At 34.3% G+C, this 57,671-nt stretch carries 58 protein-coding genes (2 of these 58 only partly in view); 12 read left to right on the forward strand and 46 right to left on the reverse strand.

What is annotated here, in order from left to right; genetic code table 11:
- From AC0NBN_RS12340 to AC0NBN_RS12370, 7 genes are all read right to left on the reverse strand, one after another.
- Positions 1-1,132, reverse strand: partial view of a T9SS type B sorting domain-containing protein gene (locus AC0NBN_RS12340; RefSeq protein WP_160813343.1) — the 5' portion only. Its footprint begins 929 nt before the window's first position; only the first 1,132 of its 2,061 coding nucleotides appear in the window; it begins with the start codon at positions 1,130-1,132; its stop codon lies beyond the left edge, outside the window.
- Between the two features lie 114 nt (positions 1,133-1,246).
- On the reverse strand, positions 1,247-3,310 hold the full coding sequence (locus AC0NBN_RS12345; RefSeq protein ID WP_160813344.1) for a T9SS type B sorting domain-containing protein: 2,064 nt from the start codon (positions 3,308-3,310) through the stop codon (positions 1,247-1,249).
- Between the two features lie 90 nt (positions 3,311-3,400).
- Positions 3,401-4,636: an MFS transporter gene (locus tag AC0NBN_RS12350; RefSeq protein WP_474468494.1), complete on the reverse strand. Its 1,236-nt coding sequence runs from the start codon at positions 4,634-4,636 to the stop codon at positions 3,401-3,403.
- Between the two features lie 94 nt (positions 4,637-4,730).
- Positions 4,731-5,093 carry a hypothetical protein gene (locus AC0NBN_RS12355; RefSeq protein ID WP_143885528.1) on the reverse strand — a complete coding sequence of 121 codons (363 nt, stop codon included), beginning with the start codon at positions 5,091-5,093 and terminating at the stop codon, positions 4,731-4,733.
- Between the two features lie 69 nt (positions 5,094-5,162).
- Positions 5,163-6,662 (reverse strand): GH3 auxin-responsive promoter family protein, encoded by a 1,500-nt coding sequence (locus tag AC0NBN_RS12360; RefSeq protein ID WP_160813345.1) that lies wholly within the window; start codon positions 6,660-6,662, stop codon positions 5,163-5,165.
- Positions 6,663-6,847: 185 nt separating this feature from the next.
- Complete coding sequence (locus AC0NBN_RS12365; protein WP_160813346.1) at positions 6,848-7,102, reverse strand: hypothetical protein; 255 nt, start codon at positions 7,100-7,102, stop codon at positions 6,848-6,850.
- A gap of 142 nt (positions 7,103-7,244) precedes the next feature.
- Positions 7,245-7,634 (reverse strand): hypothetical protein, encoded by a 390-nt coding sequence (locus AC0NBN_RS12370; RefSeq protein ID WP_160813347.1) that lies wholly within the window; start codon positions 7,632-7,634, stop codon positions 7,245-7,247.
- A gap of 248 nt (positions 7,635-7,882) precedes the next feature.
- On the opposite strand from AC0NBN_RS12370, the gene mfd reads away from it, so the two are divergent.
- From mfd to pth, 4 genes are all read left to right on the forward strand, one after another.
- Entirely contained in the window at positions 7,883-11,245 is a 3,363-nt protein-coding gene (mfd, locus tag AC0NBN_RS12375) for a transcription-repair coupling factor (RefSeq protein WP_160813348.1), read from the forward strand.
- A gap of 113 nt (positions 11,246-11,358) precedes the next feature.
- Positions 11,359-12,249: a hypothetical protein gene (locus AC0NBN_RS12380; RefSeq protein ID WP_160813349.1), complete on the forward strand. Its 891-nt coding sequence runs from the start codon at positions 11,359-11,361 to the stop codon at positions 12,247-12,249.
- A 100-nt stretch (positions 12,250-12,349) separates the two neighbouring features.
- Positions 12,350-13,270 carry a hypothetical protein gene (locus AC0NBN_RS12385; RefSeq protein ID WP_143885534.1) on the forward strand — a complete coding sequence of 307 codons (921 nt, stop codon included), beginning with the start codon at positions 12,350-12,352 and terminating at the stop codon, positions 13,268-13,270.
- An 87-nt stretch (positions 13,271-13,357) separates the two neighbouring features.
- On the forward strand, positions 13,358-13,921 hold the full coding sequence (gene pth, locus AC0NBN_RS12390) for an aminoacyl-tRNA hydrolase (protein WP_160813350.1): 564 nt from the start codon (positions 13,358-13,360) through the stop codon (positions 13,919-13,921).
- A gap of 85 nt (positions 13,922-14,006) precedes the next feature.
- Here the strand turns inward: pth and AC0NBN_RS12395 are convergent, their stop codons facing one another.
- The 5 genes from AC0NBN_RS12395 to AC0NBN_RS12415 form a co-directional block, all read right to left on the reverse strand.
- A complete protein-coding gene (locus AC0NBN_RS12395; protein ID WP_160813351.1) occupies positions 14,007-15,593 on the reverse strand; it encodes a SulP family inorganic anion transporter in 1,587 nt (528 codons plus the stop codon).
- Between the two features lie 104 nt (positions 15,594-15,697).
- Entirely contained in the window at positions 15,698-15,970 is a 273-nt protein-coding gene (locus AC0NBN_RS12400) for a hypothetical protein (RefSeq protein WP_143885537.1), read from the reverse strand.
- Positions 15,971-16,009: 39 nt separating this feature from the next.
- Complete coding sequence (locus AC0NBN_RS12405; RefSeq protein ID WP_143885538.1) at positions 16,010-16,693, reverse strand: carbonic anhydrase; 684 nt, start codon at positions 16,691-16,693, stop codon at positions 16,010-16,012.
- A 97-nt stretch (positions 16,694-16,790) separates the two neighbouring features.
- Entirely contained in the window at positions 16,791-17,345 is a 555-nt protein-coding gene (locus tag AC0NBN_RS12410; RefSeq protein WP_160813352.1) for a serine acetyltransferase, read from the reverse strand.
- A 111-nt stretch (positions 17,346-17,456) separates the two neighbouring features.
- Positions 17,457-18,380, reverse strand: a complete 924-nt coding sequence (locus AC0NBN_RS12415) for a LysR family transcriptional regulator (protein ID WP_143885540.1) — start codon at positions 18,378-18,380, stop codon at positions 17,457-17,459.
- Positions 18,381-18,478: 98 nt separating this feature from the next.
- Between AC0NBN_RS12415 and AC0NBN_RS12420 the strand changes: the two genes are divergently transcribed.
- From AC0NBN_RS12420 to AC0NBN_RS12445, 6 genes are read left to right on the forward strand one after another with little or no spacing between them, the layout of a single operon-like run.
- Entirely contained in the window at positions 18,479-19,915 is a 1,437-nt protein-coding gene (locus AC0NBN_RS12420) for an NADP-dependent isocitrate dehydrogenase (RefSeq protein ID WP_160813353.1), read from the forward strand.
- 21 nt (positions 19,916-19,936) lie between these two features.
- Positions 19,937-20,113 carry a hypothetical protein gene (locus tag AC0NBN_RS12425; protein ID WP_160813355.1) on the forward strand — a complete coding sequence of 59 codons (177 nt, stop codon included), beginning with the start codon at positions 19,937-19,939 and terminating at the stop codon, positions 20,111-20,113.
- Positions 20,106-20,387 carry a hypothetical protein gene (locus tag AC0NBN_RS12430; protein ID WP_160813356.1) on the forward strand — a complete coding sequence of 94 codons (282 nt, stop codon included), beginning with the start codon at positions 20,106-20,108 and terminating at the stop codon, positions 20,385-20,387. The genes AC0NBN_RS12425 and AC0NBN_RS12430 overlap by 8 nt, the downstream gene beginning before the upstream one ends.
- Positions 20,388-20,389: 2 nt before the next feature.
- Positions 20,390-21,226: a DUF6671 family protein gene (locus AC0NBN_RS12435; RefSeq protein WP_160813358.1), complete on the forward strand. Its 837-nt coding sequence runs from the start codon at positions 20,390-20,392 to the stop codon at positions 21,224-21,226.
- Between the two features lie 10 nt (positions 21,227-21,236).
- Entirely contained in the window at positions 21,237-22,187 is a 951-nt protein-coding gene (locus tag AC0NBN_RS12440) for an L-threonylcarbamoyladenylate synthase (protein WP_160813359.1), read from the forward strand.
- 22 nt (positions 22,188-22,209) lie between these two features.
- Positions 22,210-23,172, forward strand: coding sequence for a sodium-dependent bicarbonate transport family permease (locus tag AC0NBN_RS12445; protein ID WP_160813360.1), 963 nt, complete (start codon positions 22,210-22,212; stop codon positions 23,170-23,172).
- A gap of 2 nt (positions 23,173-23,174) precedes the next feature.
- Here AC0NBN_RS12445 and AC0NBN_RS12450 read toward each other — a convergent pair whose 3' ends face one another.
- On the reverse strand, positions 23,175-24,368 hold the full coding sequence (locus tag AC0NBN_RS12450; protein WP_160813361.1) for a glycosyltransferase: 1,194 nt from the start codon (positions 24,366-24,368) through the stop codon (positions 23,175-23,177).
- Complete coding sequence (locus AC0NBN_RS12455; RefSeq protein WP_160813362.1) at positions 24,368-24,928, reverse strand: acyltransferase; 561 nt, start codon at positions 24,926-24,928, stop codon at positions 24,368-24,370. Before AC0NBN_RS12455 ends, AC0NBN_RS12450 begins: the two co-directional genes overlap by 1 nt.
- Before the next feature lie 49 nt (positions 24,929-24,977).
- Between AC0NBN_RS12455 and AC0NBN_RS12460 the strand changes: the two genes are divergently transcribed.
- Positions 24,978-25,208: a phosphopantetheine-binding protein gene (locus AC0NBN_RS12460; protein WP_160813364.1), complete on the forward strand. Its 231-nt coding sequence runs from the start codon at positions 24,978-24,980 to the stop codon at positions 25,206-25,208.
- Here the strand turns inward: AC0NBN_RS12460 and AC0NBN_RS12465 are convergent.
- The 5 genes from AC0NBN_RS12465 to AC0NBN_RS12485 are packed head-to-tail and all read right to left on the reverse strand — an operon-like array spanning position 25,201 to position 29,813.
- Positions 25,201-25,821, reverse strand: coding sequence for a GNAT family N-acetyltransferase (locus AC0NBN_RS12465; protein ID WP_160813366.1), 621 nt, complete (start codon positions 25,819-25,821; stop codon positions 25,201-25,203). The two genes, AC0NBN_RS12460 and AC0NBN_RS12465, sit on opposite strands and share 8 nt — an antisense overlap.
- Positions 25,818-27,260 carry an AMP-binding protein gene (locus tag AC0NBN_RS12470; protein WP_160813368.1) on the reverse strand — a complete coding sequence of 481 codons (1,443 nt, stop codon included), beginning with the start codon at positions 27,258-27,260 and terminating at the stop codon, positions 25,818-25,820. Before AC0NBN_RS12470 ends, AC0NBN_RS12465 begins: the two co-directional genes overlap by 4 nt.
- Positions 27,257-28,432: a glycosyltransferase gene (locus tag AC0NBN_RS12475; RefSeq protein WP_160813370.1), complete on the reverse strand. Its 1,176-nt coding sequence runs from the start codon at positions 28,430-28,432 to the stop codon at positions 27,257-27,259. The genes AC0NBN_RS12470 and AC0NBN_RS12475 overlap by 4 nt, the downstream gene beginning before the upstream one ends.
- The gene (locus AC0NBN_RS12480; protein ID WP_160813372.1) at positions 28,429-29,262 is read right to left on the reverse strand and encodes a glycosyltransferase; all 834 of its coding nucleotides are present in this window, start codon (positions 29,260-29,262) and stop codon (positions 28,429-28,431) included. Before AC0NBN_RS12480 ends, AC0NBN_RS12475 begins: the two co-directional genes overlap by 4 nt.
- Positions 29,262-29,813: an acyltransferase gene (locus AC0NBN_RS12485; protein WP_160813373.1), complete on the reverse strand. Its 552-nt coding sequence runs from the start codon at positions 29,811-29,813 to the stop codon at positions 29,262-29,264. Before AC0NBN_RS12485 ends, AC0NBN_RS12480 begins: the two co-directional genes overlap by 1 nt.
- A 156-nt stretch (positions 29,814-29,969) precedes the next feature.
- Here AC0NBN_RS12485 and AC0NBN_RS12490 point away from each other — a divergent pair, with 156 nt between their 5' ends.
- Positions 29,970-30,740, forward strand: a complete 771-nt coding sequence (locus AC0NBN_RS12490) for a class I SAM-dependent methyltransferase (protein ID WP_160813375.1) — start codon at positions 29,970-29,972, stop codon at positions 30,738-30,740.
- A gap of 47 nt (positions 30,741-30,787) precedes the next feature.
- Here the strand turns inward: AC0NBN_RS12490 and AC0NBN_RS12495 are convergent, their stop codons facing one another.
- From AC0NBN_RS12495 to AC0NBN_RS12625, 27 genes are all read right to left on the reverse strand, one after another.
- Positions 30,788-31,729 carry a glycosyltransferase family 2 protein gene (locus AC0NBN_RS12495; RefSeq protein ID WP_160813377.1) on the reverse strand — a complete coding sequence of 314 codons (942 nt, stop codon included), beginning with the start codon at positions 31,727-31,729 and terminating at the stop codon, positions 30,788-30,790.
- A 2-nt stretch (positions 31,730-31,731) separates the two neighbouring features.
- Positions 31,732-32,544 carry an FkbM family methyltransferase gene (locus tag AC0NBN_RS12500; protein WP_160813379.1) on the reverse strand — a complete coding sequence of 271 codons (813 nt, stop codon included), beginning with the start codon at positions 32,542-32,544 and terminating at the stop codon, positions 31,732-31,734.
- On the reverse strand, positions 32,541-33,629 hold the full coding sequence (locus tag AC0NBN_RS12505) for a hypothetical protein (RefSeq protein WP_160813381.1): 1,089 nt from the start codon (positions 33,627-33,629) through the stop codon (positions 32,541-32,543). Before AC0NBN_RS12505 ends, AC0NBN_RS12500 begins: the two co-directional genes overlap by 4 nt.
- Positions 33,626-34,576 (reverse strand): glycosyltransferase family 2 protein, encoded by a 951-nt coding sequence (locus AC0NBN_RS12510; RefSeq protein ID WP_160813382.1) that lies wholly within the window; start codon positions 34,574-34,576, stop codon positions 33,626-33,628. Before AC0NBN_RS12510 ends, AC0NBN_RS12505 begins: the two co-directional genes overlap by 4 nt.
- Positions 34,573-35,481: a GT-D fold domain-containing glycosyltransferase gene (locus AC0NBN_RS12515; RefSeq protein ID WP_160813384.1), complete on the reverse strand. Its 909-nt coding sequence runs from the start codon at positions 35,479-35,481 to the stop codon at positions 34,573-34,575. The genes AC0NBN_RS12510 and AC0NBN_RS12515 overlap by 4 nt, the downstream gene beginning before the upstream one ends.
- Positions 35,482-35,492: 11 nt before the next feature.
- Positions 35,493-37,280 carry an asparagine synthase (glutamine-hydrolyzing) gene (asnB, locus tag AC0NBN_RS12520; protein WP_160813386.1) on the reverse strand — a complete coding sequence of 596 codons (1,788 nt, stop codon included), beginning with the start codon at positions 37,278-37,280 and terminating at the stop codon, positions 35,493-35,495.
- A gap of 25 nt (positions 37,281-37,305) precedes the next feature.
- Entirely contained in the window at positions 37,306-38,223 is a 918-nt protein-coding gene (locus AC0NBN_RS12525; RefSeq protein WP_474468509.1) for a glycosyltransferase family 2 protein, read from the reverse strand.
- Positions 38,220-39,137, reverse strand: coding sequence for a glycosyltransferase (locus tag AC0NBN_RS12530; RefSeq protein WP_160813388.1), 918 nt, complete (start codon positions 39,135-39,137; stop codon positions 38,220-38,222). The genes AC0NBN_RS12525 and AC0NBN_RS12530 overlap by 4 nt, the downstream gene beginning before the upstream one ends.
- Positions 39,138-39,986, reverse strand: coding sequence for a glycosyltransferase family 2 protein (locus AC0NBN_RS12535; RefSeq protein WP_160813389.1), 849 nt, complete (start codon positions 39,984-39,986; stop codon positions 39,138-39,140).
- Positions 39,987-39,988: 2 nt separating this feature from the next.
- On the reverse strand, positions 39,989-40,861 hold the full coding sequence (locus AC0NBN_RS12540) for a glycosyltransferase (protein WP_160813391.1): 873 nt from the start codon (positions 40,859-40,861) through the stop codon (positions 39,989-39,991).
- On the reverse strand, positions 40,858-41,547 hold the full coding sequence (locus AC0NBN_RS12545; RefSeq protein WP_160813393.1) for an NAD-dependent epimerase/dehydratase family protein: 690 nt from the start codon (positions 41,545-41,547) through the stop codon (positions 40,858-40,860). The genes AC0NBN_RS12540 and AC0NBN_RS12545 overlap by 4 nt, the downstream gene beginning before the upstream one ends.
- A 27-nt stretch (positions 41,548-41,574) precedes the next feature.
- Positions 41,575-43,014, reverse strand: a complete 1,440-nt coding sequence (locus tag AC0NBN_RS12550; RefSeq protein ID WP_160813395.1) for a hypothetical protein — start codon at positions 43,012-43,014, stop codon at positions 41,575-41,577.
- Positions 43,014-44,237, reverse strand: a complete 1,224-nt coding sequence (locus AC0NBN_RS12555) for an ABC transporter ATP-binding protein (protein WP_160813397.1) — start codon at positions 44,235-44,237, stop codon at positions 43,014-43,016. The genes AC0NBN_RS12550 and AC0NBN_RS12555 overlap by 1 nt, the downstream gene beginning before the upstream one ends.
- A 12-nt stretch (positions 44,238-44,249) precedes the next feature.
- The gene (locus AC0NBN_RS12560; RefSeq protein WP_474468514.1) at positions 44,250-45,092 is read right to left on the reverse strand and encodes an ABC transporter permease; all 843 of its coding nucleotides are present in this window, start codon (positions 45,090-45,092) and stop codon (positions 44,250-44,252) included.
- Positions 45,093-45,159: 67 nt separating this feature from the next.
- Positions 45,160-45,831, reverse strand: a complete 672-nt coding sequence (locus AC0NBN_RS12565) for an acylneuraminate cytidylyltransferase family protein (protein WP_160813398.1) — start codon at positions 45,829-45,831, stop codon at positions 45,160-45,162.
- Between the two features lies 1 nt (position 45,832).
- Positions 45,833-46,894 carry an acyltransferase family protein gene (locus AC0NBN_RS12570; RefSeq protein WP_160813400.1) on the reverse strand — a complete coding sequence of 354 codons (1,062 nt, stop codon included), beginning with the start codon at positions 46,892-46,894 and terminating at the stop codon, positions 45,833-45,835.
- Between the two features lies 1 nt (position 46,895).
- Entirely contained in the window at positions 46,896-47,945 is a 1,050-nt protein-coding gene (locus tag AC0NBN_RS12575; RefSeq protein WP_160813402.1) for a nucleotidyltransferase family protein, read from the reverse strand.
- Positions 47,942-48,613, reverse strand: a complete 672-nt coding sequence (locus AC0NBN_RS12580) for a PIG-L family deacetylase (RefSeq protein ID WP_160813404.1) — start codon at positions 48,611-48,613, stop codon at positions 47,942-47,944. Before AC0NBN_RS12580 ends, AC0NBN_RS12575 begins: the two co-directional genes overlap by 4 nt.
- Positions 48,614-49,786: a UDP-N-acetylglucosamine 2-epimerase gene (gene neuC, locus AC0NBN_RS12585; RefSeq protein WP_160813406.1), complete on the reverse strand. Its 1,173-nt coding sequence runs from the start codon at positions 49,784-49,786 to the stop codon at positions 48,614-48,616.
- Positions 49,787-49,792: 6 nt separating this feature from the next.
- On the reverse strand, positions 49,793-50,743 hold the full coding sequence (locus AC0NBN_RS12590) for a GNAT family N-acetyltransferase (protein ID WP_160813408.1): 951 nt from the start codon (positions 50,741-50,743) through the stop codon (positions 49,793-49,795).
- A gap of 4 nt (positions 50,744-50,747) precedes the next feature.
- Entirely contained in the window at positions 50,748-51,764 is a 1,017-nt protein-coding gene (gene neuB, locus AC0NBN_RS12595; protein ID WP_160813410.1) for an N-acetylneuraminate synthase, read from the reverse strand.
- Positions 51,761-52,405, reverse strand: coding sequence for a NeuD/PglB/VioB family sugar acetyltransferase (locus tag AC0NBN_RS12600; protein WP_160813411.1), 645 nt, complete (start codon positions 52,403-52,405; stop codon positions 51,761-51,763). Before AC0NBN_RS12600 ends, neuB begins: the two co-directional genes overlap by 4 nt.
- Entirely contained in the window at positions 52,406-53,557 is a 1,152-nt protein-coding gene (locus AC0NBN_RS12605) for a LegC family aminotransferase (RefSeq protein ID WP_160813413.1), read from the reverse strand.
- Between the two features lie 5 nt (positions 53,558-53,562).
- On the reverse strand, positions 53,563-54,750 hold the full coding sequence (locus AC0NBN_RS12610; RefSeq protein ID WP_160813415.1) for a UDP-N-acetylglucosamine 4,6-dehydratase: 1,188 nt from the start codon (positions 54,748-54,750) through the stop codon (positions 53,563-53,565).
- 85 nt (positions 54,751-54,835) lie between these two features.
- Positions 54,836-55,696, reverse strand: a complete 861-nt coding sequence (rfbA, locus tag AC0NBN_RS12615) for a glucose-1-phosphate thymidylyltransferase RfbA (RefSeq protein WP_160813417.1) — start codon at positions 55,694-55,696, stop codon at positions 54,836-54,838.
- Positions 55,697-55,707: 11 nt separating this feature from the next.
- Positions 55,708-56,787, reverse strand: a complete 1,080-nt coding sequence (gene rfbB / locus AC0NBN_RS12620) for a dTDP-glucose 4,6-dehydratase (RefSeq protein WP_143885579.1) — start codon at positions 56,785-56,787, stop codon at positions 55,708-55,710.
- A 2-nt stretch (positions 56,788-56,789) separates the two neighbouring features.
- Positions 56,790-57,671, reverse strand: the 3' portion of a protein-coding gene (locus AC0NBN_RS12625) for a UDP-glucose dehydrogenase family protein (RefSeq protein WP_160813419.1). The gene runs 432 nt beyond the window's last position; the window shows 882 of its 1,314 coding nt (coding positions 433-1,314); its start codon lies off the right edge, out of view; the stop codon is at positions 56,790-56,792.

A 57,671-nucleotide genomic window follows, 5' to 3' on the forward strand; every position in this document is an offset into this window, starting at 1 on the left:
ACTCTATTGTAGCAGGTGTTAAAGTCACTACAGGATAAAATTGCAGAGTAATTGTCGAGTCGTCTGTACATCCTTCTACGGAAGTTACTTTTACATAAACTGTAGCAGCAGCAGATACGTAAGCTATGGGATTAGTTATCTCATTAGTCCCGGCATTGAGATCTGCTAAAGTGGGATAATATTTTTTTATGGCAGTAGGATCATCAAATACACTTGCTAAAGTAAGATTGAATGTTCCAGTACCTGCATTATTGTTGTTACAGGCGGTAAGTGTGGCGTCTTTAGCCACGATATTTCCTTGTTTGAATTTGAATTTACCAGTTTGATAACATCCATTAATAGGATTGTTTGGATTTGAAGGATCGTTATATTCAACTCTAAAGTAATAGATGGTGGTTCCATTTATTGTAGTAGTTGTGATAGGTTGGTCACCTGTAATTGCATCATTAACATTATCATGGTAACTGATTGTAAAAGCTGTATTGCCATTTAAAATACCACTGCTTAAGGTAGTGAAGTCAAACTGCATTGGTAATGCGCATTTGAGGATCTCCTGTGGATCTGCAGGGTTTGGTGCAGGATTTCCAGGCGTAATAAAGGGGTTTGGCGTTAAAGCAGGATCTGAAAATGGCGAAGATAATGATGCGGTACCGCTCCATAACAATGAAAAGCCACTATTTGCTGCGTTACTATAGTTATCAATTACCAGATAATAAGTTTGACCAGCCACAACATCCAAATAAGGTTCAAAATAAGCTGAACCACTTGGTGTAAGTTCAAGACCCGTGTTTCCTGTGGGAGAAATTCCGGCAAAATTACATCTGATAGGCGTTCCCAATGCGGAACACGTTGCGTTTGGTGCATAAACTGCAAAGTCATAATCGGTACTGTTGTTAACTGCATCAATTGTAAATGCTAATGTTCCGGAGGTTTGTACTGTAAAAGTATACCATACCGAAAAGTTTTCATCGTCAATTAAACATCCTCCTAAGTCCTCCAAAATATTTCCCGGACCACCAGGAGTGAAGGAAATATCTGAGTTACCGCATACCGGAATTGCCGTAATACAATCCGATTGCGAATAGAAGAACTGCGATAATGTTATAATAAAAAGAAGTAATATTTTTTTCATTTTAAAATGATATTTAGAACAAATTTACTTAAAAATTTATTTGTGGAATGTAATATTTGCAATCAAAAATGCAAAAAGCCGCAAAAAGCGGCTTTTATTATAAGGTAATAATTCTTATTCTCTGTTTTTTACCATTAGCCAGCCAGAATATTTGATTGGCGTTTTGGTTTTATTGTTTTCATTCCATGTGACAGAATACCAGTAGTTGCCGGTAGAAACCCTTTTGCTTCCGTTGGTAGTTCCGTTCCATTTGTAACCGTTGGTTTTATCAGCTTGATAAACTTTTGCGCCATATCTGTCAAAAATACTAAGAACAAGGTTTTCTTTTCCTGCTAATGCGGAATAATCTATTACATCATTTATTCCGTCTCCGTTTGGTGTAATGACATTTACCAGATTCGGAACGACAATGTTTACCTGTATCGGCTCACAATCGTATGAATCTTTTACATAGATAGTGTGATCGCCTCTTGTTATGCCAGTAAATACGTTAGAATCCTGCCAGTTTACATTATCAATAGAATACATATATCCCGGTGTTCCGCCCGTTGTATTTACGGTAATAGTGGTATTTGAAACATCAATGTTAGAAACTACCGGCTGTTCAGATGCATATACTTTTACAGTCTGTGTAGAAGTACAGTCTCCAGTTTTAAGTTTTACCCAGTAAGTGCCTACTCCTACATTAGAAATTGTCTGCGTAGTGGCACCTGTACTCCAAAGGTATGAGCTGAATCCCGGCCCTGCATCTAATGTAGTCTTGTCTTCAAAACAAATGACTTTATCCTGTAAAACTGTAGAATATACCGGAGGGAAAACAATTAAATTCACTTTAGCAACAGTAAAGCAGCCGTTCCCGTCAGTAACTCTGATATATACTACTCCTGTTGGTGCAACATAGTTGGTGAAGTTGGTAATTTCGTTTGTTGAATTTACCGCATCTGTCATAGATGGGAAATACTTTTTAGTAGTTCCGGTTGGATTATTGATTAATGCCGTTTCCAGATTAAATGATCCTGTTGAAGGGTTCGATTCAATAAAGCAGCTTCGCAGCGTTGCTTCCGTTACTGTGATAACAGGATAAAACTGTAGCTTGATCTCTGCAATATCTGAACATCCAAAAGGAGTAGTTATCAATACAAAAACCGAACCTCCAGCAGATGTATACTGATAAGGATTAGCTATTTCTATATTGTTATTAAGATCATACATTGAGGCATAATACTTTTTAACATAAGTAGGATCATTGATTACATTCGCTGTCGTAAGGTTGAACACTGCCTGTCCTGTATTATTGTTATTACATTCTGTAAGCGTATCATCGGTAGCAACGATAGTACCGTCTTTAAATTTAAACTCACCTGTCTGTTTGCACTTGTTGATAGGATTATTCGGATTGGTAGGGTCGGTATAAGTTATACTGTAATAATAAGTGTCTGTCGTATTTACTGTAATTGGAGTTGTGATAGGATTGTCTCCGGTCAGCAAATCATTGGTGTTATAATGATAGCTTACGGTAAAATTTGTATTGCCATTGATGATTCCATTGGTTAAAGAACTAAAATCAAATGTTGCAGGATTGGAGCAGACAATAATTTCGTTCGGAAGAGTAGGGTCTGCGTTTGGTAAGCCTGGAGCAATAAAAGGATTCGTAATCAGTGTAGGATCATTAAATGGTGATGCTAATGTAGCTGTACCTCCCCATGTAAGTGAAAACCCGTTCGGACTGTTGGAATAATTATCAATTACCAAATAATATGTTTCACCAGGTAAAACATTCATAAAACCGCTCCATTGCCCATTTACAGCTGGATGTACTGTTGTAAGGTTAAGTCCTGTCGGCCCATCAAGACCGGAAAAGTTACAGCGAATAGGTGCTCCTAAATTGCTACATGCTTTATTAGGACCATAGACTCCAAAGTCATAATCATCATCAAAAACATTAGGATTTATTGTAAAAGTGAGTGTTCCTCCGGTTTTAATAGTGAAAGTATACCATACGGAATAATTTTCATCATCACTCAGACATCCTCCTAAATCTTCAAGGATATTACCCGGTCCGGAAGGGGTATAGGATATTCCCGAGTTTCCACAAACTGTAATCGCTGTAGGACAGTCAGATTGTGCAGAAATCATCTGAGAAATAATCATTAAAAATATCAGTAAAGCTTTTTTCATTTTGAAAAATTTTTAAGCACAAATATAAAAAAAATAACAATCTAATGGTAAGTTTTTTATTTTGCATGTATTGTTAACGATAGATCACTCCTAATATTGCATTTTTCTTAATCTTGAGTTGGAAATTCCTACAATTGCGGCAATAAGCACCGTCATACTGCCTCCCAGAATAACCGATCTTACCACTCCGAAAAGTTTTGCAGCCAGACCGCTTTCAAATTGTCCCATCTCATTGCTAGACATGATGAAAATAGAATTGGCACTCAATACTCTTCCCCGAATATGATCCGGAGTTTTCAGCTGGACAATGGTGCCTCGGATCACTACTGAAATTCCGTCCAGCATTCCGCTCAGAACAAGAAACATGAATGAAAGCCAGTAATATTCCGATAATCCGAATCCTATAATACATAACCCAAAGCCGGCAACAACAGCCAGTAAAATTTTGCCCTGATTTTTTCTTAGCGGCACCAAAGAAAGCGTTGTAATAATAATCATTGAGCCAATATCTGATGCAGCATTCAGTAATCCTAGACCATTGGCTCCAGATTTTAATATATCAGTAGCAAAAACAGGAATCATGGCAACCGCACCGCCAAAAAGTACAGCAAACATGTCCAGACAAAGTGCTCCTAAAATTTCTTTTGTTTTAAAAATATAGGAAACTCCTTCTTTAATGCTTTCCATTACTTTTATTTCGTCTTTTTTGTGTTCAGAAAACTGGGGTTTAAGCTTCCAGAAGAAAAATGAAGCTAAAATCATGAAACCAATTACAGCAACCAGCGTCCATTTAATTCCATAAAACTCAATTAAAAATCCGCCTGCTGCATGACCGCAAACAGATGAGATCAGAAATGTTGCCTGATTTAATGTAATTGCATTGGGAAGATTTACTTTTTTTACAATTTTAGGAATCATTGAAGGTACTATAGGACCGATAAACGCTCTTGCAATTCCGGTAAGAAAAATTACGGCGTAAATAAAATAGGTAATTTCATGTCCGGAAAAGTGAAGTTTAACATTCAGAAAAGCAGGGATGAGTAAAAGACTGATGAGAAATACATAGGCGTAGTTACAGATGAGCAGCAGTTTCTTTTTTTCGTTCATGTCAATAACATGACCTGCATATAAAGCACAGCTTACAGCAGGAATTACTTCAGAAAGTCCTATCAAACCAATTGAAAACGGATCTTTTGTAAGCTGATAAACCCACCATCCTAATAATGTTGCCAACATTCTGAATGCTAAAACAATAAAAAATCTTCCGGTAAGAAGATTTCTGAATTCTGTATTTTGTAGTGTTTTGAGCGGTAAAGATGAAATCATGGTGCAAAAATAGCCTTAAATCTTCATTCAAGGCTATCTGTATTTTTTATTTTCTAAAGATAAATAAAATATCTATTGAGAGATAAAGTCTATTTTAATCTGCGCGCGATGAGCTGATCACAATTGCAGCGGCTGCAGCGGCACCTATTACAACAGCGCCTGTCGTTACTCTTGCTTTTGATCTGTCTTTCACAGATGCGATATTAGCTTTTGGAATTACCACTTCCGTACTGTCTTTTTTGCCTTTTGTGCCAATGATATTATCACCTGCTACATTTCGGAATAAAATCGTTTGCTTTTTTGAACCGTCTCTTGGAGTTACTACATAGATTTTTCCTGCTTCAAGATTAGAGTAATTATTTTGTGCAACATCTTCGCTGTATTTTGTAGTCGCGCATGATGATATCACAAATAACGACGTTAATAAAGATGATTTTAAAAGTACAGATGCTTTCATTATAATTTTTTAGTTTTTCAAATTTATAATTTTTTTTGAATATATGTTTTTGTATTGAAGAAAATATAGCTAAATTTTATAAACTTTCAGCAAATCTGCAATTTTTCTGTCATTTGCCAGTCTGGGAATCTTATTTTGTCCGCCCAGTTTTCCTTCAGATTTTGCATATTCATTGAAGGCATTTTTTCTGAGTTTTGAAATTTTGAGTTTCTGCAGAATGTTCCCTGAAATGAGATCGTCATAATATGAGTTTCTTTTTCTGAGCTGATCGTCAAGCTCGCTGCTGAATAAATCGAAGTTTTGCGGTTCTTTTTCAAATTCAATAAACCACTCATGATAAGGTAATTCTTTTTCAGGGTTGACTTGAGGGGCAAGATGAAATTCAGTAATCTGTGCAGGATGCTTCTCCAATGCCGCTTTCATGGCTTCTTCCACTTCAAAGGCAATGACGTGTTCTCCAAAAGCTGACGTAAAATGTTTCGTTCTTCCGCTTACCAGAATTCTGTGCGGTTGTTTTTCAATAAATCTTACCACATCACCGATGGAATATGCCCAAAGTCCGGAATTGGTTGTAAGAATTAATGCATAATCTTTATTAAGTTCAACATCTTTCAATGTCAGTCTTCTGGCGTTGGGTTTGCCATATTCTTCCAGCGGAATAAATTCATAAAAAATTCCATGATTGGTTAAGAGCAACAATCCTTCTTTCGTGTAATCATCCTGAAATGCAAAAAAACCTTCTGAGGCAGGAAACGTCTGAACGATATCTACACTTCCGCCCAGAAGTTCTTCCATTTTATCGCGGTAAGGTTCGTAATTTACACCGCCTGTAACAATAAGCTGAAGATTGGGGAAGATCTGTTTTATTTTTTTGCCGTGCTTTTCAATCAGTTTTTCAAAATACATAATCAGCCATGGCGGAATTCCCGAAATCAGAGTCATGTTTTCTTTTTCGGTTTCTTCCACAATTTTATCTACTTTGGTTTCCCAGTCTTCTATCAGGTTGGTTTCCCAGCTTGGCAAACGGTTTTTCTGGAGGTAATTTGGAATGTGATGGGCAACAATGCCCGAAAGTCTTCCGGTTTTGATCCCGAAAACTTCTTCCAGTTCCGGGCTTCCCTGTAAAAAAATCATTTTTCCGCCTACAAAATCGGCATTACTTTTTTTTGCGATATAATGAAAAAGTGCACTTTGAGCTCCTTTTACCTGATAAGGCATTCCTTCTTTTGAGATCGGAATATATTTTGCACCGGAAGTAGTACCGGAAGTTTTTGCAAAATATTCAGGAGTATCTGTCCAGAGGATATTTCGCTGTCCCTTTTTCACTTTTTCTATATAAGATTTCAGAGCTTCATAATCTGCGACAGGAACTTTATTTTGAAAATCCTGTACAGAGTGTATTTCTTCAAAGCCGTGCGTTCTTCCGAAAAGCGTTTTTTCTGCATGCCTCACAAGCGAGAGCAGCAGTTGCTCCTGATGTTTCTCTGCATTTAGTTTGAAATCCTGTGCTTTTCTTACGCTTTTTTTTGCCCAGATTAGTGCCGCCTGTTTCTTTAGGAAATTTAACATGGTTCAAATTTATAAATAAGATAAGATATGAGAGTGAAAAATTTGGTATGATTCGCTAATTTACTTTCAATAAACTATTATGTGGCTATTTTTTCAATAGTATTGAAAATTTCCGTTTACTGTATGTGATAGTCAAAATTTACTTAAATAAAAATGCTGATTCGATGTTTGAATCAGCATTGGAATTATTTATTCACTTTATATCTTTTGTCCGGCGTTCCGTCCTTTTTCAGCTTTTGATTTTCCTTGTATCTTTTGTCTGGAGTTCCGTCTTTTTTAAGCTTTACCGGAGGTTTTGCAGATGGCGTTTCGGCTGCTTTCAAAGGTTTTACCTGCTTGGTTACAGTAGCTTTAGACGTTTTAGCGGCTGGTGCGGTCTGTTGTGCTGTAGCAAATCCCAATCCTATTACAAAGGATAGGGCAGTTAATAATTTTTTCATTAGTTTGAATTTTTAGTTAAAGTAAAATTAAATAAAAACTTAATATAAAAATTCTTTTTTCTAATAATAAATCCGAATTTTTCATAGAATAAAAAATCCGTTTCAATAGAAGCGGATTTTCTTAAGTTTATTTTTTAGTTTATTATCTGGCACAGTTGGCTCTCCATGTTTTACCATCGGCAGTGTAAAGCATCTTTAGTTCATTATTATCAATTCTTACATATACCAGAGCATTAGAATTAATCATAACTAAAGTGTTGTCTCCTTGTTTTTCAAACTCAAGACCGTTCAGATCAGGGATTCCGTTTGAAAACCTGAAGTTGTACTTAGTTCCGCTGGCAATTTTTGTTACGAATACTTCTCCGTTGTCTGTAGAGATATTGTTCTGATCGTCGGTATAGGAAATACTTCCTTTATACGTTCCTGCAAAAAAGTCATTGTCTGCGGGATCGTCATCACTTCTGCACGAGGTAATCGACGTTACTGCAAAAAGGAGAACAAATACTCCTAAAATTTTTAATACATTTTTCATAATACTTATTTTTTTGGTTTATGGAGTAACAATTTTCAAACATTGTGCCTAAGCTTGGTTTTGATTTATTTATTTAACTTTTTTTAGAATATTTTGGATTTATTTTAAGGTAAATAAAATTTTATGTTAAAATTCATCTTGTTGTAAGGATTGTTGGGATTACTTTAAAACAAAACTTACCTTTGTAGAGACATTTGTACGGTTTCGGAAAGCTCCCGAAATCGTTTTTGTCGTTTTACAGATTATTTATGCAGTTAAAAAATATCAGCGAAAAATTTTTGCCGGATTTATTGAAAAAAGAATTTGGAAAAGAAATTCTGCATTCTACGGACAATCATTCACATCTTTTGGTAAGGGGAAGTGCAGGTTCTTCGCCTTCGGTAATAGCAGCCGAAATTTTCCTTACAACAAATAAAACCGTGCTTTTTCTTCTTGACGAAAAAGAGGAAGCGTTGTATGCCAATACCGAAATGGAAGATTTGCTGGGCAATGAGAGTGTACTTTATTTTCCTGCCACTCATCTTGAGCCTTATCAGGTAGAGAAAACCCAGAATGCCAATCTGGTTCTTCGTACCGAAGTTCTTAATAAAATCAATTCTGATAAATCTCCGAAAATGATTGTGGCGTTTATGGGAGCTTTGTCTGAAAAAGTTCTTAAAAAAGAAGACTTTAAAGCCATTTCGCATCATATTAAAGTTGGCGATCAGCTTGATTTTGATTTTGTGGATGAACTTTTAAACCATTATCAGTTTCATCAGACAGATTTTGTATCTGAGCCGGGTGAGTTTTCTGTTCGTGGGGGAATTGTAGATGTTTTTTCTTATTCCAACGAAAAGCCTTATAGAATCACATTTTTCGGCAATGAAGTTGAAAATATTAAAACTTTCGACATAGAAACTCAGCTTTCGGTAGATAAAGTGAATGATTTTCAACTGGTTTCCAATATGAATTTTTCAGTTTCGGGAACGAAAGTTTCGCTGCTTGAAATTCTTCCGGAGGACACGATCATAGTTTCTAAAAATGCAGTGGTAGGTCTTCAGAAAATTAAGACATTTTATGAAAAATCGCTGGAAAAATATGAAAATCTAAACAAAGATATTGCTCACAGAGCACCGCAGGAACTTTTTATTTCTGATGAAGAATTCTTGTTTGATTACAAAAAGTTCAAAACCATAGATTTTAGCAGTGTCGGAATTGATGCTGTGAAATCTTCTGAAGTAAAACTCAATCAGATTACTCAGCCTTCTTTTCATAAAAATTTTGAAATGCTTATTGAAAATCTTCTTGAAAAGCAGGAAGAAGGGTATGATCTCTGGATTTCCTTTTCATCAGAAAAGCAAAAAGACAGACTCGAATCTATTTTTGAAGAATTGGGACATAAGGTTTCTTTCAAAAGTTTTAAATCTGAACTTCATGAAGGCTTTGTAGATCAGGATTATAAAATTCTAGTATACACAGATCACCAGATTTTTGACCGCTATCAAAGATACAAAGCGAAAAATGCTTTTGCCAAATCTGAACAGTTGACGCTGAAAGATTTAATGTCTTTAAAAATAGGAGATTATATTGCCCATATTGACCACGGAATTGGGAAATTTATGGGATTGGTGAAGGTGAATAATGATGGAAAAATTCAGGAATGTTTTAAACTGACTTATAAAAACGGAGATTTATTATACGTAAGCATTCATTCTTTGCATAAAATTTCGAAATACAACGGTCCCGACGGAAAAGAAGTTGTATTGAGTAAGCTGGGATCTCCTGCCTGGAAATCTTTAAAACAGAAAACAAAAGCTAAAGTAAAACAGATTGCTTTTGATTTGATTAAACTGTATGCAGAAAGGAAAACAGCAAAAGGTTTTGCATTCAGCCCGGATTCTTATCTTCAAAATGAGCTGGAAGCAAGTTTTGTATACGAAGATACCCCCGATCAGGAAAAGGCAACCATTGATGTGAAAAATGATATGGAAGATGATGGAGTGATGGATCGCTTGGTTTGTGGAGATGTAGGTTTTGGTAAAACTGAAGTTGCGATCCGTGCTGCTTTTAAAGCGGCAACAGACGGAAAGCAGGTTGCGGTTCTGGTTCCGACTACCATTCTTGCTTTTCAGCATTACAGAAGTTTCAAAGACAGATTAAAAGATTTTCCGGTTAATATATCGTACATGAACCGCTTCAGAACCGCAAAACAGAAGAGTGAAACGATTGAAGGTTTAAAAAACGGAAAAATAGATATTGTAATCGGAACGCACCAGCTGACTTCCGAGAAAGTAAAATTCAAAGATTTAGGATTGCTGATTATTGATGAGGAGCATAAATTTGGTGTTGCCGTAAAAGATAAACTCAAAACGCTGAAAAGCAATATAGATACCCTTACTCTGACCGCAACTCCGATCCCAAGAACATTGCAGTTTTCGTTGATGGCTGCAAGAGATTTGTCGGTGATAAAAACTCCGCCTCCCAACAGACAGCCTGTAGAAACCCAGATTGTCGGTTTTAATGAAGAACTGATCCGTGATGCGGTTTCATACGAATTACAGCGTGATGGACAGGTTTATTTTATCAACAACAGGGTAGAAAACCTAAAAGATATTGCAGGACTTATTCAAAGGTTGGTACCTGACGCAAGAGTAATTACAGGTCACGGTCAGATGGACGGAAAGCAGTTGGAACAGAATGTTCTGGACTTTATGGAAGGCAAATATGACGTACTGGTTTCTACCACCATTGTGGAAAGTGGGGTAGACGTTCCGAATGCGAATACCATTTTCATCAATGATGCGCAGCGTTTCGGAATGGCAGATCTTCACCAGATGAGAGGAAGGGTAGGACGAAGCAACAGAAAGGCTTTTTGCTATCTCATTACACCACCATTTGATATGATGACTTCTGATGCAAGGAAAAGACTGGAAGCTATTGAGCAGTTTTCGGATTTGGGAAGTGGTTTCCAGATTGCAATGAAAGATCTTGAAATTCGTGGAGCCGGAGATTTACTCGGTGGTGAACAGAGCGGATTTATCAATGAAATGGGTTTTGAAACGTATCAGAAGCTCATGCAGGAAGCTTTGGAAGAGCTTAAAGATGATAAAGATTTTGAAAATTTGTTTGAAAATGAAGAAGAACGGCAAAAATTATTCAAATCTGTAAAGGAAGTAAATATTGATACTGATTTAGAGTTGATGCTTACAGATTCTTACGTATCAAGCACCGAAGAAAGATTACAGCTTTACCAGAAACTGGCTGAAATTGATAACGAAAAAGACCTGCAAAAGTTTGAATCTGAACTGAAAGACCGCTTTGGAGAACTTCCTAAAGAAGCAGTTAATTTACTGAAAAGTGTCTCGCTAAAATGGCTTGCGGCAGATATTGGTTTTGAAAAAATTGTTATGAAAAACGGAATTTTCCTTGGTTATTTTCCCGGAAATCCGCAGGATAAGTTTTATCAGACGGATAAATTTCGTCACATTATTTCGTATCTCACTCAAAATCCTGCTCAGGCTCAACTCAAAGAGAAGGTGGCAAAAGAAGGAAATCAACTGATGATGCGAAAAGATAAAGTGAAAAATGTGGATGAAGTAAATGTATTGCTTCGATCTATTTTGGGGCAGTGATCATTATTTGTTTTATTAATGTTTAGTAGAGTTGTTTTTTTAGTGCGAAATTTTCAATTTATATCCTTTGGAATTGAAAAATAATTATATTTGTGCCAAAATAAATTAAAACCATGATTAAAAACTATTTCATTAAAGCTGTTGCAATTCTTGCGATGGGATTTGTATTTTCTTGCGATAACACGACGGAAGATCCCATCAACAACAATAAGAATAATCCTAACAGTCCCAATGGAGGCGGAAGTACTACAACAATAACAGGACCGAGGATTTTACATAAAATCACTGCAAACAACATCATTAATCAGGAGTATGTAACCAATGGGACAATACTTGAAAAAGCGATTTTTAAAGAAACAAGTGCGGCTAATTCTTATATAATAGGAAAAGTTACCTACACATCAGGGAAAATTACGAAAGTTAAGTTTGATCAGGAAGTTAATGGCTCCGTGCCTGCAAATAATATGTCGCAAGAATATAATATCACTTACGATGCTAGCGGGAAAATTAATTTCACGACCTGTTATAGAACGATAGGAGGTGTTCCTAATTTTGATAGTGAATATACCTATACATATGACGGAGCCGGCAAAATGACAAAAATTGTTGAAAAGAAAAAATCAGGAAATGCTTACTCATTCTTTTTCAATTATAATATCACATATACTGGCAGCAATATTTCAAAAATGATTATGGAAAATGGAATGACCAATTCTGCGGGAGTTCCGGATATGTCAACAGTGTTCACATCAACCTATAATTATAGTAGTTATGACAGTAAAATAAATCCGTACAATACGTTACCAAAAGAATTTTTTGTTGTTTGGAGTTTATATCATCCTTTTAATTTTTATTCTTTATCGGCAAATAACCTTACAGATTTCAGTATTGTTACACCTCCAGCTCCAGCAATTCCTGGAACGATCAACTATCTGTATGATTCTCAGAATTATCCGGTTTCTGATCAGTCACAGTCACAGAAATATATTTACAAAGCTTTGTAATTTATTTTTTATTGTATTTCTTGTGATAATATCTGTAAAAAGGTAATTTTTATACAAAAAAAAATTATATTTGTAGAAAATTATATAATCCCATTTAGAAATGAAAAAACTTTTCTATTTTGTTATACTAATAGCAGGTTTGTCTTCTATACACTCGTGTAAAGATTTGGTAAATGAAGAAGGGGATCCGCTTTTGGATCTGAATGATAATACGGGGCTTATCGGTCCAAGAGCTTTATCCAGAGAAGTTACCGATGTTGGTACTATTGCAGAATATCAGTACAGCGGTCTGCTTTTAACTAAAGTATTAACTGAAAAAGGCTCTGTAACCAATATCGAATGGAGCGGTGATAAAATAAGCAAAATTACTTATTATGGTTTTCTGGATTCTGATGGAGACGGTACTTTAGATACAGACAGTACGGCATATACCCAGCAATTTACTTATGGAAATTTGGGAAGGCTTACATTGATTTCAGAAAACAGAACAACTTACACAAAAGCTCCCGGAACTCCTCCACAGCCATGGGTAGTTTCAGCTAAAAGAAAAGCATTATATAATCTTACGTATAGCTCTACAACCGGAAAACTTGCTTCTATTGATATGAGAGACGGAGCAGACGCAGGAGGAAGCTCTTTTGTTTATACAGATTATTCTAAAGCTACTTTTACCTATTTAGGAGATAATGTATCTTATGTTCTAAAAGAAATTGGAGTACTCAACGGTAATACATTTGACCCTCCTACGCAGAGGTATGGCTTTGAATTTTCCAATTATGACTCCAAAATCAATGCTTATACATTGCTTCCTTTTGAGTACAAAGTTTCACATTTAATCTCTACAGAGATCAATGATGACAGAAGTATGATTTTGTCGCCCAACAATCCTAAAAGAGTATCGTTTACAAATTTAATGATGCCTATTCCTGATCCTATTATATTCTCAACAGATTACAGATATGATCCTCAGATGTATGTTACACAAGGTTTTTTAGTAAATTATTTTTACAAACCTCTGTAGATAATGTCATTAAAATATTTTAGCTCAATCCTTTTATGGGGTTGAGCTTTTTGTTTTATAAACCTTAATTTTGCAAAAAATAATTTCATGAAATATTTAATTGTAGGTCTTGGAAATAAAGGAACAGAATATGAAAATACCCGTCATAATATAGGTTTCAAAGTAGCTGAAAAAATTGCTGAGGATCTTGAGGTTTCTTTTAATACAACCAATTTTGGCTGGATGGCAGAAGGTAAATATAAAGGTAGAAAAGTTTTTGTTCTAAAGCCCGACACTTACATGAATCTCTCCGGAAATGCTGTAAAATACTGGATGCAGAAAGAAAATATTCCCTTAGAAAATGTAATGATCGTTACTGATGATCTTGCTTTGCCCTTTGGAACTTTGAGAATGAAAATGAAGGGTTCTGACGCAGGTCATAACGGACTGAAGAATATTCAGGAAGTTTTACAGACTCAAAATTATGCGAGACTTCGCTTTGGGATTTCGGCAGAGTTTTCAGAAGGGCGGCAGGTAGATTACGTTTTAGGAAGCTGGAATCAGGAAGAAAGTGAGAAGCTGCCAGAAAGAATTGAAAAGTCTGCAAAAGCCTGTCTTTCATTTGTTTTTGCAGGAATTAATAATACGATGTCTGCATTTAACGGAAAATAAAATCCGCCGTAAGCTTTGCTTGCGGCGGAAAGAATATGAATGCTAAATAAGTCGGTATTATAAAATAATCATCTGCTTTTAATGATTAGATTGTTCGTCTATGTGTTACTTTTACATGTGACTGCTGATCATTTGCGTAATCTTTGTATGAAGTTTTAAAGCCTTCCAAACGCACATCTATATTTTCTTCTACAGCTCTTACATTGGCAAAATCTTCTATCATTTCGATAATGTCATCAGAAATATAGGAGGTTTTGCTGGCATTAATAACTACTTTAGAATTAGATTCGATATTTTTAAGCGTTTTCTTTATGGCGGCTTTGTTTAAGAAAGAAACTTCTTCAGCAAGATCAATTTTCACCTCATCTGCATCTTCCAGCTGTTCTTTACTGAAGTAATAGGCTCTTTTCATATTTCCCTGCAATAGGTAGAATATAGAGAAGCCGATTCCTATAGCAACACCCTTTAGAAGATCTAATGCAACAACAGCGATTAATGTAGCAATAAATGGCAGAAACTGATACTTTCCTTTTTCCCAAAAATGTTTCAGTTTGGCAGGACTTGCAAGTTTATAACCTACGATTAACAATACTGCAGCCAATGTAGCCAAAGGAATTTTATTAAGCAGGAAAGGAATTGTAAGCACACAAATCAACATAAATACACCATGGATGATGGCAGAGCTTTTACTGGTTGCACCGGCATTGGCATTGGCAGAAGATCTTACGACAACTGATGTCATTGGTAATCCTCCAATGAATGAAGAGATCAGATTTCCTATTCCCTGAGCTTTTAACTCCAGATTGGTATCTGTAATTCTCTTGTGTACATCCATTCTGTCAGATGCTTCTATACAAAGCAGCGTTTCTATTGATGCTACAACAGCTATAGTTGCTCCTAAAATCCAGACTTTTACATCCAGAAATCCTTTAAAATCAGGGAAAGTAATTAATTTTTTAAAATCTTCCGTAGATTGAGGAACCGGTAGGTTTACCAGATGTTCTTTAGCGATTTCTAAAGAGGTGCCTTTAAAAACTTCATTCAGAACAATTCCTACCGCTACTGCCACCAAAGCACCGGGAAGCATTTTTATTCTTTTTAAAATATAAACTTTGTCCCAAGTGATAAGAATCGCAAGCGAAACCAAGGTTACAATTACCGCTCCTGTGGAAATTGCACTGGTTAGGTTGGTTAGATATTCCTGAAGATTAAAACCGTCAAAAATTCTTTGGTTACCTTCAAAATCTTTATCATAGCCCACAGAATGGGGAATTTGTTTCAAAATAATAATGACACCAATACCTGCAAGCATTCCTTCGATTACATTATTGGGGAAATAATTGGAAATACTGCCTGCTCTTAAAAAACCAAGAACCAGCTGTATAGCTCCTGCTATAATTCCGGCTGCCAAAAACAGCTCGAAACTTCCCAAATCAGTAATTCCTGCCAAAACAATTGCTGCGAGACCTGCAGCCGGACCAGAAACAGAAATATTAGAGTTACTTAAAAATCCGATAACAAGACCACCTACGATACCTGCAATAATCCCTGATAATGGTGGTGCTCCGGAAGCCAGCGCAATTCCCAAACACAAAGGAAGAGCTACCAGAAATACTACTAATCCGGATGGCAGATTTTGTTTTAAATCTGCAAAAAATGAAACTTTTTTCATTACTTAGTTTAATATAATAATTATAAAATGACAATACACTTATATGAAAAATATAAGCACACTGTATCAGGCAACTAATAATTTAATTGCTCTAAATATTAATGTTAAACTTCGGGAGGCGGTGAAAATATAGAGATAAAAGGGTTCAGATGTATAGAAACATCTCTTTGCTCGAATTTGTTTTTTTTATCTTCTATAGATTGTTTTACCAATATATAATCGCTGGATTTGTAAGGTTTAGGTGGGAATTTTTCATTAAAATTCGCAGTATTGGTTTTTACCTCTTCTTCGATTATATCATTGCTAAGTGTGGTAAGATTCCATTCAAATATTACGGATAAACTAGGCAGAACGATAAAGTTGACAAAAATTGCCAACGTTAAAATGCCTGTATATTTCAGTAATGTATTGATGACTTAATCTTTTAAATTGATGTTGTTTTTTCTGCTCATAACCCAGTCAGAATTGGTAAGGTCATATACTTTCTGAATGTCCTTTAATATTTTTTCAAAGTCAATGTTCAGATCAATGATTTTTCCTGTTTCCAGATCAAAAACCCATCCGTGTACAATGGGATATTGTTCGAGGATATATCTTTCCTGCACCACTGCCATTTTTACGACGTTTACGCATTGTTCTTGTACATTCAGCTCTATTAAGCGGTTGTATCTTTGATGTTCGTTTTCTATTGCATCCAGCTCAGCCTGATGTAATCTGTACACATCTCTGATGTTTCTTAGCCAAGGATTCATTAATCCGTAATCTTGTGGAGTCATTGCCGCTTTTACGCCACCGCATCCGTAATGTCCGCAAACAATAATGTGTTTTACTTTTAAGTGTTGCACAGCATACTGTATTACAGCGGTAGAACTCATATCCAGAGTGTTTACAACATTGGCAATGTTTCTGTGGACGAAAATTTCACCAGGACCAGCTCCCATTAGTTCTTCTGCTGTTACTCTGGAGTCACTGCATCCAATGTACAGATAATCAGGTGATTGACCGGCAGATAATTTCTTAAAAAAGTCGGCATCTTCGCCTAGCTTTTTGTCAATCCACGCTTTGTTGTTTTCAAAAATTTTGTTGTACTTTTGAGACATTTAGTTATTTTTTAAAATTTAAACGTATAAATATAATAAAATAAATTTAAACAAACCCTTTATAAATGCGTGGTTTCTGCTTTCAGCAAAAGGTTTGTTAAACTAAATGGTTGATATAGCCCTCTGTAGCATTTTCTTTTAAAATAATCTGTGCTGGATTTCCGATAACTAAAGAATTTGATGAAACGTCTGAGTTAACATAGGCATTTGGAGCAATAAGTACATTGTCTCCAATTTTTATTTTTCCTACAATTACTGCATTAGGACCAATCCAAACCTGATTGCCAATCTCAGGAACGCCTTCATTTTTTCCCCTGTTGGCCTGTGCGATGGTTACACCTTGTGCAATATTGCAGTTTTTGCCAATTTTTGTTTTGGGATTAACGACTACTGCTCCCCAATGTCCTAAATAAAAACCTTCTCCTATTTCAGTTTCAGGATAAATCTGAAAACCGTATTTAATCTGATAATGTCTTAACAAAAATCTCCAGAAAATACCTGGAATTGATTTTTTTGAATGTTTTTGACACTTTCTCAAAAGAAAGATATAATGCAGGTTTGGATTAATACATTTTATCAAAATATCTTTGCCGGAAAGCCATTTTCCGCTTTCCCTGTAGAAATCCTTCTGTATTGTAGTGTAATTTTTCATATTGTGCAGAGAATGAAGATTGATCAACTGATGTTGATTAATTTTAAACAAAAGTAATTAATTGTAACTAATCTATTTAATTTTTAAAAAATTGATTTTATGTCATAGAAATTAATACTTCTCATACCACCTAAATGTTTCGTGGGCAATAGTTTCTTTTTCTTTTTGCAGGAATTCTAAAAATGCTTCAGAAACCGGACTGTGTTTTTTCTCTCTAAGCCAGATCAGGCTCCAGTTGGTTTTGATAGGTAAACCTTTCATCGGGATAATTTGTAACTCTTTATTCCGCAGCTCGTTTCTGATTCCTATGAGCGGCATAATAGAAAACCCTAAACCTGCTAACAAAGCTTGTTTTACCGCTTCGTTGGAGGTAAGTTCCATTTTTTTAAGTACAGAAATATGGTTTTGGTTAATGAATTTTTCCATAGTTTGTCGGGTTCCCGAACCTTTTTCCCGAAAAATTAACGGCAAACTTTCAAAGAAATCTTTTACATTTTCCTGACTTTCCACGTTTTGCTGCGCATTTCCTACCAAAAAAAGTTTGTTTTGCAGTAAGTCTAATTTTTCGATACTTAAATTTTTGGGCAAGATAGAAACCAGCGCAAAATCCACTTCATTATTTTCCAGACTTTCTATTACTTTTTGTTTGTTGGTGACATCCATCTCAAGCTCAATTCCGGGATGTTGTTGCATAAACTGACTCAAAAAATAGGGCATCACATATTTTCCGGTAGACACTACAGAAATTTTTAATCTGCCTGTAAGTTGCCCTTTATAAGCCATCGTTTTATAATTAATGGCGTGTACCTGCTGAATAATTACTTCGGCTGCTTTGGCTATTTCTCTGCCAAAATCGGTAATGTAAATTTTTCTGCCAATGACTTCAGTAAGCGGAATATTAAACTGATCCTGAAAGTTTCTCAATTGTATCGAAACTGCAGGCTGCGTGAGATGAAGCTCTTCCGAAGCTTTTGTAACGCTCTGAGTCTGTACAATTTTCAGGAATATCTGCAATTGATTTAACGTGTAATTCATAAAATATGTTTATATAAAACATTACAAAAATAAATAAAAATTTATGAATTTCATTTCTCAAATTTGTCCACAGAAATAACAATCTAAAAAATTAGGCAATGAAAAGAATTACAGTAGCCAAAGGAGATGGTATAGGTCCGGAAATTATGGATGCAACCCTCAAAATTATTTTAGCAGCAGGAGCACAATTGGAAATTGATGAAATAGAAATTGGCGAGAAAGTATATCTGTCCGGAAATACTTCCGGAATTTCATCCGAAAGCTGGGACATTATCAGAAGAAATAAAATTTTTCTAAAAGCACCTATCACCACTCCTCAAGGTGGAGGATACAAAAGCTTGAATGTAACCACCCGAAAATTTTTAGGATTGTACGCCAACGTAAGACCTTGCACCAGTTTGCACCCTTTCGTAAGTACCAAACATCCGGTAATGGATATGGTTATTGTGAGAGAAAATGAAGAAGATTTGTATGCAGGAATAGAACATCAGCAGACCGATGAGGTAATACAGTGTCTGAAACTCATCAGCAGACCAGGCTGCGAAAAAATTGTAAGATATGCTTTTGAATATGCCAAACAGCAAAACCGTAAAAAAGTTACCTGCTTTAGCAAAGACAATATTATGAAACAAACCGACGGATTGTTTCACCAGGTGTTCAATGAAATTGCAAAAGAATATCCGGAAATAGAAAATGAACACTGGATTGTTGATATAGGTGCTGCAAAAGTGGCAGATACACCGGAAGATTTTGATGTGATTGTGATGCCGAATTTATACGGAGACATCATCAGCGATATAGCTGCACAAATTACGGGTTCTGTTGGTTTGGCAGGCTCTGCCAATATCGGAGAAGAATGTTCTATGTTCGAGGCTATTCACGGTTCTGCGCCTACCATTGCAGGACAAAACGTTGCTAATCCTTCAGGTTTATTGCAGGGAGCCGTGATGATGCTGAACCACATCGGACAAAACGAGGTGGCGGAAAAAGTACACAATGCGTGGCTGAAAACGCTGGAAGACGGTATTCATACCCAAGATATTTTCAGCGATGAAACCAGCAAACAAAAAGTAGGAACCCAAGCGTTTGCCGATGCCGTAATTGCTAATCTGGGACAAAAACCAGCCCAGCTAAAACCGGTGCATTATGCCAACAATACGGTAATGAATCTTCCAAAATACCAAAGAAAACCTTCGGCGAAAAAAGAATTGGCAGGAGTAGATGTTTTCGTGCATTGGAGCGGAACAGATCCTAACGAATTGGCAGAGAAAATGAAAAAAATTCAAACAGAAGGCATTCAACTTACAATGATTACCAACCGTGGTATTAAGGTGTGGCCCGATGGTTTTAAAGAAACTTTCTGTACCGATCATTGGAGATGTAGATTCAAACCTTCTGAAAATCAGGAAATTCAGAAAGAACATATCGTTCAAATATTGCAAAATGCCTTAGAACAGGAAGTGGATACAATCAAAACAGAGAATCTGTACAACTTTGATGGCAAACCAGGTTTCGCATTAGGTCAAGGGCAATAAGTAGTAAAAACATCACCCATTATGATTGCCAAAAGTTTAAGTATAGCTATTGCTCTAGGATTGATGACGGTGTTGCTGTTGTTGGGAATCTTCATAGAAAATACCATTTACAGCCACTTGTTTATTGTGCTGGCTATTGTTATCGGAGCAGATTGTATCCAAAAATTTTCACCTCAAAAAAAAGAAGACAATGAATAATTTAGAAAAACTAACCCTTATAGAAGGGAACTTTACCACAGAAGAAGCCAAAGAAATTTTGCAGAATATTTTTACCACCAAAATTAAATTTCACGATCATAAAAATTTCAGCAGCAGAGAGCGTTTCGGAAAGGATGACGAAACTGCGGTAAGCAGAATTCCGGAACTTAAAAAAGAATTGCAGCGGCTGAACGAAATTTTCACCTGGGCGCAGCAGCATCATAAAAGACTTCATTTATCCTCAGAAATTCATATTTCTTTTATTGAAGAATAAATATGTTTGAAGGAAGAACCCTGCTTATTGCCACCAAACATCAAAAAGAAAAGGTGATTGCCCCAATTTTTGAAAAAGAATTTGGGGTAAAATGTATTGTTTCGCAGCAGTTTGATACAGATGTTTTAGGAACTTTTACGGGGGAAGTAGAACGCGAAAACGATCCGCTTATCACGGTAAAAGAAAAATGCAGAGCAGCGATGAGTTTGGAAAAATGCGATTTGGCTATTGCAAGCGAAGGTTCTTTTGGGGCGCATCCCAGTGTGTTTTTTGCTTCGGCAGACGAAGAATTTCTGGTGTTGCTGGATGAAAAAAATAAGCTGGAAATTATAGCCCGAGAAATAAGTTTGGAAACCAATTTTGCAGGATCAGAAGTGGCAACAGAAAGGGAGTTATTGGAGTTTGCTGCCAAAGCAAGTTTTCCGCAGCACGGCTTAATTATTAGAAAAGAAGCGCAGGATGCTACGCATTTGGTAAAAGGAATTACAGATGAAACTAAGCTGCTCAATAGTTTTAAAGAATTTCAAAAACTATACGGAAAAGCATTTGTAGAAACCGATATGCGGGCAATGTACAATCCTACCAGAATGAGCGTAATTGAAAAAACTACGAAAAAATTGGTAGAAAAAATTAAATGCACCTGCCCCAATTGCCAAACACCCGGTTTTGATATTACCGAAGCCGTGAAAGGTTTGCTTTGCGCACAATGTGGTTTTCCTACCAGAAGCACGCTGAGTTACATTTATTCCTGTAAAAAGTGCGATTTTAAAAAAGAGGAAAAATATCCGCATCAAAAACAACTGGAAGATCCTATGTACTGCGATTTCTGCAATCCTTAATGAAGAAAAAATGATTACAAAAGATATTCAAAAAGCGATAGAAGCATTAGAAAATAATGAGTTGATAGCGCTGCCAACGGAAACGGTTTATGGTTTGGCAGGAAATGCTTACAACGAAACGGCCATTAAAAAAATTTTTGAGCTTAAAAAAAGACCGTTGTACAATCCGTTAATTGTGCATCTGCATTCGGTAGCACAGTTGAAAGAAGTAGCAAGGGAAATTCCGGAAAAAGCAAAAATTTTAGCCGAAAAATTTTGGCCGGGATCGCTCACTTTAGTGTTGAAAAAGCAAAATCATATTTCCGATTTGATAACGGCAGGAAAAGATACTGTGGCGGTAAGAATTCCGCAGCATTTAGTTGCATTGGCGTTATTGGAACAGTTAGATTTTCCTTTAGTAGCACCCAGTGCCAATCCTTTTGGAAGCATTAGTCCTACTTCTCCACAACACGTATGGAATTATTTTCAAGAAGAACTGCCCATCATTTTAGATGGCGGAAATTGTGCAAACGGAGTGGAATCTACCATCATCGGATTTCAGGGCGATGAAGCTGTTTTGTACCGGCACGGTTCGGTTTCGGTAGAAGAAATAGAGCAGGTGATTGGCAAAGTAGAAACCCTAACCCATAACGATACCACGCCCGATGCACCCGGAATGCTTTCAAAACATTATGCCCCCAAAACTCCTGCGGTACTTACGGAAAATATTGAAAACGAAATTCAGAAAAATTCAGGAAAAAGAATTGGTGCTTTAACATTTAAAAATCAAACGAAAACAGCAGTTGCCTATCAGGAAGTTCTTTCTGTAAAAGGAGATTTAAAAGAAGCCACCAAAAATTTGTATGCCGCTTTGCATCGGTTGGATGCAATGGATTTGGACGTCATTATTGCTGAACGCATACCAGATAACGGATTGGGCATTACATTAAATGACAGGCTCAGCCGCGCTGTGAAAAGATAAAAAATTAAGTAAAATTAAACGAATGGATTTTGATTTATTGATAGAAAATTTAACCAATCCTGCATTGTTGTTTTTTGTGTTGGGGGTAATAGCTGTGCTGGTAAAAAGCGATTTGGAAATACCGCCCAACTCTTCCAAGTTTATCTCTTTATACCTGCTTTTTGCTATTGGATTTAAAGGCGGACAGGAATTGTCGCACGAGCATTTTACGGCAGAAATCGGTTGGTCTATGCTTTTTGGAATAGCTTTATCGCTGGTTATTCCGTTGTACACATTTTTTATTTTAAAGAAGCGGCTGTCACTTTATGATGCAGGAGCTATTGCTGCAGCTTATGGCTCGGTAAGTGCCGTAACTTTTGTAACGGCTGCAAGTTATTTAGAAGCGCAGCAATTGACATTGCACGGTCATATGGTAGCCATTATGGCACTGATGGAATCTCCGGCAATTATAATGGGATTAGTGCTCATTTCGATTTTCGGGAAAGATCAGGGAAATGAAATCAAGAAAAGAACCGCTATTAAACACTCATTTACCAACGGAAGTGTGTTGCTTATTTTGGGAAGTTTGGCAATTGGCTTTTTAGCCGATGATAAACAGGCAGAAGGCATCAAACCTTTCACCAATGATTTATTCAAAGGGTTTTTAGCTATTTTTCTTTTGGATATGGGGGTTACCAGCGGCCGAAAGCTAAAATCTTTTTTCTCTTTCGGCTGGTTTCCTATTTTATTTGCAGCTATTATTCCATTGATAAACGGTTGTATTGTTGCGTGGATAAGTTCGTGGGTTACTCCTGATGTTTCTAGCCGTTTTATTTTTGCTATTCTTGCGGCAAGTGCATCTTATATCGCCGTACCTGCCGCTATGAAAATATCTGTACCAAAAGCCAATCCGGGATTATTTTTACCGATGGCATTGGCAGTTACTTTCCCTATGAATATAACAATCGGGATGCCTTTGTACTTTCTGGTGGTGCAAAATACTTAGATTTATACAGAAAGCTCGTCAATAATTTCCATAATAGAGTTGACAGAATTTTCCAGACTAAAAGGCATTTGATAATCTTTAAGATTGTTTTGATAGGTGTTAAAATGATCTGGTGTTGTCAATGCCTTTTTCATTCCCTCATAAATTCCTTCTTCGGAATTGTCAACAATTAAGCCTAATTTGCCGTTTTCCAGCATTTCATTTACTCCGGAAACTTCTGTAGCAATAATGTTTTTTTTGAGCGTAATCGCTTCAAACAAAACCGTAGGAAAGCCTTCGTATCTTGAACTGAGAATATAAAACTCTGCTGCTTTAAAATAGGGATAAGGATTGTCTGTAAAACCAAGCATTTCAGCAGTATTATCTACGCCTAATTCTGCTTTTAATTTTCGGATGTTTTCAAAATCATAACCGTCGCCAATAATTTGAACCCGATGTTGGTAGCCTTCATCTAAAAGTTTTTTATGGACTTTCAGCAATCTGTCAAAACCTTTCTGTGGGAAAACCGTTCCTACACTTACGAAAGTTGGTTGTCGGTTGTTGGTTGTCGGTTGTTGGTTGTCATTGTGAGGAACGAAGAAATCTGTTGCTTTTTCATTGGACTTTTTTAGAATTTCTTCCGTATCCAAAGGGTTGTAAATTCTGACGATTTTGTTTTTCTCCTTTTCATTTCGGGCTAATTTTTCAAAATCGTTTTGAATTTTCTCTGAAATCACCATTATTTTATCAAATCCAAAGAATTTTCTAAACTCATCATCCGTATAATGGTGAAATTCTGTTTTGGTGAGATCATTATGAATCCAGACCATTTTTTTAGATGAAGAAATGGGGGAGTTTAGAATCTCGTCTCTCATTCCGTGGATGGCGGCAAATTCTATGTCGTATTTTTTGTTTTTGAGAATAGCAGAATATAGAATTTTGGGATATTTTTTCAGTAAACCTTGGTAAAAAACTCTGAATGCTTTCTTTGGAAGATCCTGCAAACGGTTAGTAGTAATCATCTCTCCTTTATTCAGATAGATGATGTTGATCCATTTCGGGATTTCACTCAAATACTTTCCTGAGTATAAGTTTAAAAGCAAATCTATTTCGTATTTATCTTCAGGTAGATTTTTAAGAAAAGTCGCCAAAACTTTTTCTGCACCACCGTGGCGCAGAGAACCTATTCTGATGAGGATTTTCTTTTTTTGGGACATTAGTTTGAAGGTTTGAATTTTTCAGGTAAATTTTCCTTCAACCATTGATTTAATTTTTTCTTGTCTTTTTCAAGTTCTAAAGGATAATCAATAGTTGTTTTTTTAAGAACATCGCCGTAATCTTCAATTTCGCAGATGTATTTTGCAGGGTTTCCTCCATAAACAGTATTGTCTGGCATAGACTCCGAAAGAACAGAATTGGCTCCCAAAATGCAGTTGTCACCCATTTTTACATCCTGAAGAATGATACAATTTAATCCTATAGCACAGTTTTTTCCAATTTTTATGCGACCAAAATTTCTGACCTCTTCATACCCTTCAATTTTTCGGAGATTCGCAGTTCCTCCAGAGTGATTTATAAACGCAGTTCCTTTAGCAATTCTGCTGTCATCGTCAATTTCTATCAGAAATGGTTCTGAGCCTAAATTTACGCCGGGACGTATAATTACTCCTTTGCCGAGTTTTAAGCCGTTTGCCTGACAGATTTTTACATAAATTGTATGCTTGAAGTTCTCAAGCAAGTCTAGAATCTTATGTAAGACTTTAAATAAAATTAGCATAACACGAAAATATTTTTTTTATAAATTTGTCATCTTTAAATACGAGAAGATGAATAAACAAGAATTTTGTAATATTTTACAGAAAGAGTTGGGAGAAGAAACAACAATATCTCCCGAAACAAATTTTAAAGAATTGGATTCATTTGGTTCTCTTTCTTTGGTTTTGGTTTTGCAGCTTGTTGAAAATCAGTTTGATGTGAAGCTTAATCCTAGAGGTTTCAGATCGGTACAAACTGTAAATGATATTGCCAATTTGGTAGGACCTGAAAAACTCAGTTGATTTTTTTTATCAAGATATTTTTGTTATCTGTAGGATAAATTCTGTTTCCATCCTGGTTTACTTTTACTTTTTTGTATTCTTTAAATCCTAGTTTTTTGTATGCATTAAATGCGTTTTCATTGTTTTCTAATACATTAATATATACCTTTTCAACCGTGACTTTACTAATCTGATAATCTATAAGTTTTCCTGCAATTCTCTGTCCTCTAAATGCTTTATGTACAAAAATATATTCTATAAAAAATTTGTTGGATGATAATTTTTTATTATCAGGAAGACTTTTTGCGTTTTTTATAAAATGGTCTAAGTGATTTTTCTCCAGATGTATAGCGAATAGCTCACTTTTACTCTGGTAGTAAAATGAATCTGTAAAAAATATGCTGCAACATGCGGCTCTTTGATTATCAAACTCTACAACAGTGTAAGTATTCAACGAGAATTCTGTATCAAAATTTTCATCATCATTCAGAAATCTTTCAAGATAGTTTTTTGTAGTTTCTGTATCTGTTCCAAATAGTTTGTTAAATGTATTTGTACCTGAGAAACTTTCTATCTCCACAATAGCATTTACAATAAATGGGATGTCTGTTTTGTCTGCTTTTCTGATATTCATAAAATCATTTTCTTTAGTTCGATCCTATCTGTTTTTCCAGAAGTATTGACAGGGAAATTTTCAAGTTTTATAATTTTTGTAGGGATGCAATAATCTGGTAAATGTTTTTCTAAATGTGAAAGTATTTCACTTTCATCTGCCATTATATCATTAATAAATAGTATCAAAATATCATTATTCCCCGTATCTTTACTAACAACCGCTATACTTATTGCATTTTGGAGCTTTTGATTGGCAAAATATTCAATTTCCGATAATTCAATTCTGAAGCCATTAATCTTAGCTTGAAAATCTATCCTGTTGGTATAAAAAAAGTCTCCATCATCATCTTTTATACACCAATCTCCTGTCTTGTAAAAAGTTTTTCTATTATCATTAAAAAAAGCTTCTTTGGTTTTATCATCATTTTTCCAATAGCATCGGGTTAGCAGCTTTCCGGAGAGTAAAAGTTCTCCTTCTTTTGCTTCATCTTTATCAAAGCTTAATTGGCTATTGATCATTGATTTGCCAATACTTACGATGCCATTTATTGCTTTTATTTTTTGTTCAATTTTGTAATATGTGCAAAATATTGTATTTTCTGTAGGACCATATACATTATAAATTTGAGCATTTGGAATAAAATGTTTCCAACCTTCAATTTGTTTGGTAAGAAGTGCTTCGCCACAGAAAAGATTCATCCTTAGGCTTTTATTTTGTATTTGAGTATCTAAATAAGGAATAATTAGATTCAAAATACTTGGAACCATTAGTGCTACAGTAATTTCATCTGCTTCCAAAAGATCTAAAATTTGTAAAAATTTTGTTTCTCTTTTGTGGAGTGCAACAACTTTTGAACCGTTAAGCCAAGGAATAAGATAGCTCATCACCGACAAATCAAAAGTAAGATCAAACATCTGTAAAACATTATCTGCAGGTGTGAGATTACCAAATGTGTTGTGAAAAGAATCAGCAAAATAAAACAGGTTAGAAAACTGGATTGGAACTCCTTTTGGATTTCCGGTACTGCCGGAAGTGAATAAAATATATGCGTTATTATTTATAGAAGAATTTTTAGGATCTTTTTCTTCTTTTCCTAAATCTTCTTTAGAATTTAAGATCTTTATTCCAAAATGATCCTGCATTTCTATAGATGATAAAACAATCTCTATCTCTGCTTGACTAATGATGTTCAAATTCTTACTTATCGGGAAACCGGGGTGTAACGGAACATATGTTTTGCCTTCAAACCAAATTGCTAAAATTGAAGCATACATATAAACATCATCAGTAAGATAAATACCGATATTCTGAGAATCTGTATTTTGTAGTTGTGATCTTATCTGCTGTGCAAATCTGGAGACTTCTGCATATGTATAATTTTTATTCTCAATTTTTAAACAGATGTTATCGCTGTTTTTTTTAAACGAAGAAAATAAGTTTTTAATAAAAGCATTCATGAGTTTTTATTTTTCACCAAATTTATAATGATTTCTTCCACAGTATCAAAAATCTTTTTGTTATCAAATTTTTCTTCTATTTTTAAAAGATTTTCGGAAATCACATCAACTATTCCATCTTCATTATTTAAAAATTTTTTCATTGCATCATACATCTCCTGAACTGTGTAGTTGATAAGTAAGCCCGTTCTTGTGTGTTCAATCATTTTAGGTATGTCTCCTGTACTGGTTGCAATTATAGGTTTTTGAAGAATGAGAGCTTCAGCAATAACAAGCGGCCAAGCCTCGGACTGTGATGGTAAAATAAGGAAATTTGACATGTTAATATAGGGGTACGGATTCATCTTATTGCCAAGTAAATAGACGGATTTAGATACATCCAGACTTTCTATGAGTTTTTCTAAGTTCACTCTCTCTTCTCCTTCTCCGATAATGATAATCGTATGATTATATCCATCTTTTATTAAGCGAGAATGCGCTTGAATCAATTTGTGAAATCCTTTTCTGGTGTGTAACCTTCCTACCGAAACAAAAACAGGCTCTTTAAAATGAAAGTCATTTACTTCTGTCTTTGCTTTATTTTTAATCTCATCAATTGGAATCGCATTGATGATAACAGATTCCTGCGGATAATTAAGAGAGGGATATTCTTTATGCATCATTTCTTTAATGTTTGCAGAACAGTAAATCATGTGATCAAACTGAGGGAAATGATTTAGTATTCCAACTACTAGAGATTTTATTTTGAGCACATTAATCTCTGAATGAAACCAGCCTATTTTTTTTGATTTTTTGTTAGAGGAATTTAATACAGATTCAAAATCATTATAAGTCATAGCAATTTCAACATCGTATTTATCTCCCAAATATTTTTCATCTATAATTTGTGGATTTTTTCTCAGAAAATCTAATTTAATCTTACGCTTAATTAATTGGATTTTTTTAATCAAAAAATTTTGGGAAAAATCTTCCTTCCCTTCAACTAAAAACACTTTCCTTACATGGGTTGGGATTTCATCTCTTAGTTCTCCCTGATTGATATTAAGACATACCGTAATATCAAATTTTTCAGAATTCAAATTATTAATAATGCTCAGCATGACTTTTTCAACACCGCCCATTTCCATAGAACGGTGTCTGAAGAGAACTTTTATTTTTTCTGTCTGTGTCATATTTTCTGAAATAATATTTTCAGTTTTTTTATTATACGGTATGATATTTTGTTTTGGTATGATAACAGGCTGAATATTTCTTCAGAATTAGTGTAACATGCTGGTATTTTTTTGTCATTAATATGTGAAATTTTCCTTCTCTTCATAGCATTAAATATCACCCGTCCCCAATATTCATAAGAATCTTTTTTGTTGTCATTTTGAGAAATTCCTTTTAGGTGGGTTCTGTAAAGATAATTGGATTCATTAATAAACCTTACTTTACCTTTTTCATAAAGTTTTAGATATAGATCCTGATCTTCAGCAATTTTCAAAGATGAGTCCATTTTTTCGGTTAATTCATAAGTGCTTTTTCTAAAACACACAAAATGAGCAATCTGCACAGGGTAATTAAAGAAAAAAATATCATCATTCGGAACCTGCATTGCAGATTTGAATTCAAATAATGGGTTCAGATGTTGGTCGCAGCTTATAAAACGGGAATAGGTAAGTACTGTATCTTGGCTGTGTTTGAAAACATCTACTGCCTTTTCTATGGCAGAAGGAAGTATAGCGTCATCCGGGTCAACAAAACCGCATATTGCACCAGTAGCAAGATCAATAAGCTTAGATTTTGTAATGCCTACGCCAAAATTTTTTTCATTCTCGTAAAACTTAAATCTTGAATCATTTTGTATTAGATCCATGACAGCCTTTTTTTCTGAATCTATTGAAGCATCGTCTAAAATAACCGCTTCCCAGTCTGTATAAGTCTGCTTTTTAAGAGATTCATAACAGTCTTTAAAATAAACAGAATTGTTATAATGAGCAATAAGTATTGAGAATTTCATTACCCTTTATTTTTGAATATAAGTTCCTGTTTGTTGATAACGGTTGTGTTGGCAGGAACGTCTTTATAAATAGTACAGCCTGCACCTATAATACTGTTGTCACCTATAGTAACACCTTTTAAAATGGTAACATTACTTCCCAGCCAGCAATTGTTTCCAATTTTTACAGGTGAAGTGGTAAATTCTTTATGACTGGCGAATTGAATTCCATCTTGGATGTCGACTCTATGATTGTTATCATAAATTTTCACGTTTTCACCAATTAAACAATTTTGCCCGATGGTGATTTTTTCTAATGCAACAATGGATGTGTATTTATTAATTGTAGTATTCTCATCAACTTCGAGAACTGCATTTTTACCTATTATAATATTTACATGATTATAAAATTTAATATTTTTTTTTATAATCAAATTTTTTAAATTGCTGTTGATCTCGAAATCATGAATATATCCCAACTTTAATGAAGAATGCACAGATCCTGCATTTTGAAGTTCTTTTAAAAGTGATTTTCGCATCATGAAGCGTAAAGCTTTTACCCAAATGCTCATTTTAATAAATTTTTTAACGATTGTGTAATTAATCATGCAAGATAATATTTTAAAATAATACTTCAGATGCTTATTTAAATGAAATTTTATAATTCATTGATTAAAATACTGTTTTATTAGAAAAAATTATATTTTTGCATAATTAAAATAAACACTATGAGCGAAATAACCAGAGTTCTCAAAACTTTCATAGGTTACCTCAAAAGACCTGATCTCTATCCAGAGTTGGGGCGAAAAATCATCAAAAATACTATAAATAGAAAAAGTGCTTTTAAGGGAAAGGAAGCCACAAATCTTTGGGCTTCAAAAATTGCAATAAGCCAACCAAATGCAATTAGTAAATTATTTGGAGTAGATTTCCAATCTTTCTCAGAAAAGTATCCTCAAGAATATCAAAAAGCTTTGGACGCTCAGAATGCCTGTCCTATAAAAATGGGTGGTGCGGGAGCTTTAGAACTTTTATATAGTGCATGTGAGTTTACAGAAGCAAAAACCGTTATAGAAACTGGAGTAGCTTACGGGTGGAGTTCTTTTGCTGCACTTACTTCTTTACAAAAAAGAAACGGTACTTTGTATAGTTCTGATATGCCATATTTAGGTCAAAATGGTGATCAATATGTAGGTTGTGTGGTAGCAGAAAGTTTAAAAACAAACTGGAAGCTTTTTCGTTATGCCGACAGAGAATCTTTGCCGAAAATCTTCAAAGAAATCAATGAAATTGATGTTGTACATTACGATTCTGATAAATCTTATGAAGGTATGCAGTGGGCTTATGAAACACTCTATAAAAAATTGAGAAAAGGCGGAGTCTTTATTTCTGATGATATAAATGATAACTCTGCATTCCAGGATTTTTGCGAGCAGGAAAAAATTGTTCCTACCGTGGTTGATTTTGAAGGGAAATTTGTGGGTGTTTTTGTGAAATAGAGTAATGTGATTAAGATTCTGATTATTTTTGACTATTATACCCTATTCTAAAATAGTTCATTACGGAAATTTACATTATACAATCCAGAACGGATTCCCGAATAATCTTTTATAGCATATTTTAAAATCATTGTCCACTTCCTTATCCCGGAATTATTGGCAATTTCCCAACTTCTATGCATTCTTTTTATATGAAGTTTGATGTCCTGTGGAATTGTTTTTTCCTGAGAAGCCCAGTCATTTACTTCCTTCCAAAGTAAAACTCTTGTTTTTGCCGGATTTATCTTTTTTGAGTCAACCTGCGTAATTCTGTTACTTTCATGTACACCTCTTACGGCAACAGCCTTGTCTAAAATACCAGGATAAAGATCAAGATAATAAGATAACCTAAATAAAAATTCGGTGTCCTGATGCAGTTTCAAATGAGTTTTCATCAGAGGTGATACTTTGGAAAGCAGGGCTGATTTTCTGATAGTCAAAGCATCTATGCTGAAGAGTCCAAAGCTGCCAATCATTCCTAATTGTCCGCAAAATACATCTTCAGGCCTATGTTTTTTATAAACCGTAGTTAAACGATCTCCGAACACTTTATAATATTGTTCTTTAGCTTTTTCTGTATAATAATGTACGCCGATTGCACCATAAACACCCTCTACCTCCGGATTTTGAAAAAGTTCTTTTTCTGCATCAAATCTGTTTGGTAAATAATAATCGTCTGCATCTAAAAATGCAATAAAATCACCAGTAGATTTTTCAATTCCCAAATTTCTGCTTGCACCAGCACCATGATTTCCTTTGTCTGGATGTTGATAAAGTTTTACTCGATCATGTTTTTCAGTTAGTTCTTTGCAAACTTCGAAAGCATTATCCGGCGACTTATCCTCAATCAAAATAATTTCGCATACCTCTTCAAACTGCAAAGCAGATTCCACCGCCTGAGCGATATATTTTTCGGCATTGTAAACGGGGATGATTACAGAGATTTTCATTTTTATAAAGGTTTGGCAATCCAATTGTCTTGAGATTCAGTATTCAAATTTTCTTTTGATAGAATTTTATTAAATCTTCTACTATAAACTTGGTAATTATTATCAATAAAAAAATTAAAAAATTCAGTGGAAGAATAACTACCTTCTCTATCAATCCAATTAGGGTTGTATTCTAAAAATATAACCGGTCTGTTTTTTAAAATGAAATCTTTATTTCCCATGATAGCAACAGCTTCAAATCCTTCTACATCAATTTTAATAACATCAATTTTTTTATTGATAAGAATATTGGCTAAAGTATCTGTATGCACAGTAATTTTTTCCACTTCATTTTGGGCTTCACGCTCAACAAAAGAACTTGTACCAGCGTGATTTTTTACAAAATTAAAAGATTTGCTTTCCTTTTTGTCTGATATTGCAATGTTATAGGTATAGATATTTTGAAATTTATTGATTCTGATGCTTTCGTTAAACTGATCATATACACTTTTTATAGGTTCAAAAGAATGTACTTCCTTGCAGTAAGGCGATAAAAGCAAAGAGTGTTGCCCAATATTACTACCAATATCCAATAAAATCTTGCCACGGTCTAATTCGCTGTAAATATCATCTACAATTTCCTTCTCATAAATGCCGTTTTTGAAAATCATCATATCTACATGACCAAACTTTCTGTTAAGTACTATTTTTGTATTTTTTTTTCGATACTTTATATTGAAAATAGTCTTACTATCAAGATAGGTTATGTTTCGTTTTCTTTGAATGTAGTTTATGATGCCTTCTTCAAAAAGAATGCTTTTTATTTTTTTTATCATTGTATTTGGATTTTTATTTTTTTGACACTTCTTTCACTTGCATTTAAGAAGATTTTTTTCTTGTTGATATTATTAAGTATTTTATTACTGAATCCTATTGGATGAATATTTTCTTTATAATAGTTAAGAACATTTTCTTTCATTTTGTTATAGTCGGCTTCAGATAAATCAAAGATATTATTTATTATTTTATTATTTAAATCATCAATGTCATTAAAAATGAATGAATTATAACCATCCTTTAAGGCTGGATATATTGTATCGGCATAGTTTTTCTGAATGACGGGGATGACACCGCAAGATACAGCTTCTGCAAAATTGTGACTCAACGGCGCAAAAACGCCAGGGCAACAAAGAAAATATCTGAATTTACTGATTAGTGGTCTTACATTTTGTATAGGAATGGGGAGGTTATACTTTTCAACAAAAACAAACTTTTTTTCTTCTCTATTATGGATGATGTTTGAAAGTTCATCTTCTTTTTTTATGGAAATAAAGTTTGTGAAATCACTAAAAAAATCTATAAGACTTGCTCTATCTATAATGTCAAAAGGAGCTTTATGTACGTTTTTATATGCTTCCCTGTCAAAGTTTCCGAAACAAAATAGGCTGTTGATTCTTTCAGCGGTATCGATTGGCTCATTCCAATAGCCATAATGATACATAAAAGGATGAAATGTCATCGGGACGTGATAAGAATCTACCGCAATGTTTTTATGATTAAAAAAAACATCATAATAATCTTCGCTGAACTGATTATCTGTAAGAAGAATGTCTTGTTTTTTTTTAGGAACATCTTTTATAGTTAGAAAACCTTCTTCTTTTAGCATTAGAGATAAATATACATCGCCATTTCTCAAATTTCTGTAGGTATGAAAACTCATTGGATATATAATTGTATAGCCTGCTAAGTTTAAATTTTTCAGCAAAGTATAAAAATACCTGTGATAAAGTTGAGGGTTTTTGAAGTCAATAAAAATGTACTTTTCTTTCTCTGTATGATGATTTGTAAAATATTTTGCATTGATATAATAAAATATATCAAGTAGAAGAACATAAATTTGAGAAAGTCTTTTTTTTATCATTTGAGTTTTTTTAGAGCATGAAATCTATATTCAGTTTTTGCAAAAACAGGGGAGGTTAATGCAGAGTATGCAAAATATAAATATTTTTTAATCCCTTTCATATTTGCGATTTTGAAACTTAAATGTCTGAGTCTTATAACTTTAATTGCTTTTTTATTCATTTCTGGAACAGATTTACTCCAAAAATAAAGTGAAGTGTAAAGTTTAAATATATTATTATAAAACTGAGCCGAATATGGTTTTATCTTGGTAATTCTGTTATCATCGTGCACACCTCTTATAGAGACAGGCTTGTCGATAATTCCTGTTTTCAAATGGCACAAGTAAGATAATTTAAGATTAAAATCTGTATCCTGATGCACTCGCAATTCTTCATTAAAACGTAATCCGGATCTCTCTAAAGCAGATTTTCTTATCGTTAATCCTATCAGTGAAAAGAAAACGCCAAATTGTTTAGGAGATAAACGCAATAATCCTAAAAAAACATCATTACCTTCAGCATGGTAGTTAACAGTAGTCAGCGTATTGTTTCTAAATTTCCGTTCAAACTCTTGTTTTCCCTTTTTAGAAAGGAAGTCGACACCAATAGCCCCAAAAACACCTTCAATTTTTTTATCGTTAAATAATTCTCTTTCGGCATCAAAACGGTTGGGAAGATAATAATCATCTGCATCAAGAAAAGCAATAAAATCGTGTGAAGCTTTTTCAAGTCCCAGATTTCGCGTAGCTCCTGCACCGTGATTTCCTTTATCCGCATGCTGGAAAAGTTTTATTTTATCATTATTATCAGATAATTTTTGGCATACCAAGAGAGAATGGTCGGTGGACTTATCTTCTATTAGCAAAATTTCTTTCACTTCCTCAAACTGCAACGCAGAATTAACTGCATTCTCTAAAAATTCAGCAGCATTGTAAACAGGTATAATTACGGATATATTAAAATTCATTCTTTAATTTCTAAAATAATACTGTTTAAATAGACTTGTAAAAATTCACCAGAAATATCAAGGGATTTTTGTTCAGCAGCCTCGTTTACATATCTTCCGGCTATGGGCAATTTTTCTTGAGCAGATTGTAAAAACCACATATATTCAATATCAATATGACCAATATCTAATGCCCAATAATTATCTTTTGCTAAATCGTGGGCAAGAATCGTGGCAGTAGGACCTAATGCAATCAGAACTGTTTTGTTATTTCCATATTTTTTAGCTGCATCTAAAATTTTGTCATAGTGTTTAAAAGCATTTTTATCCGGGCATAATATTCTTTGTATTGATTTTGAATTGTCAAATAATTTATTACCAACTCCTAATCTCGAAAACCGCCCTTCAATAAGTAAAAGCTCTTGATCTTGCCAGGTTTTCTTTAACATTTTAACGATATGGTCATTTCTTTTTTTTGTTTTATTCTTGTAACTTAAGTAGAAACGAGATAGAAACGAGTTTCCGTATATTTTATTTCTATCTAAATAAGGATTTAATATTTTGCCGTAATTGTTGATAAATTTTTTCCACCAGTATTTTGTTTTAATATTAAAATTTGCAAAAGAATTAAAATGCTCGGGAATACAAACCAAATGGTTTTCTAAATTTGATTGTAATACTTCCTGAAGTTTTTCACTTAATAAATTACTGTTTTCTTGAAATTCTAAATAGTGTCCCTGTGAGGCAATTAATCTAAACTCTCCGTCACCAAAACGGCTGATTGATTTTTTTTTGTGATATACTTCATCTATTGTCTTTTCAATACTCAAAACTTTAAATCTCTTAAAGTCTGATCGAAGATGTTTAGTGGAGAATAACCATTGCTGATAATAAAAAATTTCACTAATCTTTTTTTTCCAACTCATTGTAAGTATTTTTATTTATTGTTTTCTGCCCAAAGAGCCAACTGCAAAATATTCCAGTGTTTTGCATCTTGATTGAGAAATTTTTGGGTATTTTTAAAATCTAAAAACCTGAAAACTTTCTGTGAAGAATCTTTTAAAAGACTGTCGGAAAGATGTTGAAGACTTTTTTCTGTAAACCAGTTTTTAACGGAAGATCCAAAACCTTGCTTTTTTCTGTTTCTTATAGTTTCTGTCCAATAATTTTGCATAGATTCCCGAAGAATAATTTTATCATGATGAGTAGTAAGTTTAAGATTTTCAGGGAGCTGAATACAAAATTCTGCAAAATCAAGATCAAGAAACGGAGTTCTCACTTCCAAAGAGTTTGCCATTGCCATCCTGTCAGATTTCACCATCATGTTTGAGGGTACATATTTTTCCAGATCTATTCTCATAATATCATTGAGAGAGCTATCATTGATAGTAAAGCTGAAAGGTTGATAGAAATTGCTTTCAATCCCTAATTCAATGCGTTCCTGAGGAGAGAAATAATTTCTTACATGATTCTGGTGAAAATCAACAATAGAATTGTAATGTAAATTCTGGTTTGTAACAAAAGAAACAGCTCTAAACTTCTGATAAAATTTCAGCCCAAATTTTATAATATTATTTTGATAGCTGAAGTGGTTTTTAAGCTGGTTTTCACCCTGATAAAAGTGATAACCTCCGAAAAGTTCATCACCTACATCTCCCGAAAGTACTACTTTGAGATGTCTGGAGGCAGCTTCGCAGATTTTATATTGCGGAATATAGCTCATATCTGCAAAAGGCTCGTCTAAAAAAGGTGATATTGATAGTAAATCTGCGGCAATATCATTCTTTTTTTCGTGAATCTCAATATGGTTGGTTTTGTATTTTTCTGCAATTTCCTGCGCATATTTTAGTTCACTATTGCTGTCATCATAGCCGAAGCTTATCGTTGTCTGATGGGGGAGAAACTCATTTACCATCGCTACAACCGAAGAAGAATCTAAACCTCCGCTTAGAAAGCTTCCCACTTCCACATCAGCAATCAATTGTTTTTTAACAGCATTTTTCAGGAGAAAAGCAAATTCTTCTTTAGCTTCTGAAAGACTTATTGCTTTATCCTTTGCAGGTAATTTATAGTATCTTGAAATAGTGATCTTGCCGTTCTTCCAGATGAGTTGATGTGCAGGTGGCAAAGTAAAAATATTAGAATAAATACTCTGATAAGAATTTACATAACCATACTGAAGATAATGCGAAAGCGCTTCATGATTGACACTGGGCTCAATAAGACCGCTGGCTAAAATAGATTTAATTTCTGACGCAAAGATAAATTCATCATTTTTACCAATGGCATAATAAAAGGGTTTTTCCCCAAACCGGTCTCTTGCACAATACAGTTGCTGTTTTTCTTCGTCCCAGATAGCAAAAGCAAACATGCCCGGCAAATCCGTGATGAGTTTTTCTTTTTTTTGCTGATACATTGCCAGAATAACTTCGGTATCAGAGTTTCCGCGGTACGGATAGTTGTGATATTCTTTTTTAATCTTTTGATAACCGTAGATTTCGCCGTTTAAAACGATACATTCTTTGCGGGTATTAGAAAACATTGGTTGCTTTCCGTTATCGGACAAATCAATAATAGAGAGCCTTCGATGTCCCAAAATAGCATTATTAAGAGTTTCGAAGTGAGCGGAATCTGGTCCCCGATGTGCTATGGCATCGGTCATTTTTACAATTTCCTGTTGGTAATTCTGAGCATTTTGAGTAATGATTCCTGCAATTCCGCACATTATTTTCTTTCTTTATGTTTTTAATTTACAAATTTAAGAATGTTAAACCTACATTTTTAATTTGTGTAACAATTTCTGCTAGTTTTTTTTCTTCCTTAGTGATTTTTCTGTATTTCTCCTGAAGCTTTTTGTATTGAACTCTGTTTCCTGAAAACATATTTTTGACCATGCTTTGTCGCAATGCCTTCTTTTCTTGTGATAAAGCATTGGGATTATTAGGATTAAGTATTTTTGTCTCAATACTAAGATCCGGATATTTTGTATAATCTACTTTTCCCAGCGTTTGTTTTCCGTCATGTACAGCCTTGGAATGTACAGCAAGTAAAACTTTTTTTTGATGAAAATGAACTCTGTTTACATATTCATTATCTTCACCGTAATGAAAAAAATAAGGATTGAACCCGCCCACAGTTTCTATGGTAGATTTGGGAATAAGCCAGTGCGCTGCATTGATGAAACTCATTTCATAAAAAAGTTCGGTTTTCTGAAAATAAAGATCAGATATCAGCCTTGTTTTTTCAAAATTAGAAGCAATGTATTTATCCAGAAATATATCAAGTTTTTTTTCGGTGCCATCTATGTGTACAGGACTCAGGATACCAATTTCTTTTTTATCCGGGTGATGTGTGTATACATCCAGAAGTTTTTGAATAGAATCTTTGTACAGCCACGCATCCTGATTCATCAGATAGTAAAAATCTGCATTATCTTTATAAGCTTCTTCAATTCCGATGTTATTGGCCTTTCCAAACCCGAGGTTTTGTTCAGATTGTATTAGTTTTATTTCCGGAAAGTGGGTTTTTATGAAGTCCTGCGTTCCATCTGTTGAGCCATTGTCTATTACTATACAAGCTAGCGGAACAGAAGATTGTCTCAGGCTGCTGAAGCATTTCTTTGCCCATTTCATAGCGTTGTAGGTAACGATGATAGTATAAATTTTCACGATAAGAATTTAAAAATTTTATATCTGTATTTTAAGTTCAGTCTCTCAATAAATCTTTTAAAAACAGGAGTTTGGGATAAATATTCCTGATATTTCCTTATACAGATTGTTTTATAATCTTCAACAAGATCAGTATTTAATGATAATTTTTCAACAATACTTTTTATATATTCTGCTTTTCTGAAAACTGAATATAATTTTTGGCGGGTCTGCTTATCTTCATCACTTTTTTTTGAAAATCTTTTAAATCCTATCTTTTGGTCTTTATGGATTCTGTATTTGCTGAGAACCTGATGATTTATTTCAAAAGTTTCTTTATTTAAAGCCAAAAGCAAAAGTTCGTAATCGTGGATAATCTGAGGATTGATTTTTTTCAGCGGAAGATTTCTTTCTAGAAAAGTTTTCTTTACAGACATACTCATCCCTGGAAAAACATTGCCTTCAAAGATCAGTTTTCGCAACAGATCCTTATTGGTTATGTACTTTCCGGGATCAAAACCTTCCAGTTCCCAATAAGTCATCTTTTTACTCACAGCTTCACCAAAAAGCAAAACATTATGGCATATTATATCGGTCTCAGGTTTATCTAGGTAGTGTTTGATTATTCTTTCAATTTTATCTTCCATCCAAATATCATCCTGATCACATAAAAATATAATGTCTTTCGTACAAAGTGATAGTGCTTTCTCGAAATTCTTTACATATCCCAGGTTTTCAGAATTGTAGACAACCGTAATCAAATGAGGATATTGAAGAGCATACTGAGTTAAAATTTCTCTTGTTGTATCCGTAGAGCAATCATCGCAAATAACAATTTCATTTGCGGAAAGGGTTTGATTGAGAATGCTTTCTATCTGTTCTTTAAGATGCTTTTCGCCGTTATATGTACAGATTGCTACAGATACAGAGGTCATTTAGAATAATTTTTTTAATTTAAAATAATACTTTAATACTTTTGTATTTTGTAGTTGCTTTATATATTTTTTTTGTTCTAAGTTTTCGTTGTTTAGATTGAAATTTTGCAGGTTGATTCTTTCAAATAAAGCTTTTCTAATCGTTTCGTCATAGTTATTGTAAATGTATTCGTTGGCATTTTGATTATCCATGTATACACTTTTGAAGTTTTTAGAGATGCCATTTGAATGTTGTCTGTATTGTACGAGCTTTTCATCAATTAATCTAACTTCAATTTTGTTTTTACTGAAAATATCAATCCAAAAAATCCAATCTTCTTTTGCTTTTAAATTTTCTTTATAACGGATGTTTCCAATAAGTTCTTTTCTGAAAAGAATACAGTGTATTGGTATATTAAAGTCTATATCCCATCTTTTTACGATGTTTTCTGTAGAAATGGGATATCGGGTAATGTCTGAGAAAGGCTCTAGAACTTTGCCGTTATGGAGCATCTCAAAGTTGGAGATAACGATATTTTTGTTTTCTGAATTTTTGATGGAATGATTAAGTTTTTCAGTTGCAATAATGTCGTCACCATCCAAAAAAAGAATCCACTCTCCGGTACTTTTTTCTATCCCAGTATTTCTCGCAAGCGAGGGACCTCCGTTGGCTATTTTAATATATATAAAGCGACTGTCTTTTTCTACCCATTTTTCAGCAATACTTTGGCTGTTATCTGTACTGCCGTCATCAATGATGATACATTCCCAGTTTTCATACGTCTGTACAGAAACAGAATGCAAACATTCATCAAGATAAAACTCTTGATTATAGCAAGATATAATGATACTTATCAGAGTTTCTGCCATTATTATAGTTGTTTATAGTTTTTAAATAAACCTAAGAATGCACCCACCTTCAACCATTTTGAATTTTTCACCTTGACGATTTTATCCTTAAGATAAGCTATTTCCTGATTTCTTTTCTCTTCATATCTTTTTCGGGTAAATATTTCCAAAAAAATGTTCTCAGGATTTATACCCAACCGATTACATCTATCCTGAATCACTATCCAATGCCAGAAAAACGCTTTTTCACCATTGTGATTGGTAGAAATTCCTCCTTCGTGTATTCTGTATAAATAAAGATCTTCGTCAATATATTTTACCGGTGCTATATCATATAGTTTCAGATAGAGATCCTGATCTACAGCTCGCATCAGATTTTTATTGATTCCTAGTGTCTTTTCATATATAGACTTCTTGAATGTAGCAAATGCTGATATGGCTCCATCAAAATTATAAAAATCTTGTTTTCCATTGACAACCTGATTGGTTTTCCTTACAAATGAGATAATAAGGTTGTCATCACATGATATAAAATTTGAGTAGATGACTGAACACTCTGGATTGCCCATATGTTCACTTACCATGATTTCTATAGCATTGGAAGTAATCGCATCATCAGGATCCAAAAAACCGCAAATTTGTCCTTGTGCTAACGTTACGCAGCGATTTTTTGTAAATCCGCAACCTTTATTTTTCTCGTTAGTCCAAAGTTTAAAGCGGGAATCTTTTTCAATCATCTTTTCGATCGTTTTTACAGAATTATCTGTAGAACAATCATCTACGATGATAACTTCAAAATTCTGGTAGCTTTGGGCTACTAAACTATTAAAACAATCCTGGAAATACTTGCCATTGTTGTAATTGGCAACTAATATTGAGAATAAAGGTAGGCTCATATCTGTGTTTTGTAATAATCATTGATGATTTTTCTTAGGTAGCTTTTTTTATCTGTAAGTTTATATTTTGTAAAATAATCTTTGGCGTAAGGGATGTCTATTTCGTAAGCATTTCCAATAGGAAGTAAGTTCAGGTTAAGATTTGCTTCATATAATAGTTCAAGTTCTTCTAAAATCTCAATTGTAGAAAAGTTTTCCAAATATGCCAAGTTGATAATTCCATTGAATTTTTCCTGTTCAATAAGCTGTAAAACAATTTTTTTTACATCTTCAGCATTAATGAGGTTTCTTTTTGCTTTAGTATGCACCGTAATCTGTGCATCATTTTGTACGCTTCTGGTGAGATAGTTCATCAATAGATTAGGATTGCCGCCATTTCCTACAACATTACTTACTCTCAAAACAAGGTATGAAGTCTGATGACTGCTTACTAAATGTTCCATATTGAGTTTATGAAGTACATATGGGCTTTCAGATTTTGAAGAATCGTAGATGCTGCAGGTCGAAAAATAAAGAATTTTTTTATCCGGATTTTCATCTATTATTTTTTTCAGCAATTGCTCTTCTCTCTTGAATTCGGATAAACGTGTTTCTAAAGAATTGGAAACACCCGATGCAAAGAATACAGTGTCACTACGATCTTCTTCTTTGAATAAACTGGCAATAAGTCCGTTTCCTACGATCATTTTATATAAGTATTAATTTTGTGAAAACTATGTATTGATTTGATCTTCAATCTTACGGAATTTTTCTTCAAAATTTTTATCATTATAATCAATGTAGTACGCAAATTTATTTTTAAAAATTTCAGGAAAGCTATGTAAACCGATTTCATTGATAAAAATAGTTTTCTTTTTAAGTATAAATGCTTCTAATGCGCATCCTGAAAAATGGGTAATATGAAAACTACAATTTTTGATAAGTTGAGGTAAAGTAATTCTATTAGCATCATCAAAATTAACCTTATGTGAAATATTACTTTCTTCTATAATATTAATAATTTCTTGTATTTCTTCATCCTTTTGTCGTGGATGAAATCTAATATACCATTTTTTTTCTGAATTTTTTATAGTGTTAATGAGAGCCGGAAATATTAGCTGTGTAATAGATACAGGGATTGGTTGCATGCAATATAAAACATAGTTTTCGGATATGTTTTTGATATTTATTTCAAATGAATGCCAAGGATTTCCATTTATTTCAATATTGTATAATGGATTTGAATTTGACCATTTTTCAATTGTTTCAGCAGATGATCGATTCCAACACCAATAATTTCTTGGAAGCATATCAAAACCAGCATCTGGAATTTTTGTCCAGTTTGCATATGCTAGATGAAGATCTGTTTGAGGACCATGCTGCATTTCTATTGTTTTGATATTAAGCTTATTGGCTGCTGCGCTTATTGCGAATCCTGGGAAACCATAATACCATAAAATAAAAACTTTCTTAGGTTGTACTTTTTTCAGGAGGTAGTTTGCAGTCTGAAATGCTTGATGAAAAATTAAAGCTTGACGGGAAATTGCTTCTTTGGTTAAAGAGTCTGATGAAAGATTTGGGTTGTTAGTAGTGATATAATCCCATAGACTTTCATATCCTTCCAAAAAAACATCTATTTTATTTTTATTAAAAATAAGATACAAATATCTTTTATAGAGTGAGTTAACTTTTATGAAGTCTATAATTGCATTTTGATTGGAAAAGTTTTCAAGAATTTCTCCGTATTCCCAAAAAAGAAAACTTTTTTCTGTTTTGTCTGCAATCAATGGATCAAAAAATTTATTGTAATAAATTCCATTAATTTCAGATCTGTACATTTTTTCGCTTACAAAAACTGTTTCTTTTTTTCTTAAATTTTTTGTAGCTTTTTTTAATTTTAAATAGATTTGCGACTTTTCGTAAGTGTGTTTTAATTGCCTTTTAATTCTAAAAATTAAATTATATTTGATTTTTTTTTGTTTTGTAGAAAATGATTTGTTAGGTACTGAAATAATTAAATCATCATTTTCAATGCTCTTGATAAGAGCAAAATAAAGTTCAATTCTTATCAATGGCCATAAATGAATATCATTTACTTTCCATTGTAGAATGTCAAATTTTTTTTCAATATCAACAATAAAATTCTTAATATCTGTACGGTTTTTAATCTCCATCAGTTTAATGCTTTACCGTTGTGTGTTATAAATCCCTTTAAATAAATTGCAGCATATACGTTTTCCTTCAAACCTCTTACTTTAAAAGTGGTATAGTTTCTATAGATTGCCAGATAACGATATTGGTTTTCTGTACCATCGTTTGTAACAATAAAATACGTTATTTGATATTCTCCATCAATCAGTAGAAGTTCAGGGAAAATAATTTCAATCTCATTATGATTTTCTACTTTAAAATTCGGTGAGAATTTGTTTGTAAAAAAATTAGCTACAATCTTCAGATCTTTATCTGTAATCTGAATTGAAATATAAAAACTTTCAATACCTTTTTCTAAAATGTTGATATTGAATTTTAGTTTGAAATCTTCTCCATAAAACGTAGATATGACATTGTTAGATTGGGGTTGTTTATTAATGTAAATCTGGTCAATAGTTGCAGCGTCATTGAATTCAATCTTTGATTTTTCACTAGAAAACTGGTCAAAATACATTTCAATACCCTGATGTACATCATTTCCACAATAAAGATTCTTTCCGTGCTCCATATAGATTACTTTGTTGCAGACTCTTGCTACATTAGGCATTGCATGAGAGACAAAAAGTACCGCACAGGATTTCATCAGCTCCATCATTTTATTAAAAGATTTTATTCTGAATCCTGCATCACCTACAGCCAAAACCTCATCAAGAATTAAAATATCCGGCTCTAAATGGGCAGCTACGGAAAATCCCAGTTTTACTTTCATCCCTGAACTGTAATATTGAACGGGTGTATCTATAAACTCTTCCAGCTCGGAGAAAGCAATAATCTCATCCAGTTTCTTTTTGGTTTCCTTTTCAGATATTCCTAAAACTGCCGCATTATTGAAGATATTTTCACGACCTGTAAGAATAGGATTGAAGCCAGCTCCTAATTCAATCAATGCATTTACTCTTCCTCGCATTTCTATTCTTCCCTTATCGGGAGAAAGTAGTCCGTTAATAACTTTTAAGAGCGTGCTTTTTCCGGCACCATTATGTCCTAAAAGTCCGAGACATTCCCCTCTTTTTACTTCAAAGCTGATGTCGTTTACCGCCCAGAATTCTTTTGGCCGAAGTTGGTTTTCGCTGTTATTGCCGAAAAGGTTTTTTCCTAAATCTTGAAAGCCGTACCAAAGTCCGGTTTTCAGATCTTTACAGAATTTTTTAGATACATGATCTACTTTTACTAATACTTCAGACATATTACAGAAAAATTACATACGTTCAACAATGATGGGAATAGAGATACGAAATAAAATCCATCCGATTAAAACAAGAACAAGCGTACCGAAAGCAATCACCAGAAGATAGGGAATGTTTTCAAAATTGCCGCCTGTAAGAAGATTTCTTGTGCTGTTGATGATAGGAGTAAGAGGATTGAGACTAAGAAAAGATTCTAAAGACTTGAATTTGGTTGTTTTATACACTACCGGAGTAAGATACATTGCGAAAGAAAGTATCATCGGGATAATTCTTGATATATCTTTGTAAAGCATTCCCACAGGAGTAAGGAGAAGACCTATACCCATTCCGAAGCCCATCAATAAAAGAATGCAAGGAATTGCCAGTACCATCTGAAATCCCGGAGAAATTCTAAAGAACACAAAAAGCAATGCTATAATACCTAATTTAATAAGTGTATTGAATATCAGCTTGTAAATTCCGGATAAAATGATGGCTTCTTTTTCAAAATTTACTTTCGTTAAAAGATCTCTGGATCCTGTAGTTCTAAGGAGCGGCATATTGACGCTTTCTGTAAATATAGCCCATAATAAAGTTCCTATGAGGACGAAAACAGGGTAGGGAAGTCCTGTGTCATCAATTTTTACAGCTCCTGATGCACTTAGAAAAATCCAAACCAATGTGTTAGATAACGGGGTGAATACAGACCAGAGGAGACCAAAAATAGATTGACGGTATTCTGCATTCCGGTCTCTGATAAACAGTCTTTTTGCAAGCGTATGGGAATTGGTGAGGTCTTTAAACATTTGGGTTAAAAGAGCAACAAACGTTTGTCTTTTAGCACCTGCCTCATAAATTTTTATCTGTTCGTTCATGTTTTTGTGTAAAATTCCAACTCACAAAGATAAGTAATTACTTATAAAGAGCTGAGAATGATAAAGTCTATTTTTTTTTCAGCAAAAACTCTGCATATTCAAAATCCTGAATGTCGTCTATGTCTATAGAGCTTTCCCTTTCCATGATGTAAGCAAAACTATTTTCTGTATAATATTTTCCGGTATTGATGATTTCTGTTTTATAAATATAGATAGCACCGTTAGGAAAATAAGTAGGCTTTTCCATCTGACGGTTCTGTAGGGTATCATCAAATATATTTTCAAATTTTCCTTCTTCGGTAATGTATTTATGCCATCTTATCGGATGATGTTCTTTGCAATAGCTTATGACAGAGTCAGCATTCTTTCCCCTGAATAAATTTACTGCTTCATCAATATTCAGAGGTGTTCTGAGCGGACTTGTGGGTTGCAGGACAATAAATTCTTCTATTGAATTTTGCTCTTCTTTTAGTCTTTCGATGGTATATTTCAGAACATCAATGGCGAGTGCATCATCAGTTGCCAAATGAGAAGGTCGTAAAAACGGAATTTCTGCACCATATTCTAAAGCTGCATCCGCAATGTTTTGATCATCTGTGCTTACAATAATTCGGGTTATTGATTTTGACTGTTTAGCAGCTTCAATAGTATAAGCAATTAAAGGTTTGCCATTTAAAAGTTTAATGTTTTTTCCGGGAAGTCCTTTGGAACCTCCTCGCGCGGGAATAATTGCTATCATATTATTTTAAATATTTATTGATCAGTTTTTTTCCAAAATTGGAAAGAGGAAGTTCAAATCTATAATACGAAAGAATTGATATTACAATAGTGCTTGTTACCACTGTAAAGAAGACAATATAAAAGTTCCGTACAGTAAATTCCGGAGCAAAACTCATTAAGTAATTATAAACAACAGGGTGGAACATATAAACTCCGTAAGTCGCAATTCCGAATGTTTCTAAAGTATAAGCTAATTTTTTCGGTAGAGTAATGGTCAGCTTATAAAATCCAAAGACGATAAGAAACGATAACAAGACAAAAACAATCCTGTTGATATCTGTCACGATGTTAATCGTATCTCCAGTTACAGGATAAAAAATGAATAATAAGATACTTAATGCAAGGATTAAATTATTATATAAAGGCTTTAGACTAATGTCTCGGAAGTTATAAAACATAGCAATGCCGGAAAAAAAAAGGAAAAAATTATTAAATGGATTAATATAAATTTTCCATTGGTTTCGCAACAGCAAATCTTCATTTAATAAATGAAATGAAAAATATAAACCGATTAAAATACTGATAGAAAAAATAATATTTCCGAGTATTTTACTGAAGTTGTAGGCAAAGAAAATAAATGGTGTAAGTGCATAATAGACCATTTCGTTTCCGATTGACCATGCCCCTGTAGCAATATATCCTTTATAATCAAAGAAACCAAAAAGTGATGTGATATTGAGAATATACCTTTGAAACTCTAAATCTTCTCCTTTATATGCTCTGAACAGAATCGTAAGCGTGGTTACTATAAAAAGCAACGGAATAATTCTGAAAAAACGTCTCAAGAAAAAAGCAACAAACTTATTTACAGAAACAATATTTCTGTGATATACGATTGCCATGCTCAACCCTGATAAAATAAAGAAAATCGAAACACCATAAACGCCTAGCCGCCCAAGAAAATCAGAAGAATTAAGAGATTGGAACTTCCACATAATCAAATGATAAAACATGATTGAAAGAGCACACAAACCTCTGAGCCAGTCTAAAGTTTCAATTCTCGAAGTATTCTTTTCAGTCATATTATAACTTCAAATGTTTAATATCTTCCTGTGCTTTCGTGTAATCTTCGTGTCTTCCAATATCCAGCCAGTAGCCATTGATGGGATAGGTGATGATTTTTTTATCCATTCTCAAGACTTTTTCCATCAGATCGGTGATGTCAAAAAACTCATCTTCGGGAATCATCGCCAATAAAGATTTTTTTAGAATGTAAATTCCGGCATTGGAAAAATAAGTATATCTTGGTTTCTCTTTCAGCGATTTTACAGTTTGTTTTTCATCAGCTTCCAGCACGGCGTAAGGTACATCTACATGATAGCTTGTTGCTGCGACCGCCATATCTGCATCACAGTTTTTAAAACTTTTATAAAAGTCTGCAAAATCTATATTAGTGAGTAGGTCACTATTCATCACGATAATATCATCATGCAGAAAATCTTCGCATAGAAGTACCGAGCCAATGGTACCCAATGGTTTGTTTTCTTTTACATACGAAATTTGAATTCCTTTATCTTTTCCGTCTTTAAAATAGTTTTCAAGCTGCTCTCCAAGATAATTGATGCTGAGATGAATTTTATTAATTCCTACATGAATGAGGCGGTCAATATTATGTTCAATAATAGGTTTGTCGCCAACTGTCAGCAGTGGTTTCGGAGTGTTTTCAGTGAGCGGTCGCAGTCTTTTGCCTTCTCCGCCTGCCATGAGTACAGCTTCTGCAGGAATGAGCGCACTTTTGGTACGGAAATTCAGAATATCTGTAATCTGATGCTCCTGATTGACGATTGGAATAATCTTAAAATTTTTCTTCTTAAAATCTTCCAGCTTTTCCTGATTGTATTCATTTTCATAAATGAATTTAGGATCCGGCTGAATGAATTCCACAATAGAATCTTCAAAGCCCAATCCTTTGATAAACCCACGACGAAGATCTCCGTCTGTAAGGGAGCCAATCAGTTTTTGATTTTCATCGGTTACAAAAAGAATAGCATCAGAAGCTAACATATCTAGCTGAATTAATGCTTGGCGTACAGAAAAGGTTTCTAAAATTAAATGATTAGACTGTACTTTCATTTGTCAATATATTTTACTAATTGAAAAGCTTCTGCGTATTCCACACCTACTGATGCTCCTCTGAAAGTGGCGAGAGCTTCTAAGTTTTTTAAGCTTCTAGGAAAGGGATGTTCACCGAGTTCAGAATCATAAATTTTCATAATTTCCAATTTCTCAGCCATAAAGCTAGAGATATTTACAAAGTAGTTTGGCATGAAAACTTTTTCAGGAAGATTAGGTGCAAATTCCGTTTCGGAGATGCATTCATACATCAATACTCTTTTTACATAAGGATATCTGAATGATTTTGTGCAAGACATTACTGCATCAAATGTGAACCTGTGATCAGAGTGTGCATCGGAGCGATTCAAGCAGTAAATAATTTCCGGTTCTACTTCAGAAAAGACTTTGGAAATTTCCGGCACCATTGTAATAATAGAACTTGTAGATAAACTCATGGTAGGATATTTCAGCTTAAAAACTTTCTTAATTCCTAATTTCTCAGCTACCTTGTCAATTTCTACCTGTCGGGATTCTACTCTTTCTTTTGAAAATCCCTGACTTTCAAAAACATTTGTGGTAATAAGCCAGTAAATTTCATCACCCGCCTGTTTGTGTTTTAAAAGAGTTCCTCCTGCGCCAATAACTTCATCATCAGGATGAGCTGATATAACAATTACTTTTTTCATTTAATAGGTAATGTTTTTATGAATTAAAGAATCATTTAATTCTATTTTTTCAAGGGCATCAATAATTTTTTTCGTGGAATTTCCGTCTCCGTATGGATTGTTTTTTGCCGCTACTTTATTTTTGAATTCAGTATCATTCAAAACTCTGTGTATAGCTTCAATGATCTGTGTTTTATTATTATCTGTAAAAATCACATTATCTCCGTGCAGTCTTCCTCTTTGTCTTTCTCCTACATTGATTGCAGCCAAGCCAATAGAGGCAACTTCCACAATTCCCGAACTTGAATTTCCTATCAGGAATTCTGCATTCCTCAGTAAATTGATATAATTGATCCTGTCAAGATTTTTAAATAAGGTAAATCGATCAGGATATTCACTAGCATATTTTTCATACGCTGCGACAATTTCACTGAACCCTGCATCAGAATTAGGATAATTGATAAAACAATGCAGACCTTCAATTTCCAAAAGGGAATCAAGGGTGATTTTAATATGCTCTGCCTGTAAATGTACCTGAGTGATAATCGGATGCTGAATAAGAACACCATATTTATCAATATTCTTACTTTCTACAGATAAATTATGAAATAATTGCTGTTTGGAAAGCAGTTCTGTGGCTACAATTCTGTCTAATGCAGGGTTGCCTACTACATGAATTCTGAAATCATCTTCTCCCAGTTTTAATAAATTTTGCCTGTGTTCTTCTAAAGTCGGGAAGTGGATGTGCGCAAATTTACTCGCAGCATATCGTACTGAATTATCAATATTTCCGTCTTTGGCAATATCTCCTCCAAAGAAGTGAGCGACAGGGATATCCATATAAGCACAAACCATTGTTACACTAATAGATTCTTCACGGTCACCTGCTACAAGAACCATATCAGGGTTTTCTTGGTGAAGGATATTTGCTAAAGAAGGAATTTGGTTTCCGATAGAGATCACACGTCCCACTTTTTGATTGGAATCAACTAGATTGAAAATCTTACCGGCAATTGTAAAGTTGTCATCATTGATGTACTTCGCCGTATAGCCGAAAGAATCCGATAAATGTGGACCGGTAATAATAATACTGAAATCAAAAGCAGGATGCTCTTTCAATGCCCTATAGACAGTGTAAAGTAGATCATATTCAGATCTTGCACCTGTTACTGCTATTATTTTTCTTTTCTTCATAATACATTAAAAAACATCGGAATAACTAAGACTAATATCCCAACTTCTGTAATCTGCAATTTGCTGATCAGGAGAACTTAAAGCTCTGTAACCAAGATAGGTTACAGGAGGACATACTCTGAAGCCTGCTTTTTCCAGAATAATCTGGTTCGCAGAAAACAGAGAATCCCAAAGATTAAACTGAAGAATATTCTGTTCTGAATTATAAACAGATGACAATAAATTTATTAAAACAGACATATCATTATCAAAAGCCATATCCATAATATCAATCTCTGACTTTGTGCTGTCTGAAAACGAAGATATTACTTTATAAATGATAATTCCACGATTATCGTCAGGTATGATCATTTTGTAATCAGCTGTCGGATTATCAAAATATCTCCACTGTAAATATTCTTTAGTTTTATTGATTTTTATATATTTTGCGGAAGAGTTTAGTTGAGATATAAGATTACTCTCTATTTCTTCCGTTGTATTTATGGATCTGCCTTTTGCTTCAGCATTAATAAGTCTTGAAAAATTTTTTGTGTTCAAAGACATCATTCCTTGTAAAGCAATATCACTCCAAGAAAGATTTTTATTAAAACCATAATGAGAGTTGTTGTTCGGAAACCCCCAAACTAGTTTGTAATTGTTTACAGACAGTTTTCTGTAAAGACTTTCTGCTAATTGGGAGAATATACCTCTTCCTCCATATTCAGGGTGGGTCATTGTCGTCATTGAAAGAGCTGTTTTTTCAGCTTTTCCGTTAATCATCATATCAACAGGTGATACTGCGTAATGTCCTACTAATTTATCTCCGTCCCACATCAGGTCAATGAATAATTCATCTGAAAATGGATTATTTGCAAATCGCCAGTTCCAGTATTCTTCAGACATTTTTTTTCCGAATGCCAGATGAAATAACGCCAATATTGCTTTTTCATCTCCCAGCTGATATGATCTTATTTCCATATTCTTAGATTTCTACTGTTATTAATTCGTCTTGTTTAAAATCTTTTATTGCCTTTTTACCGATAATCTCATCCCATCTCATAGGAGAAATGCCATTTCCGGGACGTTTTACGGTAATATTATCCTCGGAAAAAATTTCACCTGCTGAAATATCTCTTTTAGAAACGATACTTTTTCTTCCGATAGCCATATTTTTTTGTTCAGAAAAAGAAGGTTTCTTAATTCCGTCTCCTGCTATTGATTTTTCAATATTTCTTATAGCTGAAACCATGGCTTTTAACTCATGAGGCTCTAAAGAAGCTGCATGATCGGGACCATTCATGGTTTTGTCTAGAGTGAAATGTTTTTCGATAACAGTAGCACCCAAAGCAACGGCAGCAATGGGAACTTCTATGCCTAAAGTATGGTCAGAATAACCTATTTCTGTATTAAACTGATTTTTAATAGTCAGCATAGCTTTTAAATTGACATCTTCAAAAGGTGTTGGGTATTCTGTATTACAATGTAAAATCGTGATTTTATCTTTTGAAATTCCGGCTTGTGTAAAAACATTAAAAGCATCAGAAATTTCTTCTATAGTTGCCATTCCAGTAGAAAGGATTACTTGCGAAAATAATTTTGAAGCTAATCTGAGATAGGGTAAGTTGGTGATTTCGCCAGAAGGAATTTTTACTAAATCTAATCCAATATCTTTTAAGTATTGAAGTGATTCTAAATCGAAAGCAGTAGAGAAAAATTTTATGTTTTTTTTAGAACAATAATCAACAAGCTCTTGATGCTTTTTATGATTTAGCTCAAGTTTTTTAAGCATTTCCAGTTGTGATTCTTCAGAATTTCCGGTGTTTTCTATTTGGTAATCTGCTTTTTTAGCAGATTTAGAAACTAAATTTTCAGATTTAAACGTTTGAAATTTCACATAATCTACTCCTGCTTCCACTGCAGCATCAATTAGTTTGAAAGCATTTTCTATACTTCCGTTGTGATTTACGCCTGCTTCTGCAATAATGGTTACTTTTTTCATTCTATTTTTCTTACAGGATTTCCCACATACACCCCTGAATTGTCAATATTATTTATTACAACAGTTCCCGAACCAATGATGGTTTGATTCCCAATATTTATATTATTGGCGATATTTGCTCCGCTTCCAATAAAATTTTCATCGCCTATTATGCAGTCTCCGTTAATAATTGTTCCGGTAGAGATATGGTTGTGGTTTCCTATCAATACATCATGTTCAAGAATAGCTCCGGTATTGATGATGTTGTTTGAACCTATATTTACACCGTTGTTAATGAAAGTCTTATGCATTACAATAGATCCTTCTCCAATTTTTGCGGTTTCAGAAACGTATGCGGTGGGTGCAATAATTGTTTCTATTTGTGCTCTAATCGCTTTCAGATTTTGGAAAATTCTTTTCCTGAGTTCTGCATTTTTGATTTGTCCTACGGTAATAAAAAAAACATTTTCCTGCTCATGAAATTTTAAATAATCATCATCATTACCAATAACTTTTACTCCAAGAATTTTTTTTCCCAGTTCAGAAGGCAGATCCAATATTCCTGCTATATGATATTTCCCTGTTGAGTTGATGATCTCAATGCAGGATTTGCAATGTCCGCCACCGCCAATCAGGATTATATTTTTTTTATCAGAGGACATTTATTTTCTTACACTACTGGGTAAATTTACAATTCTTTCGGCTAAATACCGACTATTTTTCAGTCCGTCGTTTTCACAATTTTTAAACATCGGTAATGAAGTCATCAATTCCCAAATCGGTCGCGTCATCACTTTTTCCTGATTAGATTGTTCCAAAAACAAATCTCTTTCATTTTCATTGGGAAAAAGCACAGCATTCAACCAGTAATTGGCTTTAGAATTTTCTATTTCTGCTATAAACCTCACATCGGAATGTTCAAAAAATTCCTGATATTGTTTTGCGGTTTGTCTTTTATTTAAAATAAACTCATCAAGCTGCTCCAACTGAGCGCATGCGAGAGCGGCATTCAGGTTGGGCATTCGGTAATTGTAGCCAATTTCATCATGCATAAACTTCCAAGGATGCGGAACTTTTGCCTGAGTGGTGATATGTTTTGCTTTTTTAGCAATTTCATCATCATTTGTAATGATGGCACCTCCGCCACCACAAGTAATGGTTTTGTTTCCATTGAAGCTAAAAACCCCAAGTTGTCCGAAAGTTCCGGTGTGTTTGCCTTTATAATAGCTGCCTAAAGATTCGGCAGCGTCTTCAACAACGGCGATGTTCCACTGGCTGCAAATATTCTGTATTTCATCAATTCTGCAAGGCAGACCAAATGTATGCATCGGAACGCAGGCAGAGATTTTTTTACCCGTTTTTTTATTATAAGTAAAACCGTCTGCTTTTCTTTCTGCATTGTTTTCTAAAAACTGAGATAAAGCAGTAGCAGACATTCCCATCGTATCTGCATCTACATCAATAAATACAGGTTTTGCCCCGATGTAGCTTATTGCATTTGCGGTGGCAATAAAGGTTAAAGCCTGTGAAAGTATCTCGTCATCAGGTTGAATCCCGCTCAACAGCAATGCGATATGCAGTGCATTGGTTCCGTTCACACAGGCGACTGCGTATTTTGCGCCGGTATATTCGCACATTTTCTGTTCAAAAAGATCTACAAAAGCTCCTACAGAAGACACATAAGTAGAATCTATGGTTTCGTTGAGGTATTTTTTTTCATTGCCACCGAAATATGGAGCATGAAGCGGGATGAAATTTTCTTTTTCATCAAAAACCTCACGGATAAACTGTATGATTTTTTGATTTCTTTCCATTGTAATTACATTTTAGAATCCAGATACTTGCCTGTTTCTTTGTGGTTGAAATTAGGAATCATCCAATTAAATAAATCAACTATTTCCTTCTTTTCCCAGCTTCCCTTGTTTCGCATAGCGATAATTTCAGATTCAAAATGCTGAAGTTTAGCTTCTTCTATGTTTAAACTGTTTTTTACAATACCCAAGTTGGCAAATCTGCTCATATCAAGCGATTCGTTTTCGGTAAAAAATTCTTCAAAATCTTTTTCTCCGGTAGTGTCGCTTTCAGTAAATAAACAAGGCCATTTTTTTTGGGATGAAAGTTCAGCAGCTCTTGCTCTTGCCTCTTCCTCAGATTCGCATAGATGAGGTTCATATCCTAACTGTTCAAGATATTTTATAGCAATTTCGGCAAAAGTGATGAGGTGTAGATTTTCACTCAGTTTAGGAAAAAATATATCTCTGTTTTCACCAAAAATGGCAGACATAAGACATAACTCTCCTGATTCTTTAGAGGTTACAAAATATCTTTTGATATCGTTGGGCGCAACAATAGGCTGCATTTTTTCAATTCTTTTGTTGAATCCGTGCAAGAGAGAACCGTCTGAAAAGGCAACATTCGCAAATCGGGCAGTAGAAATGGTAATTTCCTGACTTCTTTTCATCAGAAACATTTCCATAATTCTTTTTGATGCTCCCATCATGTTTACCGGGTTCGCAGCTTTGTCTGTAGAAACGCAAAAATATTTATGACTTCCTTTTTGTATAGACTGATGAATGGTTTTATCGGTGTTGAATACATTCACATCAATCATTCTCATCAAGGTAAAAGGATCTTTTTCACTTCTTACGTGTTTCAGAGCGGAAAGATTGAGTATGTAATCATAATTTCCATCAGCTTTGATAAACGCATTGTAAATATCTGAACCGATGTCTAGAGCAAAGGTTTTGAATTCTCCATCGGTGTAACCCACGGAACTTCTGAGATCTCGCACCAATTCGACAAGATTGTTTTCGCTGATGTCTACTACGTGTAATTTTTTAGGATTTCTCTTGAAAATTTCCTTGGTGGTTGCCTGTCCGATAGAACCGGCTCCTCCGATCACTAAAAAACGGGAACCGGAAATAATTTTTTGTAATTCTTTTTCATGTGTACTGATATCCTCGTTGAAAAGTTCTTCGGTACGTCCTATAAGCTCAAGTGTGTTCATATTTTGAGTTTAATAATAATTGATTGTAACCCAATCTTCATCAGGTTATTTCAAAACCCAACAGAGGGAAAGATAGGTTTTGTAATTATTGTGCAAGTTTTTTCAGGTATTCGCCATATCCGCTTTTGCCATATTTTGCAGCAGTTTCCAAAAGCTTTTCTTCATTAATAAAACCGTTTCTGAAAGCAATTTCTTCAATACATCCGATTTTAAATCCCTGCCGTTTTTCAATAACACTTACAAATTCTGAAGCGTCATTTAAGGAGTCGAAGGTTCCTGTATCCAGCCATGCAGTACCTCTGTCTAATACTCCTACTTCTAATTTTCCCTTGTTGAGGTACACATTGTTTACATCGGTGATCTCCAGTTCTCCTCGTGAAGAAGGTTTAATGTTTTTTGCAATTTCAACCACTTCATTGTCATAAAAATACAATCCGGGAACAGCGTAATTTGATTTTGGCTCTAATGGTTTTTCTTCAATAGAAACTGCTTTAAAGTTATCGTCAAATTCCACAACGCCATACCTTTCCGGGTCTGAAACATGATAGGCAAAAACAACACCTCCGTCAGGATTGGTTTTATTTTTAAGTAAAGTTCCCATTTCGGAACCATAAAAAATATTGTCTCCTAAAACCAATGCAGCAGAATCATTCCCGATAAACTGATCTCCTAGAATGAAAGCCTGCGCTAATCCGTCCGGACTTGGCTGTACTACATATTCTATATTACATCCAATTTGCGAACCGTCTCCTAATAGCTTGATAAAACCAGCCTGATCATGCGGAGTTGTGATGATTAAAATATCTTTAATTCCTGCTAAAAGCAATGTGGAAAGCGGATAATAGATCATCGGTTTATCATAGACCGGCATCAGCTGCTTGCTTACGGCAATGGTAAGAGGGTAAAGTCTGGTTCCGGAACCTCCGGCGAGTATTATTCCTTTCATTTTAATATGAATTAGCTGTATTGCTTTTCGTAATATTTCTTATAATCTCCGCTAGTTACATTTCCCAGCCATTCTTTATTTTCAAGAAACCAGTCTATTGTTTGGGATAAGCCTTCTTCAAAAGTTACAGATGGCTTCCAGCCTAAATCTTTATTTAGTTTTGTGGCATCAATGGCGTAACGTTTGTCGTGTCCTGGTCTGTCTTTTACGAAAGTAATGAGTTTTTCGCTGTGACCTTCTGGTTTTCCGAGCTTAGCATCCATTTGTCTGATGAGTTCTTTGATAAGATCAATGTTTTGCCACTCATTCCATCCACCGATGTTATAGGTCTCGCCTGTTTTAGCTTCATGGAAAATCCTGAAAATAGCTTTTGCATGATCTACTACAAAAAGCCAGTCTCGGGTATATTTTCCGTCTCCGTAAATAGGCAGAGGTTTTTCGTTAATAATATTATGAATACAAAGAGGAATCAGCTTTTCAGGAAAATGATTCGGACCATAGTTGTTGGAGCAGTTTGAGACAATAAACGGCATTCCGTACGTATTACCATACGCTCTTACCAGATGATCAGAAGCTGCTTTGCTTGCTGAATAAGGTGATTTAGGATCATAAGGGGTTTCCTCGGTAAAAAATCCAGTTTCTCCTAATGCGCCGTAAACTTCATCTGTGGAAACGTGATAAAAAAGATTAGTTCTAGGTTCGTCAGGGAAATTTCCGTGTTGGTGATCGGGATTTAATGTCCAGAATTCTTTTGCCAAATTTAAAAGATTGGCTGTTCCGTTCACATTCGTGTTGATAAATGCATTCGGATCTGTGATGCTTCGGTCTACATGGCTTTCTGCTGCTAAATGAATAACGGCATCCGGTTGATATTTTTCGAAAACTCTCCTTAATTCTTCAGGTTGGGTGATGTCTGCTTTTTCAAAAACGTAGTTAGACTCGTTTTCAATATCTTTTAAATTTTCAAGATTTCCGGCATATGTTAATGCGTCAAGATTGATAATTTTAGTTTCAGGTAAATTTTTAACAAATTCTCTTACCACGTGTGAGCCTATAAATCCGGCTCCTCCGGTTATGATGATGTTTTTCATGATTAATTTAAAATTGTTTTTCGCCCTATACTTTTATAATAAAAACCATTCTGTTCTGCTACTTCCAGCGGAAACATATTTCTTCCGTCAAAAATCACCTTGTTTTTCATTTTTTTTGCCATCAGTTCAAAATTTGGATTTTTAAATTCCGGCCACTCTGTAGCGATAAATAAAGCGTCTGCATCTTCTAATGCATCATACATTGTGTTGGCATACTGTATTTTGTCTCCCAAGAGTTTTTTTACATTCTCTTCTGCAATGAGATCATAGGCGGTGATTTTTGCCCCTTTTGCTGTAAGCAGAGCAATATTATCCAAAGATGAAGCTTCTCTTATGTCATCTGTATTGGCTTTAAAAGCTAATCCCCATACTGCGATTTTCTTTCCCTCAAGATTTCCTCCGAAATATTTTTCAATTTCAGAAATAAGAATAACTTTTTGAGCAATATTTACATTTTCCGTTGCCTGAAGGATCTGAAAATCAAAATTATCATCTTTTCCTGATTTTATAAGTGCTTTTACGTCTTTAGGAAAACAGCTTCCGCCATACCCGATACCCGGGAAAAGAAAACGGTGTCCTATTCTGTCATCACTTCCCATGCCGAGTCTTACCTTGTCTACATCTGCGCCCACTTTCTCACAATAATTGGCAATTTCATTCATAAACGTAATTTTTACGGCTAAAAATGAATTTGAGGCATATTTCGTAAGCTCTGAGGATTTTTCGTCCATAAAAATAATAGGAACTCCGGTATTGGTAAACGGCTGATAAATCTTGGCCATGATATCTTTTGCCGTTTCAGAACTAGATCCTACTACTACTCTCGCAGGGTTCATAGAATCTTCTACAGCAAAACCTTCTCGTAGAAATTCAGGATTAGAAAC

It is taken from the genome of Chryseobacterium sp. L12 (genome assembly GCF_056133985.1).

What these genes read in the sequence shown, in the direction of transcription:
- AC0NBN_RS12345 (WP_160813344.1), bottom strand. Translation starts at nt 3,310, where the DNA reads ATGAAAAAAGCTTTACTGATATTTTTAATGATTATTTCTCAGATGATT.
- AC0NBN_RS12350 (WP_474468494.1), bottom strand. Translation starts at nt 4,636, where the DNA reads ATGATTTCATCTTTACCGCTCAAAACACTACAAAATACAGAATTCAGA.
- AC0NBN_RS12355 (WP_143885528.1), bottom strand. Translation starts at nt 5,093, where the DNA reads ATGAAAGCATCTGTACTTTTAAAATCATCTTTATTAACGTCGTTATTT.
- AC0NBN_RS12360 (WP_160813345.1), bottom strand. Translation starts at nt 6,662, where the DNA reads ATGTTAAATTTCCTAAAGAAACAGGCGGCACTAATCTGGGCAAAAAAA.
- AC0NBN_RS12365 (WP_160813346.1), bottom strand. Translation starts at nt 7,102, where the DNA reads ATGAAAAAATTATTAACTGCCCTATCCTTTGTAATAGGATTGGGATTT.
- AC0NBN_RS12370 (WP_160813347.1), bottom strand. Translation starts at nt 7,634, where the DNA reads ATGAAAAATGTATTAAAAATTTTAGGAGTATTTGTTCTCCTTTTTGCA.
- mfd (WP_160813348.1), top strand. Translation starts at nt 7,883, where the DNA reads ATGCAGTTAAAAAATATCAGCGAAAAATTTTTGCCGGATTTATTGAAA.
- AC0NBN_RS12380 (WP_160813349.1), top strand. Translation starts at nt 11,359, where the DNA reads ATGATTAAAAACTATTTCATTAAAGCTGTTGCAATTCTTGCGATGGGA.
- AC0NBN_RS12385 (WP_143885534.1), top strand. Translation starts at nt 12,350, where the DNA reads ATGAAAAAACTTTTCTATTTTGTTATACTAATAGCAGGTTTGTCTTCT.
- pth (WP_160813350.1), top strand. Translation starts at nt 13,358, where the DNA reads ATGAAATATTTAATTGTAGGTCTTGGAAATAAAGGAACAGAATATGAA.
- AC0NBN_RS12395 (WP_160813351.1), bottom strand. Translation starts at nt 15,593, where the DNA reads ATGAAAAAAGTTTCATTTTTTGCAGATTTAAAACAAAATCTGCCATCC.
- AC0NBN_RS12405 (WP_143885538.1), bottom strand. Translation starts at nt 16,693, where the DNA reads ATGTCTCAAAAGTACAACAAAATTTTTGAAAACAACAAAGCGTGGATT.
- AC0NBN_RS12410 (WP_160813352.1), bottom strand. Translation starts at nt 17,345, where the DNA reads ATGAAAAATTACACTACAATACAGAAGGATTTCTACAGGGAAAGCGGA.
- AC0NBN_RS12415 (WP_143885540.1), bottom strand. Translation starts at nt 18,380, where the DNA reads ATGAATTACACGTTAAATCAATTGCAGATATTCCTGAAAATTGTACAG.
- AC0NBN_RS12420 (WP_160813353.1), top strand. Translation starts at nt 18,479, where the DNA reads ATGAAAAGAATTACAGTAGCCAAAGGAGATGGTATAGGTCCGGAAATT.
- AC0NBN_RS12425 (WP_160813355.1), top strand. Translation starts at nt 19,937, where the DNA reads ATGATTGCCAAAAGTTTAAGTATAGCTATTGCTCTAGGATTGATGACG.
- AC0NBN_RS12430 (WP_160813356.1), top strand. Translation starts at nt 20,106, where the DNA reads ATGAATAATTTAGAAAAACTAACCCTTATAGAAGGGAACTTTACCACA.
- AC0NBN_RS12435 (WP_160813358.1), top strand. Translation starts at nt 20,390, where the DNA reads ATGTTTGAAGGAAGAACCCTGCTTATTGCCACCAAACATCAAAAAGAA.
- AC0NBN_RS12440 (WP_160813359.1), top strand. Translation starts at nt 21,237, where the DNA reads ATGATTACAAAAGATATTCAAAAAGCGATAGAAGCATTAGAAAATAAT.
- AC0NBN_RS12445 (WP_160813360.1), top strand. Translation starts at nt 22,210, where the DNA reads ATGGATTTTGATTTATTGATAGAAAATTTAACCAATCCTGCATTGTTG.
- AC0NBN_RS12450 (WP_160813361.1), bottom strand. Translation starts at nt 24,368, where the DNA reads ATGTCCCAAAAAAAGAAAATCCTCATCAGAATAGGTTCTCTGCGCCAC.
- AC0NBN_RS12455 (WP_160813362.1), bottom strand. Translation starts at nt 24,928, where the DNA reads ATGCTAATTTTATTTAAAGTCTTACATAAGATTCTAGACTTGCTTGAG.
- AC0NBN_RS12460 (WP_160813364.1), top strand. Translation starts at nt 24,978, where the DNA reads ATGAATAAACAAGAATTTTGTAATATTTTACAGAAAGAGTTGGGAGAA.
- AC0NBN_RS12465 (WP_160813366.1), bottom strand. Translation starts at nt 25,821, where the DNA reads ATGAATATCAGAAAAGCAGACAAAACAGACATCCCATTTATTGTAAAT.
- AC0NBN_RS12470 (WP_160813368.1), bottom strand. Translation starts at nt 27,260, where the DNA reads ATGAATGCTTTTATTAAAAACTTATTTTCTTCGTTTAAAAAAAACAGC.
- AC0NBN_RS12475 (WP_160813370.1), bottom strand. Translation starts at nt 28,432, where the DNA reads ATGACACAGACAGAAAAAATAAAAGTTCTCTTCAGACACCGTTCTATG.
- AC0NBN_RS12480 (WP_160813372.1), bottom strand. Translation starts at nt 29,262, where the DNA reads ATGAAATTCTCAATACTTATTGCTCATTATAACAATTCTGTTTATTTT.
- AC0NBN_RS12485 (WP_160813373.1), bottom strand. Translation starts at nt 29,813, where the DNA reads ATGAGCATTTGGGTAAAAGCTTTACGCTTCATGATGCGAAAATCACTT.
- AC0NBN_RS12490 (WP_160813375.1), top strand. Translation starts at nt 29,970, where the DNA reads ATGAGCGAAATAACCAGAGTTCTCAAAACTTTCATAGGTTACCTCAAA.
- AC0NBN_RS12495 (WP_160813377.1), bottom strand. Translation starts at nt 31,729, where the DNA reads ATGAAAATCTCTGTAATCATCCCCGTTTACAATGCCGAAAAATATATC.
- AC0NBN_RS12500 (WP_160813379.1), bottom strand. Translation starts at nt 32,544, where the DNA reads ATGATAAAAAAAATAAAAAGCATTCTTTTTGAAGAAGGCATCATAAAC.
- AC0NBN_RS12505 (WP_160813381.1), bottom strand. Translation starts at nt 33,629, where the DNA reads ATGATAAAAAAAAGACTTTCTCAAATTTATGTTCTTCTACTTGATATA.
- AC0NBN_RS12510 (WP_160813382.1), bottom strand. Translation starts at nt 34,576, where the DNA reads ATGAATTTTAATATATCCGTAATTATACCTGTTTACAATGCTGCTGAA.
- AC0NBN_RS12515 (WP_160813384.1), bottom strand. Translation starts at nt 35,481, where the DNA reads ATGAGTTGGAAAAAAAAGATTAGTGAAATTTTTTATTATCAGCAATGG.
- asnB (WP_160813386.1), bottom strand. Translation starts at nt 37,280, where the DNA reads ATGTGCGGAATTGCAGGAATCATTACTCAAAATGCTCAGAATTACCAA.
- AC0NBN_RS12530 (WP_160813388.1), bottom strand. Translation starts at nt 39,137, where the DNA reads ATGACCTCTGTATCTGTAGCAATCTGTACATATAACGGCGAAAAGCAT.
- AC0NBN_RS12535 (WP_160813389.1), bottom strand. Translation starts at nt 39,986, where the DNA reads ATGGCAGAAACTCTGATAAGTATCATTATATCTTGCTATAATCAAGAG.
- AC0NBN_RS12540 (WP_160813391.1), bottom strand. Translation starts at nt 40,861, where the DNA reads ATGAGCCTACCTTTATTCTCAATATTAGTTGCCAATTACAACAATGGC.
- AC0NBN_RS12545 (WP_160813393.1), bottom strand. Translation starts at nt 41,547, where the DNA reads ATGATCGTAGGAAACGGACTTATTGCCAGTTTATTCAAAGAAGAAGAT.
- AC0NBN_RS12550 (WP_160813395.1), bottom strand. Translation starts at nt 43,014, where the DNA reads ATGGAGATTAAAAACCGTACAGATATTAAGAATTTTATTGTTGATATT.
- AC0NBN_RS12555 (WP_160813397.1), bottom strand. Translation starts at nt 44,237, where the DNA reads ATGTCTGAAGTATTAGTAAAAGTAGATCATGTATCTAAAAAATTCTGT.
- AC0NBN_RS12560 (WP_474468514.1), bottom strand. Translation starts at nt 45,092, where the DNA reads ATGAACGAACAGATAAAAATTTATGAGGCAGGTGCTAAAAGACAAACG.
- AC0NBN_RS12565 (WP_160813398.1), bottom strand. Translation starts at nt 45,831, where the DNA reads ATGATAGCAATTATTCCCGCGCGAGGAGGTTCCAAAGGACTTCCCGGA.
- AC0NBN_RS12570 (WP_160813400.1), bottom strand. Translation starts at nt 46,894, where the DNA reads ATGACTGAAAAGAATACTTCGAGAATTGAAACTTTAGACTGGCTCAGA.
- AC0NBN_RS12575 (WP_160813402.1), bottom strand. Translation starts at nt 47,945, where the DNA reads ATGAAAGTACAGTCTAATCATTTAATTTTAGAAACCTTTTCTGTACGC.
- AC0NBN_RS12580 (WP_160813404.1), bottom strand. Translation starts at nt 48,613, where the DNA reads ATGAAAAAAGTAATTGTTATATCAGCTCATCCTGATGATGAAGTTATT.
- neuC (WP_160813406.1), bottom strand. Translation starts at nt 49,786, where the DNA reads ATGAAGAAAAGAAAAATAATAGCAGTAACAGGTGCAAGATCTGAATAT.
- AC0NBN_RS12590 (WP_160813408.1), bottom strand. Translation starts at nt 50,743, where the DNA reads ATGGAAATAAGATCATATCAGCTGGGAGATGAAAAAGCAATATTGGCG.
- neuB (WP_160813410.1), bottom strand. Translation starts at nt 51,764, where the DNA reads ATGAAAAAAGTAACCATTATTGCAGAAGCAGGCGTAAATCACAACGGA.
- AC0NBN_RS12600 (WP_160813411.1), bottom strand. Translation starts at nt 52,405, where the DNA reads ATGTCCTCTGATAAAAAAAATATAATCCTGATTGGCGGTGGCGGACAT.
- AC0NBN_RS12605 (WP_160813413.1), bottom strand. Translation starts at nt 53,557, where the DNA reads ATGGAAAGAAATCAAAAAATCATACAGTTTATCCGTGAGGTTTTTGAT.
- AC0NBN_RS12610 (WP_160813415.1), bottom strand. Translation starts at nt 54,750, where the DNA reads ATGAACACACTTGAGCTTATAGGACGTACCGAAGAACTTTTCAACGAG.
- rfbA (WP_160813417.1), bottom strand. Translation starts at nt 55,696, where the DNA reads ATGAAAGGAATAATACTCGCCGGAGGTTCCGGAACCAGACTTTACCCT.
- rfbB (WP_143885579.1), bottom strand. Translation starts at nt 56,787, where the DNA reads ATGAAAAACATCATCATAACCGGAGGAGCCGGATTTATAGGCTCACAC.